At 70.2% G+C, this 56,435-nt stretch carries 50 protein-coding genes (1 of these 50 running past the window's edge); 22 read left to right on the forward strand and 28 right to left on the reverse strand.

Translation table 11 applies throughout. The annotated features are described in order from the left end of the window. Positions 1-2,366, reverse strand: a 2,366-nt coding sequence (locus ACFPZ3_RS08085) for a caspase, EACC1-associated type (protein WP_379513333.1), incomplete at its 3' end; no start/stop codon positions are given. Between the two features lie 238 nt (positions 2,367-2,604). On the opposite strand from ACFPZ3_RS08085, the gene ACFPZ3_RS08090 reads away from it, so the two are divergent. Next, positions 2,605-3,585 carry an NAD-dependent epimerase/dehydratase family protein gene (locus ACFPZ3_RS08090; protein ID WP_379513334.1) on the forward strand — a complete coding sequence of 327 codons (981 nt, stop codon included), beginning with the start codon at positions 2,605-2,607 and terminating at the stop codon, positions 3,583-3,585. A 4-nt stretch (positions 3,586-3,589) separates the two neighbouring features. Here the strand turns inward: ACFPZ3_RS08090 and ACFPZ3_RS08095 are convergent, their stop codons facing one another. Then, positions 3,590-4,834 carry a C39 family peptidase gene (locus tag ACFPZ3_RS08095; RefSeq protein WP_379513335.1) on the reverse strand — a complete coding sequence of 415 codons (1,245 nt, stop codon included), beginning with the start codon at positions 4,832-4,834 and terminating at the stop codon, positions 3,590-3,592. A gap of 79 nt (positions 4,835-4,913) precedes the next feature. Next, complete coding sequence (locus tag ACFPZ3_RS08100) at positions 4,914-5,933, reverse strand: S66 family peptidase (protein ID WP_379513336.1); 1,020 nt, start codon at positions 5,931-5,933, stop codon at positions 4,914-4,916. Between the two features lie 173 nt (positions 5,934-6,106). On the opposite strand from ACFPZ3_RS08100, the gene ACFPZ3_RS08105 reads away from it, so the two are divergent. Both ACFPZ3_RS08105 and ACFPZ3_RS08110 read left to right on the forward strand, forming a co-directional pair. Continuing rightward, positions 6,107-6,754, forward strand: coding sequence for an adenylate kinase family protein (locus tag ACFPZ3_RS08105; RefSeq protein WP_379513337.1), 648 nt, complete (start codon positions 6,107-6,109; stop codon positions 6,752-6,754). Positions 6,755-6,913: 159 nt separating this feature from the next. Continuing rightward, positions 6,914-7,498, forward strand: coding sequence for a hypothetical protein (locus ACFPZ3_RS08110; RefSeq protein ID WP_379513338.1), 585 nt, complete (start codon positions 6,914-6,916; stop codon positions 7,496-7,498). A gap of 10 nt (positions 7,499-7,508) precedes the next feature. Here the strand turns inward: ACFPZ3_RS08110 and ACFPZ3_RS08115 are convergent, their stop codons facing one another. From ACFPZ3_RS08115 to ACFPZ3_RS08125, 3 genes are all read right to left on the reverse strand, one after another. Beyond that, on the reverse strand, positions 7,509-8,687 hold the full coding sequence (locus tag ACFPZ3_RS08115; protein ID WP_379513339.1) for a sensor histidine kinase: 1,179 nt from the start codon (positions 8,685-8,687) through the stop codon (positions 7,509-7,511). Further along, positions 8,684-9,208, reverse strand: coding sequence for a hypothetical protein (locus ACFPZ3_RS08120; protein ID WP_379513340.1), 525 nt, complete (start codon positions 9,206-9,208; stop codon positions 8,684-8,686). The genes ACFPZ3_RS08115 and ACFPZ3_RS08120 overlap by 4 nt, the downstream gene beginning before the upstream one ends. Positions 9,209-9,475: 267 nt before the next feature. Continuing rightward, positions 9,476-10,153, reverse strand: coding sequence for a response regulator (locus ACFPZ3_RS08125; protein ID WP_379513341.1), 678 nt, complete (start codon positions 10,151-10,153; stop codon positions 9,476-9,478). Positions 10,154-10,519: 366 nt separating this feature from the next. Here ACFPZ3_RS08125 and ACFPZ3_RS08130 point away from each other — a divergent pair, with 366 nt between their 5' ends. From ACFPZ3_RS08130 to ACFPZ3_RS08150, 5 genes are all read left to right on the forward strand, one after another. Then, a complete protein-coding gene (locus ACFPZ3_RS08130; RefSeq protein ID WP_379513342.1) occupies positions 10,520-10,942 on the forward strand; it encodes a hypothetical protein in 423 nt (140 codons plus the stop codon). A 64-nt stretch (positions 10,943-11,006) separates the two neighbouring features. Further along, complete coding sequence (locus tag ACFPZ3_RS08135; RefSeq protein ID WP_379513343.1) at positions 11,007-14,210, forward strand: FGLLP motif-containing membrane protein; 3,204 nt, start codon at positions 11,007-11,009, stop codon at positions 14,208-14,210. Positions 14,211-14,630: 420 nt separating this feature from the next. Continuing rightward, positions 14,631-14,870 (forward strand): hypothetical protein, encoded by a 240-nt coding sequence (locus ACFPZ3_RS08140; protein WP_379513344.1) that lies wholly within the window; start codon positions 14,631-14,633, stop codon positions 14,868-14,870. Positions 14,871-15,516: 646 nt separating this feature from the next. Beyond that, complete coding sequence (locus ACFPZ3_RS08145) at positions 15,517-15,711, forward strand: hypothetical protein (RefSeq protein WP_379513345.1); 195 nt, start codon at positions 15,517-15,519, stop codon at positions 15,709-15,711. Further along, complete coding sequence (locus tag ACFPZ3_RS08150) at positions 15,708-16,346, forward strand: hypothetical protein (RefSeq protein ID WP_379513346.1); 639 nt, start codon at positions 15,708-15,710, stop codon at positions 16,344-16,346. Before ACFPZ3_RS08145 ends, ACFPZ3_RS08150 begins: the two co-directional genes overlap by 4 nt. 514 nt (positions 16,347-16,860) lie before the next feature. Here the strand turns inward: ACFPZ3_RS08150 and ACFPZ3_RS08155 are convergent. The 5 genes from ACFPZ3_RS08155 to ACFPZ3_RS08175 form a co-directional block, all read right to left on the reverse strand. Continuing rightward, entirely contained in the window at positions 16,861-17,175 is a 315-nt protein-coding gene (locus ACFPZ3_RS08155) for a helix-turn-helix domain-containing protein (RefSeq protein WP_379513537.1), read from the reverse strand. Further along, positions 17,175-17,363: a hypothetical protein gene (locus ACFPZ3_RS08160; RefSeq protein ID WP_379513347.1), complete on the reverse strand. Its 189-nt coding sequence runs from the start codon at positions 17,361-17,363 to the stop codon at positions 17,175-17,177. The genes ACFPZ3_RS08155 and ACFPZ3_RS08160 overlap by 1 nt, the downstream gene beginning before the upstream one ends. A gap of 28 nt (positions 17,364-17,391) precedes the next feature. Further along, the gene (locus tag ACFPZ3_RS08165) at positions 17,392-18,021 is read right to left on the reverse strand and encodes an ATP-binding protein (RefSeq protein ID WP_379513348.1); all 630 of its coding nucleotides are present in this window, start codon (positions 18,019-18,021) and stop codon (positions 17,392-17,394) included. Positions 18,022-18,492: 471 nt separating this feature from the next. Continuing rightward, positions 18,493-19,632, reverse strand: a complete 1,140-nt coding sequence (locus ACFPZ3_RS08170) for an acyl-CoA dehydrogenase family protein (RefSeq protein WP_379513349.1) — start codon at positions 19,630-19,632, stop codon at positions 18,493-18,495. 10 nt (positions 19,633-19,642) lie between these two features. Next, positions 19,643-22,984: an indolepyruvate ferredoxin oxidoreductase family protein gene (locus ACFPZ3_RS08175; RefSeq protein ID WP_379513350.1), complete on the reverse strand. Its 3,342-nt coding sequence runs from the start codon at positions 22,982-22,984 to the stop codon at positions 19,643-19,645. A 140-nt stretch (positions 22,985-23,124) separates the two neighbouring features. Here ACFPZ3_RS08175 and ACFPZ3_RS08180 point away from each other — a divergent pair, with 140 nt between their 5' ends. Further along, the gene (locus ACFPZ3_RS08180) at positions 23,125-23,610 is read left to right on the forward strand and encodes an Lrp/AsnC family transcriptional regulator (RefSeq protein ID WP_379513351.1); all 486 of its coding nucleotides are present in this window, start codon (positions 23,125-23,127) and stop codon (positions 23,608-23,610) included. A 3-nt stretch (positions 23,611-23,613) separates the two neighbouring features. Here ACFPZ3_RS08180 and ACFPZ3_RS08185 read toward each other — a convergent pair whose 3' ends face one another. Beyond that, positions 23,614-24,732, reverse strand: coding sequence for a COG1361 family protein (locus ACFPZ3_RS08185; RefSeq protein ID WP_379513352.1), 1,119 nt, complete (start codon positions 24,730-24,732; stop codon positions 23,614-23,616). A 184-nt stretch (positions 24,733-24,916) separates the two neighbouring features. Between ACFPZ3_RS08185 and ACFPZ3_RS08190 the strand changes: the two genes are divergently transcribed. Next, positions 24,917-25,639, forward strand: coding sequence for a class I SAM-dependent methyltransferase (locus tag ACFPZ3_RS08190; RefSeq protein ID WP_379513353.1), 723 nt, complete (start codon positions 24,917-24,919; stop codon positions 25,637-25,639). Here the strand turns inward: ACFPZ3_RS08190 and ACFPZ3_RS08195 are convergent. Then, a complete protein-coding gene (locus tag ACFPZ3_RS08195) occupies positions 25,636-26,139 on the reverse strand; it encodes a GNAT family N-acetyltransferase (protein WP_379513354.1) in 504 nt (167 codons plus the stop codon). The genes ACFPZ3_RS08190 and ACFPZ3_RS08195 overlap by 4 nt on opposite strands. A 160-nt stretch (positions 26,140-26,299) precedes the next feature. Here ACFPZ3_RS08195 and ACFPZ3_RS08200 point away from each other — a divergent pair, with 160 nt between their 5' ends. After that, complete coding sequence (locus ACFPZ3_RS08200; protein ID WP_379513355.1) at positions 26,300-26,857, forward strand: carboxymuconolactone decarboxylase family protein; 558 nt, start codon at positions 26,300-26,302, stop codon at positions 26,855-26,857. Between the two features lie 117 nt (positions 26,858-26,974). Here ACFPZ3_RS08200 and ACFPZ3_RS08205 read toward each other — a convergent pair whose 3' ends face one another. From ACFPZ3_RS08205 to ACFPZ3_RS08235, 7 genes are all read right to left on the reverse strand, one after another. Beyond that, a complete protein-coding gene (locus tag ACFPZ3_RS08205; protein WP_379513356.1) occupies positions 26,975-27,865 on the reverse strand; it encodes an alpha/beta hydrolase family protein in 891 nt (296 codons plus the stop codon). Between the two features lie 97 nt (positions 27,866-27,962). After that, positions 27,963-30,815, reverse strand: coding sequence for a helix-turn-helix transcriptional regulator (locus ACFPZ3_RS08210; protein WP_379513357.1), 2,853 nt, complete (start codon positions 30,813-30,815; stop codon positions 27,963-27,965). 63 nt (positions 30,816-30,878) lie between these two features. After that, positions 30,879-31,850: a branched-chain amino acid ABC transporter permease gene (locus tag ACFPZ3_RS08215; protein WP_379513358.1), complete on the reverse strand. Its 972-nt coding sequence runs from the start codon at positions 31,848-31,850 to the stop codon at positions 30,879-30,881. Then, complete coding sequence (locus tag ACFPZ3_RS08220) at positions 31,847-32,707, reverse strand: branched-chain amino acid ABC transporter permease (protein ID WP_379513359.1); 861 nt, start codon at positions 32,705-32,707, stop codon at positions 31,847-31,849. Before ACFPZ3_RS08220 ends, ACFPZ3_RS08215 begins: the two co-directional genes overlap by 4 nt. Positions 32,708-32,729: 22 nt before the next feature. Beyond that, on the reverse strand, positions 32,730-33,389 hold the full coding sequence (locus tag ACFPZ3_RS08225) for an ABC transporter ATP-binding protein (protein ID WP_379513360.1): 660 nt from the start codon (positions 33,387-33,389) through the stop codon (positions 32,730-32,732). Next, entirely contained in the window at positions 33,386-34,141 is a 756-nt protein-coding gene (locus ACFPZ3_RS08230; protein WP_379513361.1) for an ABC transporter ATP-binding protein, read from the reverse strand. The genes ACFPZ3_RS08225 and ACFPZ3_RS08230 overlap by 4 nt, the downstream gene beginning before the upstream one ends. Positions 34,142-34,144: 3 nt before the next feature. Next, entirely contained in the window at positions 34,145-35,329 is a 1,185-nt protein-coding gene (locus ACFPZ3_RS08235) for an ABC transporter substrate-binding protein (protein ID WP_379513362.1), read from the reverse strand. 108 nt (positions 35,330-35,437) lie between these two features. On the opposite strand from ACFPZ3_RS08235, the gene ACFPZ3_RS08240 reads away from it, so the two are divergent. From ACFPZ3_RS08240 to ACFPZ3_RS08250, 3 genes are all read left to right on the forward strand, one after another. Beyond that, on the forward strand, positions 35,438-36,229 hold the full coding sequence (locus tag ACFPZ3_RS08240; RefSeq protein ID WP_379513363.1) for a PaaX family transcriptional regulator: 792 nt from the start codon (positions 35,438-35,440) through the stop codon (positions 36,227-36,229). A gap of 96 nt (positions 36,230-36,325) precedes the next feature. Then, the gene (locus tag ACFPZ3_RS08245; protein WP_379513364.1) at positions 36,326-37,750 is read left to right on the forward strand and encodes an acyl-CoA synthetase; all 1,425 of its coding nucleotides are present in this window, start codon (positions 36,326-36,328) and stop codon (positions 37,748-37,750) included. Between the two features lie 6 nt (positions 37,751-37,756). After that, on the forward strand, positions 37,757-38,869 hold the full coding sequence (locus ACFPZ3_RS08250; RefSeq protein ID WP_379513365.1) for a 5-methyltetrahydropteroyltriglutamate--homocysteine S-methyltransferase: 1,113 nt from the start codon (positions 37,757-37,759) through the stop codon (positions 38,867-38,869). A gap of 269 nt (positions 38,870-39,138) precedes the next feature. Here the strand turns inward: ACFPZ3_RS08250 and ACFPZ3_RS08255 are convergent, their stop codons facing one another. Continuing rightward, the gene (locus ACFPZ3_RS08255) at positions 39,139-40,386 is read right to left on the reverse strand and encodes a Gfo/Idh/MocA family protein (RefSeq protein WP_379513366.1); all 1,248 of its coding nucleotides are present in this window, start codon (positions 40,384-40,386) and stop codon (positions 39,139-39,141) included. Positions 40,387-40,459: 73 nt separating this feature from the next. Between ACFPZ3_RS08255 and ACFPZ3_RS08260 the strand changes: the two genes are divergently transcribed. The 4 genes from ACFPZ3_RS08260 (at position 40,460) to ACFPZ3_RS08275 (ending at position 44,675) form a co-directional block, all read left to right on the forward strand. Then, positions 40,460-41,599, forward strand: a complete 1,140-nt coding sequence (locus tag ACFPZ3_RS08260; protein ID WP_379513367.1) for an ROK family transcriptional regulator — start codon at positions 40,460-40,462, stop codon at positions 41,597-41,599. A gap of 71 nt (positions 41,600-41,670) precedes the next feature. Beyond that, a complete protein-coding gene (locus ACFPZ3_RS08265; RefSeq protein WP_379513368.1) occupies positions 41,671-42,918 on the forward strand; it encodes an ABC transporter substrate-binding protein in 1,248 nt (415 codons plus the stop codon). Position 42,919: 1 nt separating this feature from the next. After that, positions 42,920-43,867, forward strand: a complete 948-nt coding sequence (locus ACFPZ3_RS08270) for a carbohydrate ABC transporter permease (protein WP_379513369.1) — start codon at positions 42,920-42,922, stop codon at positions 43,865-43,867. Beyond that, a complete protein-coding gene (locus ACFPZ3_RS08275) occupies positions 43,860-44,675 on the forward strand; it encodes a carbohydrate ABC transporter permease (RefSeq protein WP_379513370.1) in 816 nt (271 codons plus the stop codon). The genes ACFPZ3_RS08270 and ACFPZ3_RS08275 overlap by 8 nt, the downstream gene beginning before the upstream one ends. 39 nt (positions 44,676-44,714) lie before the next feature. Here the strand turns inward: ACFPZ3_RS08275 and ACFPZ3_RS08280 are convergent, their stop codons facing one another. The 4 genes from ACFPZ3_RS08280 to ACFPZ3_RS08295 all read right to left on the reverse strand — a co-directional run bounded on the left by ACFPZ3_RS08280 (position 44,715) and on the right by ACFPZ3_RS08295 (position 49,245). Further along, on the reverse strand, positions 44,715-46,037 hold the full coding sequence (locus ACFPZ3_RS08280) for a glycoside hydrolase family 30 protein (RefSeq protein ID WP_379513371.1): 1,323 nt from the start codon (positions 46,035-46,037) through the stop codon (positions 44,715-44,717). Positions 46,038-46,115: 78 nt separating this feature from the next. Next, positions 46,116-46,655 (reverse strand): SRPBCC family protein, encoded by a 540-nt coding sequence (locus ACFPZ3_RS08285; protein WP_379513372.1) that lies wholly within the window; start codon positions 46,653-46,655, stop codon positions 46,116-46,118. Positions 46,656-47,015: 360 nt separating this feature from the next. Then, positions 47,016-48,269, reverse strand: a complete 1,254-nt coding sequence (locus ACFPZ3_RS08290) for a lamin tail domain-containing protein (protein ID WP_379513373.1) — start codon at positions 48,267-48,269, stop codon at positions 47,016-47,018. 100 nt (positions 48,270-48,369) lie between these two features. Continuing rightward, on the reverse strand, positions 48,370-49,245 hold the full coding sequence (locus tag ACFPZ3_RS08295; protein WP_379513374.1) for an NmrA/HSCARG family protein: 876 nt from the start codon (positions 49,243-49,245) through the stop codon (positions 48,370-48,372). An 85-nt stretch (positions 49,246-49,330) separates the two neighbouring features. Between ACFPZ3_RS08295 and ACFPZ3_RS08300 the strand changes: the two genes are divergently transcribed. Then, positions 49,331-49,915, forward strand: coding sequence for a TetR/AcrR family transcriptional regulator (locus ACFPZ3_RS08300; RefSeq protein ID WP_379513375.1), 585 nt, complete (start codon positions 49,331-49,333; stop codon positions 49,913-49,915). A 21-nt stretch (positions 49,916-49,936) separates the two neighbouring features. On the opposite strand, the gene ACFPZ3_RS08305 is transcribed toward ACFPZ3_RS08300, so the two are convergent. The 3 genes from ACFPZ3_RS08305 to ACFPZ3_RS08315 all read right to left on the reverse strand — a co-directional run bounded on the left by ACFPZ3_RS08305 (position 49,937) and on the right by ACFPZ3_RS08315 (position 53,639). Beyond that, entirely contained in the window at positions 49,937-51,496 is a 1,560-nt protein-coding gene (locus ACFPZ3_RS08305) for a multicopper oxidase family protein (protein ID WP_379513376.1), read from the reverse strand. 83 nt (positions 51,497-51,579) lie between these two features. Beyond that, positions 51,580-52,605 carry a LacI family DNA-binding transcriptional regulator gene (locus ACFPZ3_RS08310; protein WP_379513377.1) on the reverse strand — a complete coding sequence of 342 codons (1,026 nt, stop codon included), beginning with the start codon at positions 52,603-52,605 and terminating at the stop codon, positions 51,580-51,582. After that, a complete protein-coding gene (locus tag ACFPZ3_RS08315; RefSeq protein WP_379513378.1) occupies positions 52,602-53,639 on the reverse strand; it encodes an ABC transporter substrate-binding protein in 1,038 nt (345 codons plus the stop codon). The genes ACFPZ3_RS08310 and ACFPZ3_RS08315 overlap by 4 nt, the downstream gene beginning before the upstream one ends. 134 nt (positions 53,640-53,773) lie before the next feature. Between ACFPZ3_RS08315 and ACFPZ3_RS08320 the strand changes: the two genes are divergently transcribed. The 3 genes in view from ACFPZ3_RS08320 to ACFPZ3_RS08330 are tightly spaced (at most 3 nt apart) and all read left to right on the forward strand, a layout consistent with a single transcriptional unit that may run on beyond the window. Then, positions 53,774-54,994: an amino acid ABC transporter substrate-binding protein gene (locus ACFPZ3_RS08320; protein WP_379513379.1), complete on the forward strand. Its 1,221-nt coding sequence runs from the start codon at positions 53,774-53,776 to the stop codon at positions 54,992-54,994. A gap of 3 nt (positions 54,995-54,997) precedes the next feature. After that, positions 54,998-55,876 carry a branched-chain amino acid ABC transporter permease gene (locus ACFPZ3_RS08325; RefSeq protein WP_379513380.1) on the forward strand — a complete coding sequence of 293 codons (879 nt, stop codon included), beginning with the start codon at positions 54,998-55,000 and terminating at the stop codon, positions 55,874-55,876. Continuing rightward, positions 55,873-56,435: the 5' end (the start) of a branched-chain amino acid ABC transporter ATP-binding protein/permease gene (locus ACFPZ3_RS08330; RefSeq protein WP_379513381.1), read on the forward strand. The gene runs 1,183 nt beyond the window's last position; only the first 563 of its 1,746 coding nucleotides appear in the window; its start codon is at positions 55,873-55,875; its stop codon lies off the right edge, out of view. The genes ACFPZ3_RS08325 and ACFPZ3_RS08330 overlap by 4 nt, the downstream gene beginning before the upstream one ends.

The raw sequence follows: 56,435 nt of genomic DNA on the forward strand, positions 1-56,435 counted from the left end.
CAGCGGCGCGTGCAGATAGTCCAGGACGCCCGCCGCGTGGTGCCGGCCGCCTCGGCGAGCTGGCGGGAGAGCGCCTGGTCGCGCTGGGTGCCGGCGGTGGTGGCCAGGCTGCTCGCCTGGCTGCTCCTGACCAGGGCCGTGATGCCGCCCGCGGTGGCCACGAGGAACAGCAGGGTGAGGGTGGCGACGGCGCCGCGGGTGATCAGCGAGCGCCGGAGCTGCCGCTGTCGTGACGCGCCCAGGAACTGGCGCTCGATGGGGCCGGGGCTGTCGGCCGGCTCGCCGCCGGAGGCCGCCTCCGCGGTGGCGAGGCGGTCGTCGGTGTACAGGTAGGTGGCGTTCTGCCCGTCTTTCTGCCACATCAGCGCGTCCTCGGCCAGCCGGCGCCGCACCACCAGCCGGGCCCGGCTGGTCTCGGCCCAGTTCCCGAGCCGGGGCCAGGCGCGGATGAGCGCTTCGTGGGCGAGCTCCGCCTGGTCGCCGTCCACGGTGACCAGCCGGGCGCGTACGAACTCCGCCAGCACCTGACCCTCGACGGACGTCGTGCCGGAGCTCAGTGAGGAGACGGGGACACGCTTGCGCATGCCGCCGGCCTGCTCGTCCACATGGACCAGCGGGGCCAGCAGGGCGCGCGCCACCGGCTCGGACTCGGTGCCCAGCCGCCGCAGCGTCTCCTCACCGCTCATCGCCACCGCGCGCGCGACGCCGCCGGCCGAGCGGTAGCCGGCCATGGTGAGCACCCCGCCGGTACGCCGCTGCCAGGTCGCCAGCAGCGCGTGCGAGAGCTTCGGGAGATGGTCGTCCTCGACCGACTGGACGTCCTCCAGGATCAGCTCGGTGAGCCCTGGCTCGATGGAGAGCCCGGAGCGCGTGGCCGGCTGCTCGATGACCCGCCGCAGCTCGGCCTCGGTCATGGGCGCGATGATCTCGGGCCGCCGCATCGTCTCCAGCAGCGCCGGGTAGGCCGCGCAACGTCCGAAGAAGTCACCGCGTACCGCGATCACGACGGCCGCCGTACGGGAGATCTCCGCGAGCGCGTCGACGTAGCGTCGCCGGGCGGCCTCGTCGGTGCAGACGGTGAACAGCTCCTCGAACTGGTCCACCACCAGCAACGTGCGCCCGGGAGTGGCGCGCCGCGCCGCGCTCGGATCGGAGTAGATGACCGCGCGCAGTCGTTCGGGATCGCCGCCGCCGAGCGCCGCCAGCTCGCGTGCCAGCCCGGCCACCGGTTGCGCGCCGGGCGTCAGCACGACGCACCGGCCGATCTCGTCGCCCAGCGCGGGGATCAGCCCGGCCCGCACCAGCGAGGTCTTCCCGCAGCCTGAGGGGCCGGTGACGATGAGGGGGCCGCCAGCCTCGAACGCCTGCGAGCCGATGACCACCGCGGGCCCGGAGGACCTGAACGCCTGGCGCACCCGCGTGGCCAGCGACCGCGTCAGCTCCTCCCGGCCGAAGAACAGCTCCGCCTGCTCGCGTGTGTACGCGGCCAGCCCCCGGTAGGGGCTGTTCAGGTCGCCGGGCTTGCCCATCGGCGGTCCTGAGCGGGGACTGGAGGTGTCCTTGGCGGGGTTGATCGCGAGCGGCGCCACTTCCTTGAGGTCGCCGGCCTGCCGCCGGGGCTTCGGGAACCCGGCCGCGGGCATCGCGCGGGCCAGGTGGTGGTGGATGTGGTCGAGCGTGAACGCCTGCGGCCCCGCGGGGTCGCCCTCGTTCAGCAGTCTGAGCAGCGCCCCGCTGAGCGCCGTGTGCCTGACCCCGGGCAGCGCCCAGGAGTTCTCGTCCTTGCTCGACGCCGCCAGCACGTACGCGCCCTGCCAGGAGGAGTCGAACGTCTGCTCCATCGCCTTGGCGGGCACCGGCCGCGCACCGCCGGTGAAACAGCAGTCGAGGACCACGACGACGAGCTCGGCCCGCGACGCCCCGAGGATCTGGCGGACCATGCTGTAGGGCAGCGCCTGGTAGCCGGGCGGCCCCTGCCCCAGGTCCACGGTGGCGCGCGTCGCCAGGTGCAGCTCGTTGTCCGGACTGAACACCCCGTGCCCGACATAGTGGAACATCAGCACGCTCGTGGCCTCGCCCGCCGCCCGCTCCAGCGCCTCGCCCAGGTTGGCCGGGGTGGCCGGGTCGAGCAGCACGTTGAGGTTGGCCGGGGCCAGGCCCGCCCGCTCGACCAGGGCCTGACCGACGTCGGTGACCGTGGTGGGCACGGCGGGCACCTGCGGCAGGCGCGACGAGGGCCGGTGCGTGCCCGTGCCCGCGACCACCACTCGGGCGCCCTCGGAAGCCAGCAGCAACGGTGGCCCGCTTCGCCGCAGAGGTCGCACGACCCGGGTCTTCTCGAGCGTCGTAGATTCGTCCTCGGTCATCCGGCGCTCCACGGCAGGGGGAGAGTCAAGCTGGTCGAGGGCGCCGTGCACGGCGACAGCCGGACGACCCCCCGATCGGCGCGTACATGGGAGAACGGCGGGACATCCCGCGTTTTCCCGGTTGTTAGGGTACGCAGGTCTTGGCCGGTCGTCGAGTCGGGCGGTCACGTTGGGGAGCGCGCAGAATACAGATGCGCAGAGTACAGATGGGACTGATCACCACACCAAGGGGCAGATCATGACAACCGTGTTCGTCACCGGAGGTTCGGGGTTCGTGGGCGGGCGGCTCGTCTCCCGTCTCGTCAAGGACGGTCACACCGTACGCGCGCTGGCCCGCAGCGACGCGGCCGCCGCCAAGGTGGAGGTCCTGGGCGCGGTCGCCGTACGCGGTGACGTCGGGGACGCGGCCGGGCTCCGGGAGGCGATGGCGGGCGGCGAACTGGCCTTCCACGCCGCCGCCCGCACCTCGCGGGGCGGAGACCGCGCCCGGTTCTGGGCCGACAACGTCGAGGGCACCGCCAACGTCCTGCGCGCCGCCCGTGAGGCGGGGGTGCGCCGGCTGGTGCACGTCGGCACGGAGGCCGCGCTGATGGACGGTCAGCCACTGGTCGGCGTGGACGAGACCGCGCCGCTCCGGCCGGACTCCCGGGCCCACTACTCCGCCTCCAAGGCCGCCGCCGAACGCCTCGTCCTCGACACGAAGGACGCCGGTGGGCTGGAGACGGTGGTGGTGCGGCCGAGGTTCGTCTGGGGCGCCGGCGACGCGACCGTGCTGCCCGAACTGATCGCCATGGTGAAGGGCGGCCGGTTCGCCTGGATCGGCGGCGGGCGGCACCTCACCGACACCACCCACGTGGACAACGCCGTCGAGTGCCTGGTGCTGGCCGCCGAGCGGGGCCGTCCCGGGGAGGCGTACTTCGTCACCGACGGGCACCCGGTGCTCTTCCGCGACTTCATCACCGAACTCCTGGCCACCCGCGGCGTGACCCGGCCGGGCCGGTCGTTGCCCCTGGGCGTGGCGACGGCCGCGGCGTCGGCCGGGGAGAGCCTCTGGCGCGGCCTGCGGCTGCCGGGCGCGCCGCCGCTGGACTACATGAGCGTGTGGCTGTCCGGCCAGGAGTGCACGATCGACATCGGCAAGGCCACGCGGGAGCTCGGCTACCGGCCCGTCAGGACCAGGGAGGAAGGCATGTCCGAGCTCCGCGCGACCGCCGCCTAGCGGGTCACCAGTTGGCGGGCAGGCCCGGGGTCGTGGCGGGCAGGGCGTGGCCGGGCGGGTGGATGACGTACGCCACGCCGCCGCTGCTGGAGCTGCGCAGCCACACGTTCTCGAAGGCCGCGCGCGGATAGACGTGCCGTACGGCCGCGTTGCCGGAGGAGGCGGGGTCGTTGGCGATCACGTCGCCGGTCGGGGTGAAGCCGACGATCGCCATGAGGTGGCCGTCGGTGCCGTACCCGGCGCCGGGCAACTCGCCCTTCTTGAACGACTGCGAGGTGATGACCGGCACGCCCGCCTTGATCAGCCGTTCCAGCTCGGTCAGTGAGCGCAGCCGTGTGACGAACCCGTCCAGACCGTAGCGACCCGCGTAGGCCGTGTTGAACGGCCAGTTGCCCGTGCCCTTGTAGGCGTGGTCGTAGGTGTAGCGGGCGGCGTAGTCGACCTCGGGGTCCGGGTCGGAGGAATCGACCCACGCGGTGTCCTGCGCGCTCGGCCACTTGTCCCAGTAGCCCAGGATCATGGTGGTCGAGGTCGGGCTGCACCACGCCTCGCCGCCGCCGTTCCATTCGGGGTAGTGCCCCAGGTGCACGTTCTGGGAGCGGCGCGGCACGGCCAGCTCCGTCCCCCACGCGCCGCCGCCGGGGCTGACCGGCACGGTCTTGCGCTCGGGCACGTTGGAGCTCATCACGCCGGACGTACGCACGCGCGGCGTCACCGACGAGCCCGGCGTCCGGTAGAGGGTCAGGCGGAGCTGGTAGCCGCTCATGGGCTTGCCCGCCGCCGCGGCCAGCGTGTCCACGGCCACCGAGGCGTCCGCGTCACCCTGACCGGACACCGACGTGCGCAGGACGTCGCCCTCGGCGTAGGACCAGCGGCCCAGCGAATACCACTTCGTCAGGCCCTCCGCGTTCCTGCCGCGGATCTCGGCCTGCAGCCAGCTCCCCTTCGGCACGTCGGCCGTCCATGAGGCGATCAGCTCGGTGGCCGGGAAGCCGACGGCCCGCTCAGGGGCGGTCCATCGGGCGTACTCCCAGGTCTTGGTGCCGAGCGCGTCGGTGTAGGAGACGGTCCCCGCGGCCGAGCCGAACGCCAGCGCGTCGCCGCCCGTCGTGCCCTCCTGGGTGCCGGTGGAGAAGTCGGCCCGCTGGAAGACGACGTCAGGGACGACTGCGGCCGCTTTCGCGCCCGCTGGGGCGGTGCAGGCCATGACCAGGAGGAGGGCGGACAGGAACACGGTCAGCGCACGCATGGACCCACCTTCTCGGAAGGCACTCGATGGGGCCGACATTAGGCACAGCGGGCATGCAAAGCATCGGGAGATCTACGTATCAGTCCAAGGTTTGGGTGAGTTCGTTCCGGGTCGCGGTGCACACGATCCGGCCGCGGGCGCCGTTCACGATCGGCAGGTACGGCGGCACGTGCCCGCACTCGACGTCGGCCACGATCGGCACGCCGAGCCCGCCCAGCGCGTCGAGCACGGCCTCGTGCTGGGTGAGCGAGGGCGAGCCCGGCGCGCCGGTACGGCCGACGATCACGGCGTTCGCGCCGGTGAAGAAGCCGGCCATGCGCATGCCGTGCAGGTGGCGGCAGATGTCGCCCGCGTCGTGCTCGCAGGCCTCGACGTACACCAGCAGCCCCTCCGGCGCCGTCGCGGCGAAGGCGGGCACGTCGGAGTACGGGGTGCCGCCGAGGTCGCACAGCGTCTCGACGCACCCGCCGATCAGCCGCCCTTCGGCGATCACGTCACCGTCGCCGTCGAGCCGTTTCCACCGGCCGGGGGTGTCGAGCGTGAACTCGCTCACCTCGGGCGTGCCCTGGTAGTCGTCCCGGCCCCGCGCCCGGTGGCGGCCGGGCGGAACCTGGGTGAACGTCGCGCCCTTGGCCATCGTCACGATGTCCAGCCAGGTCAGCAGCCCTTCAGGAGCACGGTAGGGGGTGTCCATCAGGTTGTTGCCGTGCACGGTGGCGACCCCGGTCAGCAGGGTCAGGGGCGTGATGATCGTCGACATGTCCGAGTAGCCCACCACCCAGGTCGGCTCGGCCGCGCGCAGGGCGTCCCAGTCGAGCAGCGGCAGCAGGTCGATCGCGCTCTGCCCGCCCCACGGGGGCACGACGGCCTTGACGGCGGGGTCGGTGAGCAGACCCATCAGCTCGCGCGCCCGTTCGGCGGCCGGGGCGCTGACGACCCCGGTCCCGTCCATGCAGGAGCCGACGACCACCTCGTACCCGCGGGCCTCCACGGTGCGGATCGCGACGTCGAGGCGGGCCCGCAGGGCGTCGCCTACTCCGGAGGAGGGGGAGGTGACGCCGATCCGGTCACCCGGGCGCAAAGGGGAGGGGTACCTCATACCGGTTGATCTTCTCACTGCCGTCAACCGATTTCGCAGTGCTCCGAAGTCCTCTCCCGTCACACCCCGCACCTTTCCCCCGCATGAACCTCGATGGGAGGGTGACGATGCTCAAGACTGCTCAAGACTGCTCAAGAGTTCTCAAGGCATGAAATATCGCTCGGAAGTGGGACATGCGGAAATACGTGATCATGGGCGTGCAGGGAAGCGGCAAGGGCACCCAGGGCGGCCTGCTGGCCGCCGGCCTCGATCTGGTGCACATCAGCGTCGGTGACATCTTCCGCTGGCACGTCAAGAACCACACCAAGCTCGGCGCCCAGGTCCGCCGCCTGGTGGCGGCCGGGGAACTGGTGGGGGACGACCTGGTGGCGGACGTGGTCAGGGACCGCCTCCAACTCCATGACTGGAACTACGGCTTCGTCATCGACGGCTTCCCGCGCAACCGGCGCCAGGCGGAGTTCTTCCTGGAGAGCTACGACCTCGACGGGGTGATCCACCTCGACCTGCCCGACGAGGAGGTGTGGCGGCGCGTCCTGGCCAGGCGGCTGTGCTCGCGGTGCGGCATGGACTACAACCTCATCGCGCACCGGCCCGAGGTGGAGGGCCGGTGCGACGTGTGCGACGGGGACCTGGTGAGCAGGGAGGACGACACTCCGGACGCGCTGGCCCGGCGGCTGGGGGACTACCACAGCAAGATCGACCCGGTGCTGGAGTTGTTCCGCGGGAAGGAGTATGTGATGACGATCGACGCCAGGGCCGACAAGGCCACCGTCCAGCGCGCCATCCGCACCCGCTTCAACCTGCCGCCGTACGAGGGCTGACAAACAAAAGAGCATGCGCCTCGAGAAAGCGGCGCGAAAGGCCGCGGCGCCGCCATCCGGGCGACGGCCGGGACCATCCTGGCGGCCATTCTGGGCCTGGTCGGCAGTTTCGGCGTCCCCGGTCTCGGCCTGGACGAGTACGAGCCCGCCCTGACCTGGGTGATCATCGCCTGGTGCCTGACCGGGATGGCGCTCGCCGGCCTGTGGCCGCTCCTGCGCGGCGTCCGGCGCTCGCGCCCGCGCGCCGGCCTGGCGCTGGCCTCCTTCGCCACCCTGGTCGTCGTGTCCTTCTGGGTCCTGTCGCTCGGCGGGCCGGACGACGGGGCCGATCCCGTCGCGCGGGGGTGCCGATTCGTCAACGGGCGCTTCACAACGTCCGCGAGCGCTGACATCTCCCGGAACGGCGGCATTATCGGAAATATCGCGCTAGTTCACAATATCAACCCCAAATGCGGGCTGGTATGGGCCCAGTTCCTGACCCCGAGAAATGAGACGACCCGGGACCGCCCGCCATTCCGCGACAAAAGAATAGCCTCGATCTCCCTCGACATTTCTCGCCGGTCCTCGTCTGCCCGGCAGGAGCGGACGTGGAGCTACGACACCGCACCCCCGGGCGAAGAGGAGAACCGCGACATCTGGACACCGGCGCTCCGCCTGGGGGACGGCGTCTACGAGGCGAACATCGGCATCCGCTTCACCGACGGCGCGTCGGTGAAGGAACGCCTCACCTGGGACAGGGGATGACGACTCCGGGTCAGCCGGCGGGCACCGCGGAGCGGCGGATCACGGGCAGTGTCGCCGAGAGACGGTAGCCGCCGTCGGGGGTGGGCCCGTTTTCCAGGCTGCCCCCGATCATCTCCATCCGCTCGCGCACACCGCTCAGCCCGCGCCCGGACGACGGCACTCTGGCCACGCGGCGGGGACTGCCCGAAGCGTCGTTCACCACGCTCACCCGCAGGTCGTCGCCCAGCCACTCCAGGTCGACGCGTACATGCGCGCCCGGCCCCGCGTGCTTGGTCACGTTGGTCAAGGCCTCCTGCACGGTGCGGTAGACGGTGAGCCCGACGCTGGAATCGAGCGGCCTGGCGTTCCCCGTCGTGCGGAGGTCCACCGATATGCCCGCGCCACGCACGCCGTTGACCAGCGCCTCCAGGTCCTGAAGGCTGGGCTGGGCGTCGCCGGCAGGCTCGACGGTCCCGCCGTCCTCGGGGCGCAGGACGATCAGCATGCGGCGCAGCTCGTCCATGGTCTGCAGGCCGAGGCCGTCCACCTCCGCCAAGGCCTCCTCGGCGCGGTCCGGGGCAGTCCTGACGGCCCGCGCGGCCGTGGCGGACTGCAGCATCATCACGGTCACCGAGTGGGCCACGATGTCGTGCAGTTCTCGCGCGATCCTGACCCGTTCCCCTGCCACCGCCTGAGCGGCCTCCATCTGACGCCGATAATCCAGCATGGCCGCGTGCCGCCTGCTGAGCCGTACCCATCTGCCCAGGCCCCACGCGCCCCCGGTCTGCAGTCCGTAGAACACGAGGAACGCCAGCAGAGTACGCCACTGGTCACTCTTCATCGCGAACGCCTCGTTGACGGCCGCGACGAAGTAGGCGCCGAAGGTCAGCAGCAGGGCGGCGACGGAGAGCCTGATGGCGCTGTGCGCGGCGACCGTGTAAAGGGCGATCAGCAGGATCAGGACGGGGGAGTACCCCTCCACCCAGAACGCGGCGAGATTGTGCGCCAGCAGGACGGCGAAGACGATGACCGGCCATCTACGCCGCCATGTCAAGGCGAGGACCCCCGCTGCGGCGTAGACGTTGACGACCCAGTTGGTGAAGGCCTGCGCGGAGAACAGTTCAACGTCGATCACGCCCACCGCGAGCGCGAGCAGACCGTCCTGGACCGTCAGCGGCAGGGCACGGAACCGCTCGATCGGCCACCTCATGAGGGCTCACCCTCTTCATTCACGTCCCGCGGGCAGACGCACAGGAGGGGGTACACGCATATGGCCTTGGTCAGTTCCTCGATGGACTCGTAGGTCCTGGTGCGCAGCTTCGCGGCGCGTTGCACGGCCTCGGCCCGATCCGCCTCGCGCAGTTGCCGTTGCGTGATGACGCCCGTGTGCTCCGGCACCGCGCGCGTGTGCTCCAGAGCCTCCGTGAAGTCGCCGCCGTTCTCCCTCATCCGATCGGCGACGGCCTCGGGGTCGTAGCGGCGGATCTGGGCGGCGTATCTCGAGTTCTGGGCCAGTCGGAGGACCGCCAGTATTGGCTTTCTGTCATCCGTCAGGCCGTAAAGGGTCGTCGTCCTGATTTCCAAGCGCTCGATGAGCGCGTGCTCGCTCACGGGAAGCGGAATCGTCAGGATCTCCAATTCGGGCGTACGCTGGCTCAGCTCCATCGGCGGTCTGGCCACGAGGATCGTGTCGGAGTCGCCCAGGATGCCGACGGCCACTTGGCCGACCACTCTGTCGCCGGCTCCTCTGAGCTGAACCGAAACCCGTAAGTCGGTGCGAATGGAATGGGATTCGCACATGTATCCCCCTTTTCCGGCCAGTCGAAATCCAACATGCGTGCACAGAATTTCGCCCTTGCCCGACCGGCATGGCCGCATGACCAGCGGCGGCGCCGAGCACATTGAACACCCGGTACCAGCGCGTGTGAAGACACGAGACACGTCCGGCGGAATTGCGGCGCCATTTAAGCGGCATCATGTCAATGTCGGATGCCGCGGTCAGTGCTCGCCGACCTTCACCAGCCCGCTCTGATAGGCCACCGCGACGGCCTGGGCGCGATCGCGCACGCCGAGCTTCATCAGCACGCGCGCGACGTGGGTCTTCACTGTGACCTCGGCGATGGAGAGCTTGATGGCGACCTCCGTGTTGGACAGTCCCTGCGCCACCCACCACAGCACCTCGCGCTCCCTCGCGGTGAGCTGTTCCAGGTCGGTGCGACTCCATGGGCCCGGGTGCGGCCGGGCCGCGAACTCGTCGATCAACGGTCGGGTCACGGTCGGGTCGAGCCATGCCTCACCTGTCGCGATCGCCTTGACGGCCTCTATCAGCGAGCCGCTCATGGAGTGCTTCAGCATGAAGCCCGAGGCGCCGTTGCGCAGCGCCTCGAACACGGTCTCGTCAATATGGAACATGGTGAGAATCAGCACCCGAATGGTTTTGCCGGGGTCCTTCGACATCTCGTCCCGGGTGATCAGCCGGGTGGCCTCGACACCGTCCATTCCGGGCATGCGCACGTCCATGACCACCACATCGGGCTGGAGCAGCCGGGTCTGCTCGACCGCCTGCAACCCGTCACCCACCTCGGCCACGACGGTGATGTCGGCCTCGCCCGCCAGCAGCAGCGCAATATGGCCACGTATTCTTGACTGATCGTCGGCAAGAATCACATTAATCATTGTCGGCCCCCGAGAACCCGTCCTGCTCTGGACGATAACGAACCACAGTGATCCGATCAATCGAATTGCGGCGCGCTCGTACATCGTGGGGAGTACCAGGTACGTCTCCGGGGGTATCCGCGTTCCGCGGAACACCTCGAACGTCCGCGCCGTCTCCGGTGTGTTCGCGACCAATCGCGTTACGAAAGTGACGCGATGCCATTGTTGAGCCTTCCAGGTGAATGGCCGAGGCGCCTTCTACTGCACCGAGCGGACCCGGAAAATCCGCTCGGTGAATGACGAGTCGACGGCCGGGTGCACCGCATCATCGGTTCTCGGGACGACGACCGCGAAAAGCGGCCGCCCACCTACCCGAGAAGGAGAGTCATGACAGCCGGATCCTTTCAGCCGTACATCGTTCCTCCGACGCTGCTCACCGGCCGGTTCGAGGCCACCGTCGTAGATCCAGGCGGCGCCCCCATGGACATCGTCAGAGCGGGTGACGCGTGGCGAGTGGACCTCGAATGGGAGATCACCGGGCTCCTCGTGCCCGCGCTCGGCGGCACCTGGCACGTCCACCTCGACGTGGACCCCGTCGGGAGCGGCAGCGAGTCGCAGTACCCGAACCCGCCCATCAGCCGGCCGCTCAACCCGGCCAACGGCAAGTACGCCGAAGTGCTCACCATGCAGAACGTCCTGGCGCCCGGCAACTACGACATCGTCGCCAACCTCACCTACCGCGACGGCACCGGCGCGGCGGCTCCGATGAGCGGCTTCGTCAAGCTCGGGCGCATCCAAGTCCAGCCCTGACCAGCGCACTGCGGGGAGCTCTCCACCGTTGGAGGGCTCCCCGTCCCGTATGAGGGGGTATCAGATGAGACTGCGAATTCTGCGCTACGCCATGGCCGTCCTGCTGCTCGGCGCGCCGATCGCCGTCGCCGCACCGGCGGACGCGGCGGCGGTCACCCTGGATCCGCTGTGGGGTCAGAACGGCGTTCTGGTGAAGGCCGCGTTCCCCGGCATGGCATGCCCAGAGGGGTACGCCGTCAGGTGGGACCAGCGGGATGTGAACACTCTGGAGCCTCGCGATTCCAACGCGGCGCGTTTCCAGGTCCCCCTGGACGACCGGGCCTACGGGTCGCACCTTGTCACTCTCGAATGTCCGAAGCGCAAGATCTCCGGTGAGCGGACGTTCATGCTGGTGGATGCGGCATCCGACCTGTCCATGACGGAGGCGGGGGCCAAGCTGGAGCTGCACGGCAGCGGCTACTTCTGCCTCAACGACCGTTTCCTGCCCGTACACCTGTCGCTGGACTGGGCCTCCTCGTCGTCGAAGCTCGCCGAGGTGACCGCCGACGAGAAAGGGAACTTCACGCAGACGGTCGTCGTGCCGCCGGTCTCGCCGGGCCACGACGCGATCACCGTCTCCGCGACCTGCGGAACCGAGACCACCTCCACTGTCGCGAAGACGCCGGTGCATGTCATCGGTCTCACGGCAACCCCTGAAAAGGCGCACGCGGGTGAGCGCGTAAGGATCGAGGGGGCCGGGTTCGACTGCGACCCCGGCGAGGGCTACGCCGGCGCCATGCACGTGACGTGGGACGGCATGCCGTGGCAGGAGGCACGCGCGGACGCCGATGGGCACTTGTCCGCGACCTTGACCACACCCGCCGACGCTTCTGCCCAGAAGCACACCGTGGGCGCGTACTGCGACATCCTGCCGCGCCAGTCCACGACCGCGCAGATCCTGGTGCAAATGCGGGAGAAGCCGTCGATGACGGCATCGCCGACACAGGGACAGGTCTCCACCTGGGTTCGCGTCACGGGGAGCGGCTTCCCCTGCGCCTCCGCCACTCTGCGCTGGGAGGGCGATCCGGCCCGCTGGCCGGTCGAGGTCAGGAAGGGCACGTTCTCCCGAGCCATCACCGTGCCCATCGACAGCCGCTATGGCGATCGCCGCATCACGGGCGAGTGCGAGGGGACGACGGTGAGCAGGCTGTTCCTCGTACGCGCCAGGACGCCGAGCCTCGATGTGGTCCCTACCAACCCCCTGGCGGGCACTGAGGTGACGGTGTCGGGCTCCCGGTTCGACTGCGGCGAGGGCTCAGGGTTGCCGGGACCGGTGACGATCACGCTCGGCTCCAGGACGGCGGACGCGGAAGCGGACGGGTCAGGTGCGTTCCATCAGCGGATGCCAGCCACAGCCACAGCCACAGCCGCCTCCGGCCCGGTGGCGGTGGCGGCGCGGTGCCGGAACGCGCCCGATCGTGCCGCCCAGACCTCACTCACCGTGCGGCCGCCCGCTCCCCGCGACTCGGCATCGCCGCCCGCCCCCGGCGACTCGGCATCGCCGCCTGCTTCCCGAGACCCGAAACCCACGACCGTCCCTTCGACGCCGACCAGGACATCCCCTCAGAATTCGACGCCCGAGCGCACCGCCACTCCGCCCCAGGAGTCCGGACCGCCGGCGATCGAGCTGATGTGGGACCGCGGCCAGCCTGGCGCCCCGCTTCCTGTCAGCGGCACCGGATTCGGCTGCCGTGATGTCCAGGTGCTCTGGGACGGCGGCGTCGTGACCAGTGCGCCGGTCCATGACGAGCGGTTCCTGCGGGACCTCCGCGTGCCTGCCACGGCGAGCTCGGGCTCGCACGTCATCACCGCACGTTGCACAAGCGCGCCCTCGATCGCCGCGGGCGCCGTCTTCACGGCGTACACTCCTCCGCGCGCGCCACAGCTCACGCTGAGCCCCCGCGTCGGTCCGGGGAGAACGACGGCGACGGCCGTCGGTCGCGGCTATCCCATCGGCTGCACCACTTCCGTGCTCCGCTTCGACGGCAACCCGGTACCGCTCCGCGGCGACGACCGCTCAATGCTCGGGGGCGACTTCGAGGTGCCACTCGGGGCAGCGGTGGGCGAGCACGAGGTGGAGCTCGCCTGCCAGGCCACGGCGACGGCGAAGTTCCAGATCCCCGCGGTCTGGCCCCGCTCGCTGCTCGCCGCCTCCATCAGAGCACCGGACGAGATCTCGTTCCGGTTGGTGGTGATCCTCGGCTCGCTGCTGATCTGCGGCCTGATCCTGCTGCTGCTCGGCTTCCCCGCCGAGATCGTCAACAAGAGCTATGAGCAAGGTACGAACCTGCTCCGGCACGTCACCGCGCTCGCGCGGATCAGGGAGACGATGGCCGGGTTGCCGGCCTGGGTCCAGTTCGCCGCCTTCAGCGTGATCTCCGCCGGCCTTCTCACCTTCGTCGGCCCGGCCGGGGAACGCGACCTGCAGACCGCGTTCGGCCTGCTCGTCGCGGTGGTGCTGACCACGCTCACCTACACCCTGGTCAACGAGGCGCTCATGCGCTGGAGCACCAAGCGCGCCGGCCGCTTCCGCGTCCTGCCGGGGGCGCTCGTCCTGGCCACGGCGTGCGCGCTGATCTCGCGCTGGCTGGGCTTGTACCCCGGCTACGTCTACGGACTGATCACGGTCTTCGTCTGCCTGCGGCGCAACGGCGAGCCGGCCGAACGCGGCGATGACAAGGACCGGGGCCGCGCGGTCCTGGTGGCGGCGGTGGCCACGCTGGCGCTGAGCTTCATGGCCTGGTTCGCCTGGATGCCCTTCGACGAGGCGGCCGACCGCGGTAGCACGCACACGCCCACCCTGCTGACCGACTCCGCGCTCGCGGCGGTCTTCACCATGGGTGTACAAAGTGTGCTGTTCGGTCTGGTCCCGATGTGCTTCCTCGACGGGTACCAGCTCACCCAGTGGAGCCGGCGGGTGTGGGCGGTGGTCATCGCCGTGGCCGTGTTCGCGTTCGTCCATGTGGTCTACGCGGACCAGGCGGAGAAGGCCATGCTCCTCGACTGGCCGGCCGTGGGCACGATGTTCGCGCTCTTCCTGACCGCCGCCGTGCTCTCGCTGCTGTTCTGGGCCTACGTACGGGGCCGCGAAAAGGTTGGGGAGAAGGCCAGGGCACGCCCATCCGCCCGGCGCCGTCGCCCACCAGCCTCGCCGAGTCGCCTTGCCCTGGCCCGCCAAAGCGGCCCCCGCAGACGTCGATCGGGGGACGCCGGTGAGTATCGACAGTGAGGACCACTGTGGCGACTCCATACCGCGACCTGGGCATCGGTCGCGGTGGCAAGAGCCGGCTCATGCTCTGAAGCCGGCTGCCTTCGGCTCCCGGGAAGTGTGTGCCCTCGAGAATCTGCATGGTTTCGGAGATACCAGATCGTGAGCTGGGCACGGAACGCGCATTAGGTGCGTGAGCTGCATAGAGGTCTGTGGTTACTTGCGGTTGTCGTCCGCTGCTTTTCTGGCTCTGACGAAGCAGGCACGGAACAGCTCGGCAAGGTCGAAACAGGAACGATGGTGGCCCTGCGGCTGGGACCACCTCGGCCGAGTACCTGTTCTTTGGTTGGCTCGCCGTCAACTCACCGTGCGGAGTGGGCTTGCCGCCTTCACCGCACCAGCATCTGGCCTCTGCCCTGCTGCACCTCTACGATCATCTCCATGACGGGGCGAAATGTGTGTTTAACCATTGGTGCAGTGATCCTGATTTTCGCTGGATGCGGCGCTTTGGTCGTCGGCTCAGCCGTGGATATCGGCAAAGTTATAGCTCTCGCCATCGTGGGCGTGGGCTTCATGGTCGGTGCTGTAGCCCTGGCCATTGGTGTGGACAACAGACGCCGCAGACGTCCGCAGCAACTTAAAGACAGATCGACACACCCAGGCTATGGGGTAAGGCTGTGAGCCGTGATCGCCGCTTTCCACGCGTCTATACGGATCCAGTTTCTCGCTTTGGGGTTTGATCCAGCTTCGAGCGATTAAGGTCCCCGAGACTAAACCTCTCCTTCCCGGCTTGTCCATCCCGTCTGCCGTCAATGAGAGCGTCTGAGCGGAGCGAAGGCCTTCAGGGGTCGGGGCTTGGCCCGACTGGGGAAACGGCTGAGCTACAAAGCGTGAAGCGCCCCCTTGCGATGACTTTGCGCGCCGAAGGCGTGCCCCGGGAAGACAGTCCGAGCGGAGCGAGGGCCGTCTTCTCGCTCCAAGCCGTAACAAACGAGGGCGCACTGGCCAGATTGTCGCGACGGTGGGCCACGCTGAGAGCCGCCAACCAGTTCCAAGCCCCCTCGACGCCCTCCGCTGCAGCTTCACCGTCATGCACCAACGCCTCGACACAGCCGCCGGCGACGCCATCATCGCGACCCTGTCCCTCTCTCCCTGCTGAACCGCCCTTGGGGCCTCGACCCGCTGACGGTACCTGTAGCCGCAACGCCGGGCCGGGGCAACAGCGCTGCGGGCGGGCGCACGCATAAATCTGCAACCTTAGTTGCCTTATTGTGTGCAACCTCGGTAGCCTACACTGGTGATGAGGAAGCGGGATCTTGAGCGGCGGATGCGCAAGCTCGCCAAGGAGTATGGCGTGCCCGTTCGTTCAACCGAAGGCGGCAGCCACACTAAGTGGCATGCCGGCTCGGAGGCGATGCCTGTGCCTCGCCACTCGGAAGTCAACGAGCGCACGGCGAAAGGAATCCTGGAGAACTGGGAGAGCATCCTTGCTGAGGTTGCGAAGGAGCAGGAGGAGCAGTGAGTAAGCGCGACACTTACACCATCACCGCCAGCAGAAGCGATGGCTGGTGGGCTTTGACTGTCTCCGGACCCCGCCTCAAGCGCAGCTACCACACCCAGGTGAAGCGCTTGGAGCAATCCGAGGAGATGGCGCGTGACCTGGTGGCCACCATGCTGGATGTGGGCGTCTCCGAGATTAACGCCGACTTCGAGTTGACCGTGGCCGACGACGAAGTCGCTACAGAACTGGAGGCCACGCTGGTAACTCGTCTCGCGGCGACCCTAGTCAAACAAAAGGCTGCCGAAGCGACGCAAGCGACAGTGGTTGATCTGGCGCGAAGAGGTTACGTTCACCGGGACATCGGTTACCTGCTGGGTATGTCGCACCAGGCAGTCGGAAAGTTGCTGAACGAGGCGGAGAAGGGAGCGGCTGCTTCTGCGGACGATGCCAGTACACGTTCCGCGGCACTTCCCCTTAAGGAAAAGCTCGATCAGCTTTGCATGACGCGCGACACTGAAGCGCTGTTCAAGTCTTACCTGCTCGAAGTGGCCGCAGGCGATCCGACGGACCGAAAGCTGAACAGGCTAAGAGCACTGGGTGAGCAACTGCGGCACGGTAAACGGCGACGGCTGACAGATGGCGCGCGGCGGGTTTGACACCCCGACGATCGTGGCGCTGCTCCTGTCCGCCCTGATGTAGGCCGCGCTCCTATGGCTGATCCTGCGGACCCCCGCGCCGGGACCGCTGGACCGCCGGACGAAGGCGCTGCGCCGACTGCTGTATCTGGCGGTGGCGTACACCCTCGTGCTGTGGTATCCGATCGCGCTGCTCCCCGACGCGGTCGACGCGGCATTCCAGCTCGCGCTGTGGACCGCGATCGACGTCCTCTACCTGCTCGTCATCCGCTGGCGGTCGCGCGTGCCGCGCGTGGCGGCCGGAGCGATGTTCGCGGTCGAGCTGGCCGGGATGACGAACGAACTGCTCGACGTACTCCACCTCCCGGAGTTCGGATCGGACGGCATCGTCGAACCGGGCTTGATGCTGGGCGGAGTGGCGGCGCGGGGCGCACACTCTCAACCCCAGCCGAGGATGCTTTCCAGCGGGGCTCAGCCACGGGAGCCTTCTACTGCGGCCAAGACACCGCACGATTCGATCTCTCTCGCCCGCATATCAAGCGATGGCAGCGATGTCACCATCGTCGAAGTAGATCGACTGGTGGAGCCGGCCACCAAGAGCGGCGGCGTAGCGGGCGAGCACGTCCTGTCCGGAGATCTTGCCTTGCTCGATCTGTGAAATGCGGCCCTTGGTGACCCCCATGCGCTGCGCGATGTCCTGTTGGGTCAGCCCTCGACTACGGCGGACCTCAGCAAGCTGGTGTCCTTGCACCTTGGCGAGCAGTTCCTGCTTGCCCGCCGCAACGGCGTTCTCGCCGCCGACGCGTTCGACATGCTCAGCACGAATATCCTTCCAGCGCGCATATCCCATCACGATCCGCCCTCCTCCGCCTGTCGTTCCTTCACGTAGAGCTCGTAGCGCTGCTCGGCGAGCTGATACCAGGCATTCCACTGTCCGGTCTTGTCACCCGCGACAAGCAGGATGCTGGACCGCCACGGATCGACAGGAAGTGCAGTCAGAGAGGTGAGCCTGGCCGACCGAAGGCGTTCACGCAGCAACCTGGCGACGCCGACCCACCAGCGCCACTCAGCTGCGCCAAGCCAACTCGGCTCGCGAAAGGGTCTCGTCACCAAGAGCGTCCAGTAGTTGACGGCGTCGATCAGTACGCGTCGATGCAGGTGCTTCCCCTGGGGGAGGGCGGTGCCCCCGCTGGGACAACTCGTACTGCGCCCATCGCCTGCTCCCAGTCTGGGTCACTAGTTCACGTGCCACCAGATCCCCCAACTCGGCCGTAGCCACCCGCGAGTCCACACCGGTGGCGCTCCGGTAGGAGCGGTTGTCAAGGATCTCTCGATTTCGGAGCATTGCCAGCGCAATGCACTGGCTGTCAGAGAGACTTCGTTCGCCCAAACCTTCGATCCACCTCACGACGTCCTCGTTCAGCAAAGCGTGGTTGGGGATGGTGACGGTGAAGGATGATACGCGGTCATCGAACTGCGGTGGGCTCATACCGGCCGCTCGGAGGGCGGAAACCATGGCCCGGATTCCCGAGCTCCGGTTCTCGCAGACCGTCCGGGTCTCACCTGGAAGAGGAACCTCTTCAAGCATTTTCAGATGTCCCCGCCGAGGGCGCGGAGGTTCGCAATGATCTCTGCGAGCTCTTCGTCGAGCACCGTATTCTCCCTGCGCAGCGCGGACGAGCATGCTAGTTAGCATGTCTCGGGCAGGCGGGAGGAATCATCAAACCGCACTCCAGCCCTTCTTGCGCGAGGCGCCCCACGGAAAGACCGTCTTGCGGGCCGAAGGCACGCTCAGGGATGAACGCTCCGAGCTGGAGCGAGGATCATTGGGGCAGGATGCTGTACGGGATCATCGGAACGGTGGACGCCGTCTGACGATTTGCCGGCCGAACCCCACTGCCTCAACCGTGCACGGTTCGGCCTCACGTTGGTTGAGCCATCGCAGCATTCACGCCTCTGCCGAACAATCTGGGGCGCGGGCGGAGCCCGCGCCCCATCAATGAGAGCGTCTGAGCGGAGCGAAGGCCTTCAGGGGTCGGGGCTTGGCCCGACTGGGGGAAACGGCTGAGCCACAAAGCGCGAAGCGCCCCCCTGCGATGACCTTTCGGGGCGGGTGTCAGATGGCCGACCACTCAGATGGGCAACGGGTGGGTGGCCCCGAGCCCACCTACTTGGCCAGGTGGCGGCTTATGACGAGGCGTTGGATCTGGTTGGTGCCCTCGAAGATCTGCATGATCTTGGCCTCGCGCATGTACCGCTCCACCCGGAACTCCCGCGTATACCCGTACCCCCCCAGCACCTGCACCGCGTCCGTCGTCACCTTCATGGCCGCGTCCGTGGCGACCAGCTTGGCCACCGACGCCTGGCGGCTGTAAGGGAGGCCCGCGTCCCGTCGCCGGGCGGCGTCCAGGTAGGTGGCCCGCGCGCTGTCCACCCCCGCCGCCATGTCCGCCAGCAGAAAACCGAGCCCCTGGTGGTCGATGATCTTCTTCCCGAACGTCTGCCGCTCCTTGGCATAGGCCACCGCCTCGTCCAGCGCGGCCTGGGCCAGGCCGGTGGCGCAGGCGGCGATGCCGAGCCGGCCGGAGTCGAGGGCGCTGAAGGCGATCTGCAGGCCCTGCCCCTCCTCGCCGATCAGCCGGTCGGCGTCCAGGACGGCCCCGTCCCAGTGCGCGTTGGTCGTCGGCACCGCGTGCAGGCCCATCTTCTCCTCGGGCCGCCCGAACGTGAGCCCCTCGGCCGACCCGGGCGCGAGGAAGCAGGAGACGCCGCGCGAGCCCTCGCCCGTACGCACGAACAGGGCGTAGAAGTCGGCGATGCCGCCGTGCGTGATCCACGCCTTGTTGCCGGTGATCCGGTAGCCGCCCTCGACCCGCTCCGCCCGGCAGGACAGCGCCCCGGCGTCGGACCCGGCCTGCGGCTCCGACAGGCTGTAGCCGCCGATCAGGCGCCCGGCCAGCAGGTCGGGCAGCCAGCGCTCCCGTTGCGCAGGGGTGCCGTAGGTGGCGACGGGGAAGCAGGCGAGCGTGTGCACGCTGGTCGCCACCGCGACGGCCGCCCAGCGCATCGCCAGCTCCTCGATCACCTGCAGGTACACCTCGTACGGCTGCCCGCCGCCCCCGGACTCCTCCGGGTACGGCAGCCCGAGCAGCCCCGCCGCCCCCAGCGTGGCGAACAGCCCCTCCGGGTAGGTTTCGGCGCGCTCATGCTCGTCCACCCGGCGCGCCAGCTCCTTGTCGGCGATCTCCCTGGTCAGCTCGATGAGATCCCTGGCGTCCTGGTCGGGCAGCAGGCGGTCGACTGTCACGGTCACTCCCTCAGAGGTTTTCCAGAGCCTTCCTGGCACGGTCGCGGAACTCGGCCACCCGGGTGAGCTTGATGTCCTCGTACCCCCGGATCAGCTCCGGCAGGCCCGCGATCTCCTCGACGGCGCCGGCGGTGCCGGGGGTGAGGCGGGTCAGGGCCGATCGCACCAGGTCGCGGTACTCGGTGACCAGTTCACGCTCGACCCGGCGCACCTCGGCCCGGCCGAACACGTCGAACGCGGTCCCGCGCAGCACCCGGGCCGCCCGCAGGCCGCGGAACAGCACCCCGGCCGAGCGGCGTACCTTGATCTTGCGCTTCATGCCCATGGCGCGCAGCACGGGCGGGTGCAGCAGCACCGACACGACCGCATCCTTGCCGAACTCGCGCTCGCGCCGCTCGACCTCGGTAGGGTCGAGGTGGAGGCGGGCGACCTCGTACTCGTCCTTGTAGGCCATCAGCTTGTGCAGGCCGCGGGCGTAGGCGAGGGCGATCGCCGTGCCCGCCGTCTCACCCGCGCGTTCGACGGCGAGCGCGGTCACGTGGTTCACGTCGTCGGCGTACGTACGGGCGTAGGTGGCGTTCTGGTAGCCCGTCAGGTCGGCGACCCGCGCGGCCACCAGCTCTTCCAAACCCTGGGGCTCCGGGGTGGTGACCAAGAGGGCTACGGCCTCCGGGTCGGACACGGCGGCGCGGCCCCAGCGGAAGGCCGCCAGGTTCTGCTCCACGGCGGCCCGGTTGAGCGTGATGGCCCGCTCGATGGAGTCCCCGCTGACGGGCAGGCAGCCGCGCTGGTAGGCGGCCCCGAGCAGCAGCAGGTTGGCCGGCATGTGGTCGCCGAACAGCGCCTCCGACAGCGCGTGCGCGTCCACGCAGACCTGCTCCCTGCTGGCCGACGCCACGCGCGCCACCGCGTCGGCGTGCCCGGGCACGGGCACCCGGCCGGTGACCATGGCGGCGGTGGGCACCACGGAGGTGTTCAGCACGGCGACGGTGCGTTCGGGCGAGGCCACGGCCAGGGTGGTGTCGGCCGCCGCGCCCAGCACGTCGAAGCCGATGAGCACGTCGGCGCTGCCCTGCGAGGCACGCACCGACCCGGTCGGCGGCCGCTTCGAGATCCGCACGTCGCTGACCACAGGACCGCCCTTCTGGGCCAGCCCGGTCTGCTCCAGCCCGGTCGCGTGCAGCCCGTCGAGGTGGGCCGCCATCTGCAGGATCTGGGAGACGGTGACCACGCCGGTGCCGCCGATGCCGGGCATTCTGATCAGCACGTCGCCGGCGTCGTTCAGGACCGGGTCCGGCGGTTCGACGGGCAGGGGCGGCGCCTGGCGGGCCTCCGTGGTGCCCGGCTCGACCAGCAGGAACGAGGGGCAGTCGCCCTTGAGGCAGCTCAGGTCCGTGTTGCAGGAGGCCTGGTGGATGCGGGTCTTGCGGCCGTACCCGGTCTCGACCGGCTGCACGGACAGGCACGTCGAGACGTCGCCGCAGTCGCCGCAACCCTCGCAGACCCGCTCGTTGATCAGGACCTTCTGCGGGGGTGTGGGCAGTTTGCCGCGCTTGCGCAGCCGCCGCTCCTCGGCCGCGCACCGGTCGTCGTGGATCAGCACGGTCACGCCGCCGCGCGCCGCCAGCTCCTTCTCGACCTCGGGCAGGTCGTCGCGGTGCCGCACGGAGGCGATCGGCGCCAGCTTCACGCCCCGGTACGTCTCCGGCTCGGGCGTGGTGATCACGATCCCGCGCACACCCTCGATGGCCAGCTCCTGCGTCAGCGCGGGCACGTCCATCCGCCCCTCCGCGCGCTGCCCGCCGGTCATGGCCACGGCGTCGTTGTAGAGCAGTTTGTACGTCATCGACACCCCGGCCGCCACGGCCGCCCTGATCGCCAGGGAGCCGGAGTGGTGATAGGTGCCGTCGCCGAGGTTCTGGACGAAATGCCGGTCCCCGGTGAACGGTTCCAGCCCGATCCACTGGGCCCCTTCGCCGCCCATCTGCGTGATGCCGATCTGCGTGCCGCGCCCGTGCCCGTCCAGCGCGATCATCGCGTGGCAACCGATGCCCACGCCGACCAGCGTGTCGTCGGCGGTGCGGGTGGAGGTGTTGTGCGGGCAGCCGGAGCAGAAGTACGGGGTGCGCGCCGCCACCAGCGGCAGCAGGCCGCGCTTGCGGGGGCGGCGGGGTCGTTCGATGCCCAGGCAGGTGGCGATGGCCTTGGCCACGTCGTCGGCGCCCAGGGTGCCCCTGGCGGTCAGCAGGTCCCGGCCGGCGATCGTGGGGGCGCGCTCGCCTCCGTAAAGAGCCTGCTTGAGCTGCCCCTCCAGGAACGGCACCTTGTCCTCGACCACCAGCACCCGGTCGAGGTCGGCGGTCATGGCGGCCAGGTCCTCGTACGCGAGCGGGAACGGCATGGCCAGCCTGATCAGCCGCAGCCCGTGCTCGTCCATGGCCGCCTCGTCCAGCCCGAGGTCCGCCAGCGCCCGCTCGACCACGGCGTAGGTGGCGCCGGAGGCGAGGATGCCCAGGGTGGTGTTCGACTCGCCGGACACGATGCGGTTCAGGCCGTGCGCGCGGGCGTAGTCGCGGGCCAGGCCGAGCCGCCGCGTGAGCATGTCGTGCTCGGCGTCCAGGGCGGCGGGGCCGAGCAGGATCGGGGCCGGGCCTCTGGAGGCGTGCACGGGGACCGGGATGCCGGCGCGCAGCGGGCCGAGATCCACGGTGGCGGAGGCGTCGGCGATGTCCGCGACGATCTTCAGGCCCACCCACAGGCCGGTCGCCCGTGACATGGCCACCGCGTGCAGCCCGAACTCGATGATCTCCGCCACCGAGCCGGGCGCGAGCAGCGGCATCGACAGGCTCTGGCACATCGGCTCGCACGAGCTGGGCAGCGTGGAGGACTTGCAGCCGGGGTCGTCGCCGATCCAGGCCACCGCGCCGCCGAGCGGGGCCGTGCCGGACACGTTGGCGTGCCTGATGGCGTCGGCGGCCCGGTCGAGGCCGGGGTTCTTGCCGTACCAGAAGCCGGTCACGCCGTCGTGGCGGCGGCCGGGCACCTGCTCCAGGAGTTGTGTCCCGGCCACCGCCGTGGCCGCCAGCTCCTCGTTCAGGCCGGGCTTGAACACCACGCCCGCCTGCTCCATGAACCGCGCCGCCCGCCCCATCTCGAGGTCCACCCCGGCCAGCGGCGAGCCCTGGTAGCCGGTGACGAACGCCCGAGTGTCCAGCCCGCGCTCCTCGTCGAGGCGGCGCTGTTCGAGAGTCAGGCGGACGAGGGCCTGGATGCCGGAGATGAGCACCCGCCCGTCGAGCGCCGTGTACTTGTCGTCGAGCGACACGGGGGCGGGAGTCTCGCTCACGCTCATGCGAACCTCCTGGCTGTCTTACGTGCTCGCGCCGGATGTGCGGAGATTCCCAGCACAGCAACGCGGGCATGATATGCGCAAGTATTAGATGAGAAAGTGGGGTGAAGACGCAAACAATATGGGTTGATGGGCTGGCCGGCGTGCGTTATTTGCGCCTGAAGGAGGTGTTCTCCGTGCCTGAGGTGGACGACATCGATCACCAGGTGCTGCGGCTGCTGCGGGAGGACGGGCGCAGGACCTTCTCGGAGATGGCCGAGCGTATCGGGCTGTCGGTGGCGGCGGTCAAACGGCGGGTCGACCGGCTCAGGGCGCTTGGTGTCATCACTGGATTCAGCGTACAGATCGACTACGCCAAGCTGGGGTGGGGGATCGAGGCGTTCACCGAACTGCGCTATCCGGGCACGACGCCGGTCGCCGAGATCATCCGCACCGCGACGGACGTGCCGGAGGTGCAGGCGGTCTTCACGATCGCCGGCGATCCCGACGCGCTGATCCACGTACGGGTGCGGGACCTGGGGCACCTCCAGCACGTCATCGACCGGTTGCGCCGGGCCGGGGAGGTCACGGGCACGAAGACGTTGCTGGTGCTCGGGTCATGGAGCCGGGACGTGCCGCGCGCCCCTTGAGGGTCAGCCGGTTCGCCCGGAACGCTCGTCCTTGCGGGAGAAGTAACGTACGAGCAGGCCCACCGAGAGCAGCACCGCAACGGCGAGGCACATCATCCACATCGACGCGCCGGTCAGGGGCAGGGCCTGGCCGTCGTGGCGCGCGGGGGGCGGCACCTGGCCGGCGGCCGCGTTCTTGCGCGGCTCGTCCTTCTCGTGCTCCTCCCGGTCACGCTCCTCCCGCTCGTGCCTGCCCTGGCGGGGTCGTTTGCCGTCGGCTCGCGGGGTGTAGGTGGCCGTGTGGATCGGCATCGCGGCGGGACCGGGCTCTTCCTCGACGGTCGTGGCGGCGCAGGAGCGGTTGTCGCTGGTGTCCTCCTCGCGGCTGACCGTGCTGACGGTGGCGCAGTTCTCGATCAGGCCGGTGGTGTCCGGGATGATCTCGAACGTGAACGTTCTGCTCTCGTCCGGGGCCAGGCTGTCTGGCCGGCAGGTGAGGCACTCGGGGGCCTGCACGGTGACGTTCTCCGCCTGCGAAGGGCCGCGGTTGGTGACCGTCAGGGTGTAGGGGATGCTCTCGCCGGCGGTCGCGGAGGGCGGGGCGGTCAGTTCGAGCGCCAGGTCGGTCCTGGTGCGGGTCCTGGTGACGATCTCGGTCTCGTCGCCGTTCGCGCTCGTGGAGGTGACGTGGGCGCGGTTGGTGAGGTCCGTACCGTCCTGGAGGGTCGCCTCCGTCGTGACCGGGAGGTCGTAGGCCACGCTCCGGCCCGCCGGGATCGTCAGTCCCGGGCCGCCGCAGGTGATGGTCCTGGTGGTGAGGGAGCAGCCGGTGGGGAGGGGGCCCGGGGTGAGGTTCCGGTCGAGGACGCCGGTGACGATCACGTCGTCGGCGGGCTGGTCGCCGGTGTTGGTGACGGTCAGGGCGTAGACGGCCCGGGCGCCTGTGGTCACGGGGTCCGGGGAGACGGACGTGGTGACGCGCAGGCTGGTGGTCCGGGGGGTCGGGGGCGCCGGCGAGCCCTCGGTGCCGCCGCCTCCCGCGACCCCGGTTCCAGGGTCGGCTCTGGCCGACGTGAGGCGGCCGCCGATCAGCACGGTGAGCCCTGCCACCACGATGATCGCCGTGATCCCGGGCCTGCCCATGTCGTACCCCCGCGTCTTGCCTGCTCGACCCGGGGAAATCCTCCTCCTGAGTGGCGGGGGCGCGAAGGCGGTCAGACCGCACCCATGCGCTGTCATGACGGAGTCTTTACCCGCGCGGCCGACGGATTCCGCGTTCGATGAACACCCCTCCGTAATCGCCCGCCCGACGCGTACTGTCAAGGGCATGGCAGGCGTTGCGCGCTACGACGAGATCGCCGACTTCTACGCGTCCGGCTGGACCGACACCATCAACGACCCGGCATCCCTGCGCCTGCTCGACTTCCTGGAGCCGGTCGCGGAGCGCCGGGTGCTGGAGATCGCCTGCGGTCACGGCCGCATCAGCCGGGAGCTGGCCCGCCGGGGCGCCGAGGTCGTGGGCGCCGACATCTCGGCCGCCCTGATCGAGAAGGCGAAGACCGCCGAGCGCGAGTCCCCGCTGGGCATCGACTACCTCCACACCGACGTCACGCCGCGGCACTCCCTGCAGGACTTCGGCCCGTTCGACGCGGTGGTCTGCAGCTTCGGCCTCTCCGACATCGACGACCTCGAAGGCGCCGTCGCGACCACGGCGAGCGCCCTTCGCCCCGGCGGCGTCTTCGCCTGCTCGATCCTGCACCCCTGCTTCCCCGGTGGCCAGGGCGTCTCAGGCTCGTGGCCGCCGGACGCGCCCTACCACTCCGAGGGCTGGTGGCGGGCGGACGGCGAGCTGTCGTCGCTACGCCGCCAGGTGGGCGCCAACCACCGCACGCTCTCGACGTACATCAACACCTTCCGCCGCCACGACCTGTGGGTGAGCGAGCTGGCCGAGCCGGAGCCCGCCTCGGAATGGGCCGTGAAGCGGCCGGTCGCGGCCAGACATCCGGTGTTCCTCGTCATGAGATGCGTGAAAGGCGGCGGTCACGCCTAGAGTTCATACTCGACCTGGTCGATGAGGGTGCCGTCGCCGAAGTCGTGGTCGCGTACGGTGCCTGACTCCGTGAAGCCGCTCTTGGCGTAGAAGCGGCGTGACTGGGGAGTGTCGCGCAGCGTCCACAGGTGGATGCGGGTGAAGCCCTGTTCACCGATTTTGGTCAGGGTGGCGGTCATCAGGGCGCTCGCGACGCCGGAGCCCCAGCCGTCGGGATGGCCGTAGAAGCCGAAGATCTCCGCCCAGCCCGGCCGGGCCGGTGAGGGGCCGAAGTAGGAGAAGGCCAGGGGGCGGCCGTCCACGGCGGCGAGCAGGGCGGTGGCGTCGGGTTCCGCGAGCAGCTTGTCGTGCCATCTGCCGCGCCGGTCGCGTACCGCCGCCTCGAAGAAGTCCTGGGCGAAGAAGCCCGCGTAGGCGGCCTTCCAGGACTCCGCGTGGATCTCGCCGACGGCGCCGCCGTCGGCCGGCGAGGCGGGGGACACCGTGAAGACTCCGGTCATCCGCTCAGGCTACGTGGTTCAGGTCCAGCGGTGGCGCTCGGTGTCCGGGTCGGCGGGGTAGAAGCTCTCCACCCGCAGCTCCTGGGCGGTGATGTCCTGTGGGGTGCCGACGGCGGCGGCCGACAGTGGGTCCACGTCAGTCACTCACTGGAGGCAGGCGATGATCGGCTTCAACGTTCATTCCGTCGAGTTGGCGCCCGAGGCGTCCCGGGAGCCGCTGGAGGAACTGCGGCGGAGGGTGGGGTTCGTGCCCAACCTGGCCGGGGCCATGGCCGAGGCGCCGGTCGCGATCGACGGGTTCAACCAGCTGCAGCGGGCGCTGCGGGAGACGACGCTCAGCGCGGCCGAGCGGGAGATCGTCGGCATCGCGGTCAGCGTGCACAACCGGTCCGCGTACTCGGTGGCGGCGCATTCCGCCTTCGGTGAGCGGGCGGGGCTGGAGCCGGAGGTGATCGAGGCGCTGCGGGCCGGCAAGGAGGACCTGCCGGAGGGGAAGGCCGCCGCGCTGGCCGCGTTCACCAGGGCCGTGCTGCGGTCCGGGGGGCTGGTCGGCCAGGAGGAGGTGGGGGCGTTGCTAGGGAGCGGGTACTCCCGGGCGCAGGCGCTGGAGGTCGTCACGCAGGCCGCCTACACCGTCATGGCGAACTGGGTCGCCGGGGTGACCGGCGCGGAGCTCGACGCCGCGCTGTCAGGCAAGGCCTGGGACGGCGTCGTCTGAGTCCGGATATGGGCCGGTGGCGACCGCGCTGTCGGGCGAGGCCTGGGACGGCGCCGTCTGAGCCTGGACATGGGCCGGTGGCGACCGCCGCCTGCGGCCGCCACCGGGTAGAAGGGGTCAGGAGCTGGGGCAGGTGTGGCGGTACTCCTCGATCGCCAGTCCGCTGGGCGCCGGGCACAGGAACTGCTCGTAGCGGGTGTCGTCATCGACGAACCGCTTGAGCCAGGCCACCATCGACTTGGCCATGGTGGCGTTGGTGCTCTGCGGGAAGAAGTGGCTGGCGTTGTTCAGCTCCAGGTACGCCTTCTCCGACGACGACGGGATGCTCGAGTAGAACGGCTCGGAATGGCTGGAGACCGGGGCGACCGTGTCGCTCTCGCCACCGATGATCATCGTCGGGACGCGGACGCCCGACCACGACTTCGTCAGGTTCCAGGGCGCGAGCGGCACCGCGGCCTGCAGCGACGGGCGGTCTCTGGCGGCCTCCAGCGTGCCGCCGCCGCCCATCGAGTGGCCGGCCACGGCGAGCCTGGAGGCGTCGATACGGCTGCGTATGGTCGTCGAGCTGTCCTCGACCAGGTAGTCCAGCGCGGCCAGGAGCTGGCGGCCCCGGCTGGCGGGCTGGTCGTAGACCGAGTTGGTCTCGATGCCGATCACGACGAAGCCGTGCGAGGCGATCCTCGGGCCGAGCCACGACAGGCTGGACCACCTGGCCGTGTACCCGGGCGAGATCGCGATCGCGCCGAACGTGCCCTGGCTGGTGTCGGTGGGGTAGTAGATCGTGCCGCCGCCGAAGCCGGACACGCTCACCGAGGAGACGCTGGTCTGCGAGGTGGCGAACGGGCCACGGCTGGCCTCGAGGATGGAGCTGGTGGGATCGGGGCCGCGGTCGTAGGGGCCGGCTGCCTGGGCGGGGGAGGCGACCGCGAGGGCGCCGCCGATCAGTGAGACGGTGAGGGCGAGCTTGGTCAACGTTCGCGCGCCGGATCGGGGGGTGGAGAGCTGCACGTCGTCATACTCCCTGCTCGTGGGGGGTGACTGCTGTCTGCCGCCATTGTTCGGATGCCGAGTCAGACGTGCATCGGTGAAATCACCGGTCCTCTTATCAGGACATGAGCCTTACCAGTTCGACACGGGAGCGGATGCCGAGCCGGCTGAAGATGTTCCTCAGGTGGTGCTCGACGGTGCGGCGGCTCAGGAAGAGCTGCTCGGCCACCTCCTTGTTCGTGGCGCCCTCGGCCACCATGCGGGCGATCTGCAGTTGCTGGGCCGTGAGCTGGCCCGTGGTGGCGGACAACACCTGGCGGACGGGTTCGCCTGAGGCGCGCAGCTCGGTTCTGGCCTGCTCGGTCCACAGGCCGGCGCCGTAGCGTTCGAACGTCTCCAGCGCCGAGTGCAGGTGGGTCCTGGCCGCGCCGGGGCGGCGGTCGCGGCGCAACGCGCTGCCGTACAGGAGCCTGGTGCGGGCCGCCTCGAACTCGTACATGCCCTGCCCGTGCAGGTCGAGCGCCTCCCTGAACAGCTCCTCCGCCTCGCCGGGCCCGGCCAGCAGCGCGCGGCAGCGGGCCACCAGCGCGCGCAGGTCGGGGCTGCGGGTGCTGCCCACCCAGCCTTCGAGCACGCGCAGCGCCGCTCCGGCCCTCTCATGGTCGCCGGTACGCGCGCACGCCTCGATCAGGTGCGGCGTGGCCATGACCTTGATGACGACGTGGTTGTTGCGGCGCTCGGCGCGCAGCCGGTTGGCGGCGTCGGCCGGGCGGCCCGCGGCCAGGTCGAGGTAGGCCAGCGCCCAGTTGCCGACGGCGCCCGCGATGCCCAGGTCGTGGGCGTCGGCCAGGTCGATGGCGGCGTCCGCGCGCATCCGGCAGGTCTCCTGGTCGCCCTCGACGGCCGCGGTGATCGCCAGCCAGGCGAGGTGCTGGGCCGCCGTGTTGAGCTGGCCGGTCTCCTGGGACAGGCGCAGGCCCTGCGTGGCGGTGGTGGCGACGGAGGCGTAGCGGCCCATCCAGATCTCCGGGTAGATCATGTACTCCAGGAGCTGCGGCATGGCCGAGGCCGCGCCGCGTACCCTGGCCGCCTCCACCGCACGGGCCGACAAGCGGTGGGCCGTGGCGTCCTCGCCGAGCAACATGCTCGCCACGCAGGCCCAGACGAGCACGGCCGGATCGCGTACCGACTCCGCCAGCTCCACCACCCGCCGCAGCGGGGCCGCCGCCTCCCGGTGCGAGCCGCTGAACGTGGAGGCCATGCCCGCCAGATACTCGAACATGAGCTGCGTCGGCACCGCCTCGTCCGGGCGGCGCAGGGCGGCGGCCTGGCGGGCGATCGCGATGAACGCCCGGTTGTCGCCGGCGCGGTAGCTGGCGTCGGCGGCTTTGACGAGCGCGCGCACGCCCAGCATGCGGTGGCTGTCCAGCAGCCAGGCCGACGCCGCGAGCAGCTCCTCGCGGGCGCTGCCGGTCTCGCCGCCGAGCAGTTCGAGGCTCCCGTGCAGGAGTTGTACGTGGGCGCGCAGGTCGTCCGGCGTGGTGAGGTTGCGTAACCTGGCCAGCAGCGACCTGGCCATCTGAGGGCGGCCCGCCACCCAGGCCAGGCGGGCGGCGGCGGCCAGGCGTTCGGCCTTGGCCGGGTTGTGGTGCTCGGTGAGCTCGGCGGCGCGTTCCAGGGCCAGGTACGGCTCGAAGTGGCCGTGCGGAGAAGGGGCGTCGAGCGCCGCCGCGGCCAGTTCGTCGGCCAGCTCCCCGGCGGGGCCGTCGAGAGCCCAGGCCCGGTGCCAGGCCCGCCGTAATCGCCGCGTCCCACCGGTCCCGATCGGCAAATCGTGCTCGCCTTCCGCCGGTCCGGCCCGCTCGCCCTCCGCTTGCCCCGCCCGTTCGCCCTCCGCCGGTCCGGCGCCGGGCCGCTCGCTCTCCAGGAGGGCGGCGAGCAGGCGGTGGGCGCTGCGGCGGCGGAAGAGGGAGGCGTCGTAGTAGGCCACGCCGCGCATCGCGGGGTCTCGGAAGTCGTACCGGTCGCCGGTGGAGCGCAGGATGCCGGCGCGTTCGGCCGGTTCCAGGGCGGTCAGGGCGCAGGCGGGGCGGGCCGCCCGGATGAGCGTGGGGACGTCGAGGTCGGGGTCGGCGGCGATCAGCAGCAGCAGCCGCCGCACCTCCTCGGGCAGCGCGCCCAGGCGGTTCGTGTGCTCCCGCCACAGCCGCCCGTCCCTGGGCAGCGCCTCGGGCGGGGCGGACAGCCCCGCGAGCTGGTCGGGGGTGAGAGAGCCGATCAGCTCGGCCAGGGCGAGGGGGTTGCCGCGGGCGATCTGGTCCAGCGCCGCCAGCAGGTCCTCGGCCAGCTTCCCCGGCGCCAGGTCAGGCGCCAGATCACCGGCCAGCTCCCGTACGGCGGCCGGGTCCAGCCCGATCAGCACCCGCGACGGCACGCCCTCGGCCCACGACTCGCCCTCCCGCGCCGTGAACAGCAGCGCCACCGGCTCGCCCGCCACCCGCCTGGCCGCGAACGACAACACCTCACGGCTGGCCGGGTCCAGCAGGTCCACGTCGTCCACGCAGGCCAGCACCGGTTGCCGCGCGGCCACGGCCGACAGCAGCCCGAGCACGGCCGCGGGCAACGCGAGCCCGGACGCACCCGTACCGGATTCCAGGGCCGCCACCAGGGCACTGACCTGCGCGCCCGGCAGGGACGCGGCGGCGGAGGCGGCGATCGGCCGCAGCAGGCCGTGCAGTCCGGCGTACGGCAGCCGCGACTCGGACTCGACCCCGGAGACCCGCAACACGCGGAACTCGGGCCCGGCGTGCGCGGCTGCCAGGTCGAGCAACGCCGTCTTCCCCATACCGGGCGCCCCCACCAACAGCAGGGCCCCACCGGAGCCGGCACGGGCGCCGTCGAGCAGCAGCCGCAGGGCGCGCTCGTCCTCGCCACGGCCGCGTAACACGGATGAGCGCTTGACAAGGGACACGTCGTCCAGTGTTACGCGCGGATGTCATGTCTGAAAGGGGACGTTCGGGAGAGACCGGTGATTTCACCGATACGGCGCATCTTTCCGCTTTCCCGACAGGTGGCCGGAGATGGCCGGGACCAGGCCGTGGGGGAGGAAGAGCACCACCACGATGAGGACGAGGGCGTAGACCGCGTACGACAGCACGCTCGGCGCGTACGTGGGCATGCCCGGCAGTGCGGCCAGCCTGTCCAGGCCCTGGACCAGCAGGGTGATCGCGGTGGCTCCGACGACGGCGCCCCAGATGGTTCCGAGGCCGCCGACCACGGCCATGACGATGTACTGGATCGAGATGAGCACCGGGAAGGAGCCCGGCGCCACGTAGCCGGTGTAGAAGCAGTAGATGCCTCCGGCCAGGCCGGCGAACGTGGCAGAGAGGGCGAAGACCACCAGTTTGTAGCGGCCCACCGGGATGCCCGAGGACGCGGCGGCCGTCTCGCTGGTGGCCAGGGCGCGCAGGGCGCGGCCGGGGCGGGAGGTGATGACGTTGTGGGTCACCAGCATCACCAGGGCCAGCCCGGCCCAGGTCAGGTACGCGTACGCCGCCGCGCTCCCCAGCTCGAACGAGCCCACGGAGAACTGGGGGATGGCCTGGAGGCCGATGTCGCCGCCGGTGAACTCCAGCTGGCCGGCCAGCGAGAGCAGGATGAGCTGCATGGCGAGGGTGGCGAAGGCGAGGTGGTGGCCGCGCAGGCGCAGGAGCGGGGTGCCGATGACGAGCGCGGAGACGGCGGCCGCCACGGGGGCGGCGATCAGGCCCAGCAGCGGAGGGGCGCCGTTCAGGGCGAGCAGGGCGGCGGTGTAGGCGCCGATGGCGTAGAAGGCGCCCTGGCCCAGGGACACCTGGCCCGCGTAGCCCATCAGCAGCGAGACCCCGACCGTGACCATCGCGGCCAGGCCCAGCAGGATGTAGACGGCCAGGATGCTGTCGTCGAGCAGCGCGGGGAGGGCGAGGGTCACGCCCGCCACCAGGAGACCCGCCACGAGCCTGATCATGTGGACTCCTGGGAGAGGGTCGTGCGGCGGCTCGCCTGGACGATCATGACGACGATCATGAGCCCCAGGGCGACTTCCAGCTGGTGGGAGCCGTAGCCGTAGCCGGCGGCCATCGTCTCGGCCACCCCCAGCAGGAGCGCGCCGGCGAGGGCGATCATCGGCCGGTTGAGGGCGCCGAAGACGGCGGCGGCGAAGCCGTTGACGATGAGCGTGACGTCGGTGTCGAACGAGATCGGGCGCAGCGGCGTCACCAGCACCCCGGCGATGCCGCCGAGCAGGCCGCCCAGCGCGAACGCCAGCAGCCCCATCCGGCGGGTGTCGATGCCGACGACGCGGGCGGCGCACGGGTTGGAGGCGCACGCCGTCAGCGCCTTGCCCAGGTAGGTGCGGCCGAAGAAGAGCGCCAGCAGCACGAACGCGGCCGCCGTCACGCCGATGACCAGCAGGTGTTGCGTCTGGATGCGCGCCCCGGCCAGGGTCACCGAGCCCGCCAGGCCGGGGGCCGAGCGCGGCTGGTCGCCCCACAACACGATCTCGACGGCGTACGCCAGCACGCCCACGCCCAGGGTGACGATCAACGAGGAGAGCGGGGTGGTGCCCGGCCTGCCGATGGCGGCCAGGCCGGTGAGCAGCCCGGCGAGTGCCGCCGCGAGGACGGCGGCCAGCTCGCTCAGGCCGTGGGGGAAGCCGAGGCCGAGGAGGGAGGAGGCGCACAGGCCCGCCACGACCGCGAAGGTGCCCTGGGCGAAGTTCACGACGCCGGTGACGCGGTGGATGGTGACCAGGCCGCTGGCGATGAGCGCGATCGCGCAGCCGACCGCCAGGCCGTTGAGGAGGTAGGTGAGGAACGCGCTCATGCGGTCGGTCCTCCCGGGAAGCTCATGTGATTGCCCCGCCCAGGTACGCGCTGGCCACCCGGGGGTCGTCCGCCAGCTCGGCGCACGCCCCCTCCGTGACCAGCCGCCCGGACTCCAGCACGTAAGCCCGCGAGCACAACTCGAACGCCAGCCGCGCGTTCTGCTCGATGAGCAGCACCGTCAGCCCCTGGGTCCGGTTCAGCCCGGCCAGGTGCGCGGCCAGGTCGGCGGTGACGTTGGGGGCGAGCCCGAGCGAGAGCTCGTCCACCACCAGGGCCTCGGGGCGCGACATCAGGGCCCGGCCGAAGGCCACCATCTGCTGCTCGCCACCGGACAACACACCCGCGCGCCGTCCGGACAGCTCTGCCAGGCGGGGGAGGAGGTCGTACACGGAGGAGGGGTCGCGCAGGCCGGAGCGCCAGCCGCCGAGGGCGAGGTTGTCGGCGACGGACAGATCGGGGAAGAGCTGGCGGCCCTCCGGGATCAGCGCGAGACGGCCACCGACGCTGACCGTGCCCGAGGCGGGTTCGAGCAGGCCGGCGAGGGTGTTCGCCAGGGTCGACTTGCCGGCGCCGTTCGGGCCGAGCAGGGCGACCATCTCGCCCTTGGCGACCGTGAGGGTGAGGTGGTCGAGCGCGGTCGCGGTGCCGTACGAGACCACCAGGTCCTGGACGTCGATCATGAGGTCTGCCCGAGGTAGGCGGCGAGCACCAGCGGGTCGGCCCGCACCTCGGCGGGGGAGCCGTCGGCGATGACCTGCCCCAGGTCGAGCACCACGACGCGGTCGGCCAGCCGGGTCACGAACGCCACGTCGTGCTCGATGAGCAGGATCGTCAGCCCGCTCGACCGCAGCTCCTCCACCAGGGCCGCCAGCCGTTCGCGCTCCTCGGCGCGCAGACCGGAGGCGGGCTCGTCGAGCAGCAGCAGCCGGGGCCGCGCGCACAGGGCGCGGGCGAGCTGGAGGGCCCGCTGCTGGCCGATCGGCAGCCGGTCGGCGGGCCGGTCCGCCCACTCGGCCAGCCCCACGCGTTCGAGCGCCGTCGACGCCTCCGCGGCGATCTCGCGTTCGTCGCGCCGGTGCCGCGGCAGCCGCAGCGCCGCCGAGACGAAGCCCGCCCTGGTACGCCCGTGCAGCCCCACCATGACGTTCTCCCTGACGGTCATGCCGCGGAACACCCGGGCCGCCTGGAAGACGATCGACATGCCGAGCCGGGCCCGCCGGTGCGGCGTGAGCCGGTCCACGCGCTGCCCGAGGAAGGAGATCTGGCCGTGCTCGGCCGCCAGATGGCCGGTGATCAGGTTGAACAGCGTGGACTTGCCGGCCCCGTTCGGGCCGATGACGCCGCAGACCTCGCCGTCCGCGACGCTCAGCGAGACGTCGCGGACGGCGTAGACGCCCCCGAAGGAGCGGGAGACACCGGTGACCGTCAGCACACCTCACCCCGCCGCGTTGACGGTCTTGGTGAGCTGTTCCGTGGCCCATTCCGTGGGGACGAACTGGCCGTTCTTCACCGTGTTGACCGAGATGAACTCGGGCGACAGACCGGAGTGGTCGGTGGCGGAGTAGCGGAAGCGGCCGTTCGGCGTGATCAGATCCATGGTCTCCAGGGCCTGCTGGATCTTGGTCTTGTCCGTGCTGTTCGCCTTCCTGATCGCCTCGAACAGCAGCAGGGAGGCGCTGTAGCCGTCCTGCGCGAACTGCGGCGGCGGGTAGCCGTGTTTCTGCTGGTACGGCTTGGCCATCTGGTCGATGATCTGCTTCTGCTTGCCGTCCGGCAGGTGGTCACCGACGACGCCGATGGCGCTCTGCACGGTCATGCCCTCGGCCGAGGCGCCCATGGGCTCCAGCCACAACTTGCTGGCCTGCGAGGCGGTCAGGAACAGCGGCGTCTTGAGCCCCGAGGCCACGTACTGCTTGGCCGCCGTCACGCCGGGCGCGCCCGAGCCCCAGAACACCAGGGCCTCGGCCTTGGAGTCGCGTACGTGGGTGAACAGGGGGCTGAAGTCGGAGGTGGTCGTCTCGTACGGCTCGTCCACGGCGATCGTCACGCCGTACTTCGGGGCCAGGGCGACCATGGACTTGTGGCCGGAGACCGAGTAGGCGCTCTTGGAGTCCCAGCCCACGGCGATCGTCTTGATGCTCTCGGCCTGGAGATACTGCAGGTAGCGCTCGGCGTACATGCTGGACAGGGCGGGGGTGACGAAGACGTAGGACTTGATCGGCTCGACCTGCTCCTGCGCCGGGGCCAGCGATAGGTAGGGCATCTTGTCGCGCTGCGCGAGCGGCTCGACCGCCAGCGCCGCGTTGGAGAACACCGGCCCGATCAGCGCGTCGATCTCGCCCTTGATCTGGTTGTAGGCCACGATGCCCTGGTCGGGGGCGGTCTTGTCGTCGCGCGAGACCAGCTCGACCTTGCGGCCCAGCAGCCCGCCCTGCGCGTTGACCTGCTCGACCGCCAGCTCGACGGCCTTCTTGTCCTCGCTGCCCAGCGGCGTGTAGTTGCCGGTGAGCGAGACGATGAGACCCACCTTGATCGTGTCGGGCCCGGTGGAAGTGTCTCCGCCCCCGCACGCGGTCACGGCCAGCAAGAGACAGGCCAGGGACGGTAGAAGCCTGCGCATCAGGACCTCCTGCACCGGGGCGATGTGGCCCCGAATGTAGGCAGGTACATTACGGCTGTCAATAGAGTGCCGAGTTTCCGGAGACAAGCTGTTATGAGGCCTCAGTCGGTGATTCTGACCTTCCTCGGGGATCACGTGTACGGCCGCGGGATCTGCGTGTCCTCGCGGAGCTTCATCGAGGCGTTCGGCAAGGTCGGCATCTCGGAGGAGGCCACCCGCTCGACGCTGACCCGGATGGTGCGGCGCGGGCTGCTGCGCCGGCAACGATCGGGCCGGCGCATGTACTTCGGCCTCACCCCGACCAGCAACGAGGTGCTCAAGGACGGCGAACGGCGCATCTGGCACAGCGGCGTGGTCAACGACGCCGGGGAGGACCAGTGGACGCTGATCGGCTTCTCGCTGCCCGAGTCCTGGCAGCGGCAACGCCACGAACTGCGCTCGCGGCTGGTCTGGGCCGGCTTCGGGCCGCTGCAGAACGGCCTGTGGGTGGCTCCCGGCGAGGTGGACGCGGCCGGGGTGATCGAGGACCTGGGCGCGAACGTCAAGGTGTTCGCCGCCGAGCCGCGGCACCCGACCGACATGCAGGCCCTGGTCGGGGACGCTTACGACCTCGACGGGCTGGGCGCCCGCTACCGGGCGTTCCTGCGGCGCTGGGACCAGGCCGACCCCGCGCCGGACGCCCCCGACGACCTGGCCCGCTCGCTGACGCTGCTCACCGGCTGGCTGCAGATCATCAGGACCGACCCGCGGCTGCCGCTGCGCTACCTGCCGCACGACTGGCCGGCCGAGAAGGCGCAGCGGGTGTGCCACACGCTGCACGAGCGGTTCCGGCCGGAGGCGGCGCTGGTCGTGGAGGGGCTCCTGGACACCGTTCCGGACGAAACCTGGGCAGAACGGTGACAGCCATCGCATAGTGGCCTAACTTGAGGGCTTGAGCGTCAAGGAGTGCCGATGCGGAATCAGGGGCTTGGATCATGGCCGGCACGCAGGGCGCGCATGACACCCGACCGGGTGGCGCTGTCGTACCGGGGAGATCATCGCACCTACGCCGACCTGCGCGAACGCGTGAACAGGCTGGCCTCGGGGCTCGGCGTGCGGCGCGGCGACCGGGTCGCCTACCTCGGGGCCAACCAGCCCGCGATGGTGGAGACGTTCTTCGCGGCGGGGCTGCTGGGGGCCGTGTTCGTCCCGCTGAACACCCGGCTGGCCGCGCCGGAGCTGCGGTTCATCCTGGACGACGCCGAGGCGTCGGTCCTGGTGCTGGGCGAGGAGCGCGCCGGCGACGGGCTGCCGGGCCGTCACGTGGAGGCCGCCGAGTACGAGGACCTGATCGCCTCGGGCTCGCCCGAGCCCGTCGACGAGCCCGTGAGCCAGGACGACGTGTGCCTGATCATGTACACCTCGGGCACCACCGGACGGCCCAAGGGCGCCATGCTCACCCACGCCAACCTCACCTGGAACACGGTCAACCTGCTCGTGGACGTGCCGCTGGCGCATGACGAGGTGGTGCTGATCAGCGCGCCCATGTTCCACATCGCGGCGCTGGCCCAGACGCTGATCCCGAGCGTGCTCAAGGGCGGGCGGGCGATCCTGGAGCCGTCGTTCGACGTGGAGCGCACGTTCGACCTGATCGAGGCCGAGCGGGTGACGGTGATGTTCGGCGTGCCGTCGATGTTCGGCTTCCTCACTCGCTCGCCGCGCTGGGCCACGGCCGACCTGTCGAGCCTGCGGCACCTGCTGTGCGGGGGCGCCCCGGTGCCCGAGCCGCTGATCAGGACCTATCAGGATCGGGGACTGACGTTCCTGCAGGGATACGGCATGACGGAGGTCGCCCCCGGCGCGCTCTTCCTCGGGGCCGAGCACTCCGTCGCCAAGGCGGGGACGGCCGGCGTGCCGTGCTTCTTCTCCGACGTCCGGCTGGTCGCCCCCGACGGCTCGCCCGCCGCCCAAGGCGAGCCCGGCGAGTTGTACGTCGAGGGCCCCAACGTGATGCCCGGCTACTGGCGGAGTCCCGAGGAGAGCGCGAAGGTGTTGTCCGAGGACGGCTGGTTCCGCTCGGGGGACATCGGCGTCGCCGACGAGGACGGCTACATACGCATCTCCGACCGGATCAACGACGTGATCATCTCCGGCGGAGAGAACATCTACCCCGCCGAGGTGGAAAGCGCCCTGTACGAGCACACCGCGGTCGCCGAGTGCGCCGTGATCGGCGTGCCCGACGAGAAGTGGGGCGAGGTGGGTAAGGCCCTGGTCGTGCTCCGGTACGGCGTGACGGTCGAGCCGGAGGACCTGCTGCGCCACCTGGACGGGCGCCTGGCTCGCTACAAGATCCCGAAATATCTGGAATTCGTGGCTGAACTGCCCAAGAACGCGGCGGGCAAGCTCCTCAAAGCCCCGCTGAGAAAGCTCTACGGAGGATGATCGTCCATGCGTACCTCACCGCCCTTCCGCGCTGACCACGTCGGCAGCCTGCTCCGCCCGCCCGCGCTGCTGCGCGCCCGCGAGACCCTCACCGGCGACGCGCTGCGGGAGGCCGAGGACGAGGCGATCAAGGACGTCGTACGCAAACAACAGGAGGCGGGCCTGCAGAGCGCCACCGACGGGGAGTTCCGCCGGGCCTCCTGGCACATGGACTTCATCTACCGCCTCAGCGGCATCGGCCAGGCCGCCGACGAGCGCATCACGGTCCAGTTCCACAACGAGCAGGGCGATCTCGAGTACACCCCGGCCGCCCTGCGGGTGAACGACCGCATCCGGCTGACCGAGCCGATCTTCGCCGACGACTTCACGTTCCTGCGCGACACCGTGGGCACGACCGCGCCCGCACTGAGGCCCAAGCTGACCATCCCGTCGCCGAGCATGGTGCACTACCGGGGCGGGCCCGCCTCCATCGACCCGGCCGTCTACCCGGACATCGAGGAGTTCTGGCGCGACCTGAGCGCCGCCTACGCCGAGCAGGTGCGCAGGATCGGCGCGCTGGGGTGCACGTACCTGCAGTTCGACGACACCAGCCTGGCCTACCTCAACGATCCGGCGCAGCGGGCGGAGATGAGCGAGCGCGGCGACGACGCCGAGCACCTGCACCTGCGGTACATCAGGCAGATCAACGCCGCGCTCGCGGCCAAGCCTGCGGGCATGACGATCACCACGCACATGTGCCGCGGCAACTTCCAGTCCTCCTGGGTCGCCTCCGGCGGCTACGACTTCGTGGCCGAGGCGTTGTTCGGCGAGCTCAAGGTGGACGGGTTCTTCCTGGAGTTCGACGACGAGCGCTCCGGCGGGTTCGAGCCGCTGCGGTTCGTGCCGCCGGGGAAGATGGTCGTGCTCGGGCTGGTCACGACCAAGCGGGGGGAGCTGGAGTCCAAGGACGCGCTCAAGCGGCGCATCGACGAGGCCGCCAAGTTCATCGACCTCGACCAGCTCTGCCTGTCGCCGCAGTGCGGGTTCTCCTCGACGGTCGAGGGCAACCGGCTCACCGAGGACGAGCAGTTCGCCAAGATCCGCCTGATCGTCGAGACGGCCCAGGACGTCTGGGGCTGACGCCTCCTTCCGCCCGTCGCCCCGCCCGTCGCCCCGCCCGTCCGCTCCCGGCTGTCCCGCCGTACTTCGGCTGAGGTCCTTTCGAGGGAGGGGGAGGGCGCTCATGAGGGCGGGGAAGAGGTCCTCGTGGGTGAGGGCGTGCGTCGGCGGGGTCCTTTCGGAGATGGGCGGAGGTGGCGGGTCCGGCGAGGCGTCGCCGTGTGCCCGAGGCCGCTTCCGTCTCCGGGCCTCAGCCCGCTGCGGTGCCGCGGCGTGCTGAGGGCCAGGGGTCAGAGGGTGACGACGGAGGCGGTGTGGCGGGCGCGTTCGGCGGCCCAGACGACGCGGTGCGTCATCAGGCTCTCCGCCGCGTCCGAGCGCAGCAGCGAGGCGTCGCCCGAGGAGACGGCGGCGAGGAAGGCGTCCGTCAGCCCCTCGTCGCCACCCCCGTGCCCGTCGGCCGCGGAAGGGCCGGTCCGGTCGTCCACGGTGACGCTCTCCTCGGCGCCCGTGCGGAAGTCGACGACCCGCAGCGTGCGCCCGTCGCCGTCGATGTAGCCGTGGGTGCCGAACAGGCGGGTACGCCGGTGCTCCATCGGCGTGAACGCGCTCATCGTGAACGAGCACGTCGCCCCGTCGTCGAACTCCATCACCACCTCCTGGTGGTCCACCACGTCGTTGTCGCAGGCGTACACGCACCGCCCGTACGGTCCGGTGCGCAGCGCGTCCAGCACCTCCTCCTCCGTGCGGCCGGATGTGACGGCCGACAGCGGCCAGAACTCGCTGTCGGGATCCCCGAGGCACCCCAGGTAGAGCCGCTTCGCCGAGTACGGGCACGTCGGCTCCAGCGGGCAGTCGAGGCACCGGTCGGCGGCCTCGGCGGGCCGCTCCTCGGCGCGGAAGTGCGACAACGAGCCGAACGACGACACCCGGGCCGGCGGCCGGCCGAACAGGTGCACGAGCCAGTCCACGTCGTGGCACGCCTTGGCCAGCAACATCGGCGCCGAGGTGTCCTCGCGGCGCCAGTGCCCGCGGACGAACGAGTGCGCCTGGTGCCACCACCCCACGGGCTCCAGGTGCTGCACGCTGACCAGCCGCCCGATCCGCCCCTCGTCCAGCAGCCCCTTCACCAGCCGCGTGTACGGCGTGTACCGCAGCACGTGGCAGACCGCCAGCATGATCCCGTTGCGCTCGGCCGCCTCGGCGATCCTGGTCGCCTGCTCCTCGCTCTCGGCCATCGGCTTCTCCAGGAGAATGTGGTAACCGAGGTCCGCCAACGCCACCGCCGGGTCAGTGTGCAGCCGGTCCTGGGTGGCCACGATCGCCGCCTCCGCCACCCGCCCGGCCGCCGCCAGCTCCTTCCAGCCCGCGAAAGAGTTCTCAGGCGCGATCCCGAACTCGGCGGCGAACGCCGCCCGGCGCCGCGGATCGGGCTCCGCCACCGCCACCACCCGCCCCGCGCCCGCGGCATGCGCGTGGCGCGCGTAGGTCAGCCCTCGCAGGCCGCCGCCGACCACGGCTAGAGTCACCTCAGTCATGAAACCTTCCCCGACTAAATATCATGGAGAGCATCATTATTCGGTCTTGGGAAGCTGACAGCAAGGGGTGCCGATGGCCGGGGATCTGAGCGGCGGTGACCTGTCGCGGCTCCGGCAGCTCAACGCGCTGGCCGTGATCAAGGCGTTGCAGGGCCGGCCGTCGCTCACTCTGACCGAGGTCGCCAAGCTCACGGGGCTGTCGCGGGCCTCGACCGAGGACGTGGTGCGCGAGCTGCTGCAGAAGGGCTGGGTGGCCGAGGCGGGCGCCACGGCGGGCGGGGTGGGCCGCCCGGCCAGGCGCTACCGGTTCAGGGCCGACGCGGGGCGGGTGCTCGGCATCGACATCGGCGGGCACAAGATCCGCGCGGTGATCGCCGACCTGGACGGCGACGTGCAGCACAGTGTCGGCGTCCGGGTCAGGCCCGAGATGGGCCGGAGCGAACGCCTGGCGGCGGTGGACCGGGCGGCCGCCGAGTGCCTGGAGGGGGCCGGGCTGACCGGCGGCGAGGTGTGGGCCTCGGGCGTCGGCACGACCGGCCTGGTGGACGGCGCGGGCCGGGTGATGCTCTCGGAGGCGCTGCCCGAGTGGACCGGCGTGGATCTGGCCGCCCACGTCCGCCGGATCGCCCCTGCCCCGGTGCTGGTGGAGAACGACAGCAAGCTCGCCGCCCTGGCCGAGTGCTGGCGCGGCGTGGCTCGCTACGCCAAGGACATGGTGTTCCTGCTGGCCGGGCTCCGTACCGGGGCGGGTCTGGTCATCGACGGCAAGCTGCACCGGGGCTTCGCCAACGCCTCGGGGGAGATCGGCGCGTTGCCGGTGCTCGGCTGGATCCGCGCCCAGGAGCACCTCGGCGTCGCCGATGGTAAGACGGGCGGCGAGGCGGGCGACGTGTTCGCCGCCGCCAGGAACGGCGACAAGGCGGCGCTCGCGGCCGTGCGCCGCTACGTCAAGGACCTCGCGCTGGGCGCCTCCGCGCTGGTCCTGACGCTGGACCCGCAGATGGTCGTGGTCGGCGGCGGCTTCTCGCGCTCGGCCGACGTGCTCATCGAGCCGCTCAGACGGGAGCTGGACCGCTGGTGCATCCGCACCCCCGAGGTGCGGATGTCCGCGCTCGGCGACGAGGCCGTGGTGCTCGGCGCCGTACGCCTGGCGCTCGACGACGTCGAGGACCGCGTGCTCGACGGCCGCAGCCCGCTCGTGAGCCATCTGTAACACGCCTACTCTTGCAATCAATTTTACTGGACTCCATCATTACTCCCACGTTCTAGGAGAGGACATGGGAGATGTGGAAGTCGGCACGGAGCGGTGCGGCCCTCCTCTGCGCGGCACTGCTCGCCACCGCGTGCGGCGGCGGTGAGCAGGCCGGCACTGGCGCTCAGGAGAAGGTGACGCTCTCGTACGGCGTCTGGGACGTCACCCAGCAGGCCGTCATGCAGGAACTGGCCGCGGAGTTCACCAAGGCGCACCCGAACATCGCCGTGAACGTCCAGCTCACCCCATGGGTCGACTACTGGACGAAGATGAAGGCCGCGGTCACCGGCGGCGCGGCGCCCGACGTCTTCTGGATGAACGGCCCCAACTTCCAGCTCTACGCCTCCAACGGCGTGATCAAGCCGATCGAGGAGCAGGTCGACACGTCGGTCTACCCCAAGGCGCTGGTGGACCTCTACACCTACGAGGGCAAGCTGTACGGCCTGCCGAAGGACATGGACACGGTCGGCGTCTGGTACAACAAGACGCTCTTCGACCAGGCCAAGGTGAAGTATCCGGCCGCCGACTGGACCTGGGACGACTTCAAGGAGACCGCCGCCAAGATCACCGACGCCAAGAAGGGCGTCTACGCCGTCGGGGCGGAGCTGACGAGTTTCCAGGAATACCAGTACAACACCATCTACCAGGCCGGCGGCTACGTGATCTCCCCCGACGGCAAGAAGTCCGGCTACGACGACCCCAAGACGATCGAGGGCCTGAAGTTCTGGACCGACCTCATCGCCGCCAAGCAGTCGCCCGACCTCAAGACCATGACCGACACCGCCCCGCTGCAGCTCTTCGAGGCCGGCAAGCTGGCGATGTACTGGGGCGGGTCCTGGAACGTGGCCGAGTTCGGCAAGAACGACTACACCAAGGACAAGGTCGACGTCGCCGCGCTGCCGAAGGGCGAGAAGCAGGCCACGATCATCCACGGCGTGGCCAACGTGATGTCGGCCAAGACCGAGCACCCGGCCGAGGCGCTGGAGTTCGTGAAGTTCCTGGGCGCCAAGCCGGCCGCCGACATCCTGGGCAAGAAGGGCCCGATCCCGGCCTACAACGGCACCCAGAGCGACTGGGTCTCGGCGCATCCCGAGTGGAAGTTGCAGACGTTCCTGGACGCGGTGTCGTACGCGGTGCCGTACCCCGTCTCCAAGAACACCGCCGCCTGGCAGGAGGCCGAGCTCACCCACCTCACCAAGGCGTGGACCGGCGAGGTGCCGGTCCAGCAGGCCGCCGCGAACCTCGCGACCGGCATGAACGACCTGCTGGCCAAGGAGTGACGTGAGCACCACCGCCGAAACGCGGCCCGCCAGGGCCGCACACGCGGCGAAGCGGCGCGGGATTCGCACCGAGGCCCTGTGGGGGTACGCCTTCATCGCCCCCACCGGGCTCGGCCTGGCGATCTTCTACCTGTGGCCCGTCATCCAGACCGCCTACTTCTCCTTCACCGAATGGGGCGCCTTCGGCGGGCACACCTGGACGGGCCTGGAGAACTACGCCCGGCTCATCACCGACCCCGAGGTGGGTCAGGCGATGCTCAACACGCTGCTGTACACCGCGCTCGGCCTGATCGGGATCCCGCTCGCCATCGTGTTCGCCGCGCTGCTCAACCGGCAGGGGCTGGGCGGGGTGAGCCTCTACCGGACGGCGTTCTTCCTGCCCGTGGTGACCATGCCGGTCGCGGTCGCGATGCTCTGGCGCTGGCTCTACAACGGCGACTACGGCCTGGTCAACCAGGTGCTCTCGGTCGTCGGCATCGACGGGCCCAACTGGATCGCCGACCCGGCCACCGCCATGTACGCGCTGGTCGTGGTGGGCATCTGGAGCAGCGTCGGCTACAACCTGATCATCTTCCTGGCCGGCATGCAGGCCATCCCCAAGGAGTTGTACGAGGCCGCCTCGATCGACGGCGCAAGCCGCGTCCGCCAGTTCTTCAAGATCACGTTGCCGATGTTGTCGCCGACCGCGTTCTTCATCTCGATCGTCTCGGTGATCGGCTCGCTCCAGCTCTTCGACCTGGTCTTCGTGATGACCGGGTCCGGGCAGTCGGCGCGGGCCAACCCGGCGTACTCGCGGTTGCAGACCGTCGTCCAGCTCTTCTACGAGCGTGCCTTCGTCACCGACGACCGCGGCTACGCGGCCGCCATCGTGATGGCGCTGCTCGTGCTCATCGCGCTGCTGACGATGGCGCAGTTCCGGCTCCAGCGGAAGTGGGTGCACTATGTCTGAGCGTCGGCCGCTGGGCGTGCACGCGGTGCTCATCGCCTCCTCGCTGGCGATGGTGGCCCCGTTCGTCTGGCAGATCATCACCTCGCTCAAGACGCTCAGCAGCGCGACCGCGGTGCCGCCGTCGTTGCTGCCCGAGGGGCGCTGGGACAACTACGCGAAGGTCTTCGACCTGCTGCCGTTCGGCGAGCAGTTCCTCAACACCGTCGTCATGGCCACCGGGCGGGTGGCCGGGCAGGTGCTGTTCTGCTCGATGGCCGCCTACGCCTTCGCCCGGCTGCGCTTCCCCGGCAGGAACGTGCTGTTCGGCGTGTTCCTGTCGGTGCTCATGGTGCCGCCGCAGCTCTTCGTGATCCCGCAGTACCAGATCATGTCCTCCCTCGGCTGGCTCAACAGCCTGCAGGCGATCATCGTGCCGGGGTTGTTCAGCGCGTTCGGGGTGTTCCTGCTGCGGCAGTTCTTCCTCGCCCTGCCGCGCGAGATCGAGGAGGCGGCCAGGCTCGACGGCGCCGGTCCCGTGCGGATCTACTGGTCGGTCATGTTGCCCCTGGCCAGGCCCGGGCTGATCGCGCTGGGCATCCTCACCCTGCTGTGGGCGTGGAACGACCTGTTCTGGCCGCTGGTGGTCAACACCGACCCGGAGAAGATGACGTTGTCGGCCGGGCTGGCGGCGCTGCAGGGCCAGTACCAGACCGACTACCCGATCCTGATGGCCGGCTCGCTGATCGCCTCGCTTCCCGTGATCGCCGTGTTCGTGTTCCTGCAACGCCAGTTCATCCAGGGCATCGCCCACACCGGCAGCAAGGGCTGAGGCACCGGCGTGGGCCCGGGCCGGGCCCACGCCGGACGGTCACCGGACGACGATGGTCGTGAGCGCCCTGGGCTGGAGCGTCACCGTACGTCCCGTCACGGCGGACGGGGTGAGCGAGTCGTCGTCGTCGGTGAGGTAGGCCGTCGCCCGGCCGCGCACGCCCTGCCACGTGACGGCGGCGGTGCCGGTGTTGAGCACCTCGATCACGCGCGAGCCGTCGGCGTTGCGGAACGCTGAAACTTTCAGCGCCGGATCGGCCGCGCTCGCCTCCAGCCGCACCGCGCCCGGCCGGATGAACCTGCTGTACGCCGCCAGTGCCCACAGCCGTTTCGACACGTGGTATTCCTTGGCCGCGTCGTCGAGTTGCAGCAGCGCCCTGGTCGCTCCGCGCGATCCGCCCAGCCAGTAGACATAGGCGCTGACGTCGCCCAGCGTGAGCGCGTCGTGCACGGCCTGCGCGATCGTGAAGCCGTCGTAGCCGCTGCCGTCGTCCCAGTTCTCGTTCCAGGTGGTGCCGTTGGGGTTCCACTCCGACATCCAGGTGCGCTTGTTCGTCGGCAGCGGGGCGTCCACGGGGCTGGCGTAGGTGTGGCCGGTGTGCGTCTTCACCCAGCGGCGGGCCTCGGGGTCGGCCTCGATCGCCGCCGTGAACGCCTTGGCCTCGTTCCAGCCGAAGGAGTCGCAGCAGGCCAGCTTGACGTTCCTGGCGACCGGGCCCAGGACCTTGACGAACTGGGCGGCCTGCTCGGGGGTGAAACGCATGGAGGCGTACGTGGCCGTCCAGTCGGGCTCGTTCGTGAACCCCAGGTCGGTGATCTTGATGCCCTCCTTGGCGTAGAACTTCGTGTAGGCCACCAGGTAGTTCGCGTAGGCGCGCTGCCACTCGGGCAAGAGGGTGCCGCCGTTCTTGTCGTCGCCGTTGTCCTTCATGTAGCCGGGGGCGCTCCAGGCGTCGGCGAAGAAGCGCTTGACGCCGTACCGCTGGGCCTCCTTGGCCACCCAGACCTGGCTGTTGTCGTCGCCGTCCCAGATGTACTTGGGCGGGGCGTCAGGGCCGCCCGGATTGTCCGGCTGGATCGACACCATGTGGTCGTACGGGCTGCCGGTCGGCGAGGAGCCGACGCCGAGCCGCAGGATGCTGAGCCCGGCCCCCTTGTTCCGGTCGAACCACAGGTCGAGGACCTCCCGCTGCTGCGTCGCCGACAGGGCCTTGAGCAGCTCGTTCCGCCGGAAGGCCTGGGAGATGCCGAAGCCGTCGATCTCCTGGTGCCTGACGCGCTCGTTCACGGTGATGACGGATGGGTCGGCGGGATGTGTCGCGGGCAGGCCCAGCAGGGTGATCGCGACAAGTCCTCGTAACATGGCGCCTCCGAAAGTTTCGGGTTCATAGCGATACATTTCGCGGATCGCCGGAACCGTAAACGTCCGGAGGCGCCTGCGTCAACTGGCGGACTCGGCGCGCTCCTTGATGGTCAGCATCTGGCGGCGCACGGTCATGAAGTCGCCGACGTCCATCATCGCCAGGTAGCCGGTGCCGCGCAGGGAGGAGGAGCCGCGGATGCGCACGCGGAAGATCATCCGGGTCCTGCCGTCCTCCAGGTCGCGCAGGGAGACGGAGCAGCTGGTGGTGGCGTCCGCGCCGTGCAGGGCCAGCACGAGCGTGTGCGGGGGGTCGACCTGCTCGACGGTGAAATCGCCGCCCTGCAGCACCTCGCCGACCTTCACGTCCTGCGGCTCGCCGGGCGTGCCGCCCTGGCGGTAGCCGCCCAGCTGGATCAGCCAGGCCCAGACGTTGGCCGGCGGCGCGTCGACGGTGATGGCGCGGGTGGCCTGGTACTGCGGTTGACGGACGATGCCGTCGCCCGGCATCTCCGCGTGGACCTCGCGGTCGTCGGCGCCCCAGCGGAGGTGCCACGGGCGGACGGCCAGCAGGTAGCCTGCCGCCGCGCCGGTCGCCAGCCTGAACAGAGAGCGCGGCATGAACACGAACATACGAACTCCTTCGTACTGGTCGGAAGGCTCAGTCTCTGACGCGCGGCACGGCCGATCAACCCGACATTTCCCGTAATTTCCGAATAAACGGAAATGGCCACGTGAAGGACGCCGCGCCCTGCTGAGCCCGGCAGCGGGGACACTGGGGAAGGGTGCCGACGTGCGATCCGCACCGCTGGCAGAAGCGGCTCGATCCTAATGCGTACGCCAAAGCACCCTCCCGGAATATCACAAATAAAGAGGGCAAAATGCTGTTTGCCCGATTTGTGGACAGTGCCGCGCTTTTCCTGATCAGACTATTTGATGTCACCCCTGCCCGTCGCTCTTATGCTCTGCCGGCGAACGAGCTCAGCGCCCGAAGCAGATCGTCCGGCCGGCCTTGACCCGGTCCGCCTTGTACGTCACCTGGTCGATCGAGGCCCCCTCGGGGTCCACCAGGATGATCGTGTCGCCCTGGTTGCCGAGCTGCACGGCGCCGTCGAGGGTCACCCGCAGCGCGGCCCCGCCCTCGATCGCGCCCGTCAGCGCCTTGTGTCCACCGGCCGCGTCCGCCAGGCCCCAGCCCGCCAGGTCGAGCGTTCGCGAGGTCAGGTTCAGGAGCGTGACGCTCTCGTGGCCGCTGTCGGCCCCTGCCGGGTCCGGCAGGGCGGCCACGATCAGCAGATCGCCGACGGCGATGAGCGGGGGCTTGACCGGGGTGCCCGGTGGCGCCGGGTCGGGACTGATGATGAAGTCCTCGGGCCACATCGTGAGCTGGATCTGCTGCCCCGAGCCCTTGACCACGTCGTGCAGGTTGCCGCGTTCGAGCTTCGGGATCAGGAACAACTCGTCGTCCCGGTGGACCGCGTCGGCGCGCAACCAGGCGTCGAAGCCGTCGAAGTCGGTGAAGCCCGCTGCCAGGTACGGCACGATGCGCCGGAACAACTTCGGCCAGATCACCAGCCGCTCCAGCCCCTCCAGATCCGGTACGGTCGCCGCGCCGTTCGGGTCGGCGGTCGAGCGGGGCCAGATGCCGGTGGCCTTGCGCCTGGCCGCCTGCGACACCTCCGCCAGATGCGTACGCAGCTCACCAGGCAAGGTCGCGTAGAACGCCGGGTAGACCAGCCCGCCGGCCAGCAGTTGCCCGTTCGCGGAACGGTCCACGAGCGGCCCGTCGAGGAACACGGTGGCGCCGTCCGTCCCCGGGTGGTCGCCCGCGTAGACGAAGGCGATCAGCCGGCCGTTGGCGTCGATGCCGTTGGTGAGCACGTGGCCGCGGAGGGAGTCCTGGTCGGCGGACTGGACCTTGTTCGGCAGGTCCTCCCAGAAGCGCACGTTGGTGAAGCCGAGCACGCGCAGCAGCTCGTCGCGGGCCGCGTACGCGCCGGCGTCCTCCTGGTGGCTCTCCTCGAAGTGGGTCTCCAGCGCGTCGATGGCCTCCAGCCGTACGGAGACGCCGCGGCGGTTGATGTTCGCCGGCCGGCCGGAGGGCCGCGGCAGGGCCTCGACCAGGGCCGGGGAGTCGGGCAGGAACTTGACGGTGTCGCCGTCGGGCTCGGGTCCCTGGCGCGGCAGGTCCGGATACCGGATCACGAAGCTGCCGCGTAACAGCGTGTAACTCATGAGTGCCCCTATCGAAGTGCGTGACTGTCCCCGACTGGTAGCCAGCGGAGCGTAACTCTCCTATAGGGGACCGTCTACGGCGCTCAGATACCGTGAGGCGCTAATGAGCACCGGCGAACAGGGCTCGGATCTGTTCGGCCCCGCCGTGCCTGAGCCAGGCCGGGAAGTCCAGCAGGCCGGGGTGGCGTTCGCGCAGCGCCGCGATGTCGGCTCGCCACAGACCGCGCTCGTCCGCGAAGGCGCGTTCCGCCTCCTGGCGCAGACCGCTGCCGGAGACCTGCCGGTAGGTGACCTCGCGCCCGAGGCTGCGGCTGATGAGTTCCACCGTCCGGCTGGGGGTCAGCTCGTCTCCGGCGATCTCGATCGCCTGCCCGATGTACTCCCGCGGGCGGGTGAAGGCGAGGCGGGCCAGGGCGCCGATGTCGGTGACGGCGATGAGCTGCACCGGTGTCTCCGGGGCGAACAGGTGGATGAGCTCGCCGTCGACGATGCCGCCGAGGGGCAGTCCTGGAATGGTGTGGTTCTCCATGAACCGGACCGGCCGCAGGATCGTCGCGGGCAGGCCGAGCGCGCGTATGTGCTGCTCGATCTGCCATTTGTTCTCCCAGTAAGGGATGCCGGCGCCGCGGTCCGCGCCGCCGACCGAGGCGAACACGAAGTGGGCGGCGCCGGCTGCCGCCGCGGCGTCGGCGAGGTCACGGCCACGGCGGATCTCGCGTTCGGCGTCATCGTCGTCGGGCGTGACGCCGAAGACGCCATGGGCGCCGGCGGCGGCCGCCGCGAGCGAGCCGGGATCGTCGAGGTCTCCGACGTGCAGTTCGGCGCCTTGAGCTCTCAACGACCGGGCGGCCGGAGAGTCGGGGTCGCGGACGAGGGCGCGCACCGGACGGCCGGCGGCCAGGAGATGGGCGGCGGTGGCGCCGCCTTGGCGTCCGGTCGCACCGGTCACGAGGATGGGCTTGTCGGCAGTGTTCACCAGGGACCTTTCGAGGGGCGATAAGCTGAGACTGTCTCAAGAAACATATTGAGACTGTCTCAACTTGGCAATTTCGGGAGTGCCCATGACGACCGCCGGCCCGGCGCCGCAGCGCAGGATGCGTGCCGACGCGCGCAGAAACTACGAACGTCTGCTCGCCGAAGCGGCCACGGTCTTCGCCGAACACGGCGTCGAAGCCTCGCTGGAGGAGATCGCCCGGCGCGCCGGTGTGGCGAACGGCACGCTCTACAGCCATTTCCCCACCCGGCAGGCGCTTCTGGAGGCGTTGCTGCGCGACCGCATGCGAACGTTGTCCGACACCGCCCGCGATCTCCTCGATCACCCGTCCGCGGACGAGGCGTTGATCATCTGGGCGCGGGCGGCGATGGCGCACACCACGGTCTATCGAGGGCTGGCGACCTCGCTGATGCGCAGCATCGAAGATGAGACCTCGCAACTGCATGCCGCGTGCCAGGAGGTGCTCACCTCCGGCGAGCAGCTCCTCAAGCGCGCGCAGGCCGCCGGAACCGTGCGCGCCGATGCCACAGCCTCCGACCTTTACGCCCTGGTCAACGCGGTCGCCTGGGCCGGGGAACAGACCTCGCCCGCACAGGGCGAGCGCCTGTTGTCCTTCGGCATCGACGGGATGCGCCCCGCGGCCGGCTCGTGATGACGGCGCCTTCCCCGGCGTTCAGTGGCCGGAGCCGTGCGAGGAGGTGCGGGGCCGAGGGGCAGGACGGTCGGGGCGGTCAGGACGGTGTCCGGCATGTCCGGCGTGGGTGGCCTGTCCGGCACGTCCGGTGTGGGCTGCGTGGGTGGCCTGTCCGGTGTGGGCGGCGTGGGTGGTGCCTGGTTTGGGCGGGCCGTAGCCGAGGACGCCCATCATGCCCTGCTCCTGGTGGTAGAGGTTGTGGCAGTGGAACATCCACTCGCCGGGGTTGTCGGCGTGCACGTCGATGTTGAGGCGCTCGCGGGGCAGGATGTTGACCGTGTCCTTGCGCGGGCCGCGCTGCCCTGACACGCGGAGCTGGAAGGTGTGGCCGTGCAGGTGCATCGGATGCCACATGGGCGACTGGTTGTCCAGGACGATCCTGACCGTTTCGCCCCGGTCCACGCGCACCCGCAGCGGGTCTGCGGCGAGGCGGTCGTTGAGAGTCCACTCATTGCCGGACGGGCGCATGCCGAGCTTGACGGTGACGGTCCGTGAGGGTGGGCGGAGGTAGTCGGCGCGGCGGGCGTCGAGGTCCTGATATTTCAGCCGACGTCCGTTGAGCTGCGGGACCTCGACGTTCGTCGGCGGCGTGACGGCCGAGCGCGCGGTGCGTACCACCGCGAAGGCGCGCCCGCTCTTGCCCTCCGCCATCGCCACCAGCGGGAACGCCCCCGAGTCCAGCGTGACGAGGAAGTCGTAGCGCTCGCCCATGCCGATCAGGGCCGTGTCCACGGTGACGGGCGCGCAGGGGAAGCCGTCGGTGTGGGTGACGGTCAGGCGGTGGCCGCCGAGCGCGACGCGGAACGCCGTGTCGGCGGCGGCGTTGATCACCCGGAACCTGACCCGCCGCCCAGGACGGCTCAGGAACGTCGCGGGCGCGGCCGACATCCGGCCGTTGACCAGGTAGTACGAGTGGCGCAACTCGCCCGTCACCCCGCCGAGCACCGCGCTGCGCATGGTGTCGTCGTGCGCGGTGGAGGCGTTCAGCCGCTTGAGCGCGTCGTCGGGGGTGCCGGCGACGCCGTCCAGCCAGTCGTCGAGCACGACCGTGACCTCCTGGTCGTACCCGAGGGGCTCGTGCGGGTCCGCCACGATGAGCGGCCCGTACAGGCCGCGGTCGTTCTGCATGCCGACGTGCGAGTGGTAGAAGTACGTGCCGGCGTCGGGGACCCTGAACACGTAGTCGAACGTTCCTCCCGGCTGGGTGGGCGGCTGGGTGTAGCCGGGCGCGCCGTCCATCCGGGGGTCGATCCTGATGCCGTGCCAGTGCACGGTGGTCGGCGCGGGCAGGTCGTTGATCAGCCTGGCGCGTACGACGCCGCCCGCCGTGGCCTCGATGAGCGGGCCGGGCAAGATGTCGTCGTAGGCCCAGGTGGAGACGTCGCGCTTGCCCAGCGAGACCGTGGCAGGACGAGCCCGGAGCAGCACGCCACCGGGCGGTCGTGCCGCGACGGCGCTCGCCGGGGCGGTGCCCAGGGCGGCGAACATGCCGGTGACGAACAGCCTGCGGGACACCGACGACCATGCCGAACCATTCATAACAGATCCCCCCATCCACCTGGCAAGGTAACGGAGAGTGATCGCGAAAGCGGTGCGCCACGCTGATGATCAACCCAAGGCGGTCAGGAGCGTGGTGCGGCCGTGGAGCCGCGGACGACGAGGGTCACCGGCAGCAGGAGCGAGCGGGCCGGGCGGGCCGGCTGGTCGATGCAGTCCAGGAGCATGCGCGCGGCCTCCGCGCCCAGCTCGTGGTGCGGCACCGCGACCGTCGTCAGCGGGGGGCGGAGTTTGTCCAGGAACGGCATGTCGTTGAAGCCGATCACGCTCACGTCGTCCGGGCAGGAGATGCCGCGTTCCGCGAAGACGTCGTAGCAGCCGAGCGCGATGAGGTCGTTGCCCGCCATGATCGCGGTGAACTGAGCCTCGCCGGCCAGCAGCTCCCGCATGGCCGTCGCGCCGTCCTCCTCGCTCCAGCGGGCGCACTCGATCACGAGGTCGTCGGGCAGGCCGTGGTCGCGTACGGCGTGGCGGAAGGCTTGGGCGCGCACCCTGCCGGTGGAGGTGGTGAGGGGGCCCGACAGGTGGGCGATCCTGGTGTGGCCGAGGCGCACCAGATGGTCCACGGCGGCGGCCACGCCCGTGGCGTCGTCGCCCGTGACGGCGGGGATGCTCAGGTCCTCGACCTGGCGGTTGATCAGGACCATGGTGACGCCCTGCTGGTGCAGCCGCCGCAGCAGCGGGTGCTCCAGGCGGGCGGTGGCGACGATGAGGCCCTCGACCTGGCGGGAGCGGAGCGACTCGATCTGGGCGCGCTCGCGTTCGTCGTCGTTGTCGGTGTTGACGATCCAGACGTTGTAGCCGTCGGACTCCAGCACGCTCTCCACGCCGCGCACGATCGGCGGGAACAGCGGGTTGGTGAGGTCGGGGATGACCAGGCCGACCGTGCTGGAGCGGGAGGTCTTGAGGCTGCGGGCCGCCGAGTTGGGCTGGTAGCCGAGCGCCTGGGCGGCCCGCATGACACGGCGGGCCGTCTCCGCGCTGATCTGCTGGCGGGTCTTCGGGTTGAGGGCGCGCGAGGCCGTGGCGGTGTGCACGCCGGCGGCCTCGGCGACATCGCGGAGCGTGGGCGCCGGATTGGGGTTGCTCATCGTCCGCGACCGTCTCCCCGGTCGGAGGGGCCGGGGTTGGTCGGGTCGGGGTTGGTCGGACCAGGGTCGGTCGGACCAGGGTCGGTCGGACCAGGGTCGGTCGGACCAGGGTCGGTCGGACTAAGGCCGATGGGGCTGGGGTCGGTGGGGTCGGGGTCGAGCAGGCCGCGGTTGAGCAGGTCGCCGGTGGGGGCGTCGCCGTAGCGGCGTCTGAGGCCGAGGACCGTGGACAGCGACTCCACGTCCGCCAGGCCGTCGGCGACCAGGCCCTCGTCGGGGTCCTTCAGCCGGTCGAGGTAGCGTGTCGCGGCGGCCTCCGGCAGGCGCAGCGCCTCGGCGGCCTCCTCGGTGGCGACGGTGTCGGCCTCGCCGGCGAGGATCGCCAGGGCCGTCGCGCGCAGGTCGTCCGCCAGGGCCCGGACGGCGGGGTCGCCGCCGAGGGAGCACAGCACCGTGCCCAGGTAGGGGCGCGGCACCCCGGCCAGCCGCACCGCCCCCGCCTCCTGGGCGCGCAGGTCGGCGCCCGCGTTGAGCATGGTCGCCGCGCAGCCGCCACCCAGCAGCGCCTCCAGGCGGCGGGGTGTGGATCCGAGCGCGACCGTACGGTAGTCGCCTGGCCTCAGGCCGAGCGCTTCGAGCGCGGCGTAGAGCGCGAACGCGAACCCCGAGTCCGGCACGTCCACCCCGATCACCTCGCCCTTCAGCCCGGCCGCCGACGACACCCCTGGACGGGCGTAGAGGGCCAGGCCGAGGCCGCGATCCACGGCGGAGACGATCCGCACGTCGGCGGTCCTGCCGAGCGGGTTGCCCGGCACGAAGCGGTAGGCGATGACGTTGTCGGGGCTGGTCAGCGCGGCGTCGATCGTCCCGTCGAGGAGGGCGGCGAACTGGGCGGGGGAGGAGGCGACGGCCGTCTCGGCGACGTCCGGGCCGACCAGGCCGAGGCGGCGGCCGGTGCGCAGCAACACCGACGGGCTGAACGCGCCCACCGTCAGCGGCCGCCGCCCGGCCTTTCCCGCCGCCATCGTCCCCACAGCCACTCCCGTGTGTGCACTCGTTTGCACCAACCCGGATCAACCCCTTGACAGTAACTGCATTGAAACGGATGCTCCAAGCCAACGCAATCGTTTGCGGGGGATGCGATGAAAGCATCGGCCGAGGAGAGCTCATGACCCCCAGAGAACGCGCACCCCTGGCGGCGACGATGGCCGTCGTGCTGGCGTTGACGGCGTGCGGGCAACGACCGTCGGAGACGCGGGCGAGCGGGACGAGCGAGCCCGTCGTGATCGGCGTCTCCCTTCCCCTGACCGGCGACTTCGCCCAGCCGGGCGGCGAGGCCAAACGGGGCTACGAGATCTGGCGGGACATGGTGAACGCCAAGGGCGGCGTGCTGGGCAGGAAAGTGGAGCTGAAGATCGTCGATGACGCCAGCAACCAGGACACCGTGGTCGCCGACTATACGAAGCTGATCACGCAGGACAAGGTGGACCTGCTGCTGGGCACGTTCTCCTCGCTGCTGAACTACCCGGCCTCCGCCGTGGCCGAGAAGAACCGCATGGTGTTCGTGGAGCCGGCGGGCGGCGCGCCGGACATGTTCTCGCGGGGCTTCGACTATCTCTTCTTCGCCCAGCCCGCCACCGCCCCCCACCAGGCCGACGTGTTCGTGAACTGGGTCAAGTCGCTGCCGGAGGACGCCAGGCCCAAGTCGGCCGCCTACCCGAGCCAGGACGACCCGTTCGCGCTGCCGGTCATCAAGTCGATGCAGGCGCAGCTCGAAGCGCTGGGCGTGAAGACGCTCTACAGCGACGTCTACCCGGCCGACACCACGAACTTCCAGAGCGTGGCCGGCACGCTGGCCAGCAGGAAGCCCGACCTGGTGGCGCAGGGCGCGGTGTTCGAGGACGGGGTGGGCATGGTGCGCTCGCTCAAGCAGCTCGGGTTCTCGCCGAAGATGCTCTTCCAGACCTCCGCGCCGAGCAACTCCAGCCAGTACAGCGACGGCGTCGGCCTGGACAACACCGAGGGCGTCTTCTACACGGTGAGCTGGAACGAGAAGGCGACCACGCCGCTGAACGCCGAGTTCGTGGCCGCGTACAGGAAGGCGCACGACGCGGCGCCCGCCGAGGACGCCGCGGACGCTTTCGCCGCCGCGCAGGTGCTCCAGGCCGCTGTGGGGGCGGTCGGCGCGATCGACCAGGACAAGATCAAGGACTGGCTGCACGCGAACACCGTGCCGACCCTGCTCGGCCCGCTGAGCTGGAAGGACAACGGCGAGCCCGAGGGCAGCTTCCTGCTGGCCCAGTGGCAGGGCGGCAAGGTCGAGGTGGTCGGGCCGCCCGATCTGGCGACCGTGAAGACCGTGGTGAACCCCAAGCCCGGCTGGAAGTGAGCGATGGCGCACTTCCTCCAGGCGATCGTGCTGGGCCTGCTGATCGGCGGGGTCTACGCGTTGATGGCGTCGGGGCTGACGCTGATCTTCGGGGTGATGCGGATCATCAACGTCGCGCAGGGCGCGTTCCTGGTGCTGGTGGCGATGGTGACGTGGTGGCTCTGGAACCGGACCGGGATCGATCCGATCGTGGCGTCGGTGGTGACGACGCCGATGATGTTCGGGTTCGGATGGGTGTCCTACCGGCTGCTGATCTCGCGGATCCGGGGGGCGCCGGCGTCGATGTCGGTGCTGCTGACGTTCGGGTTCGCGCTGGTCATCGAGGGGGTGCTGAACCTCACCGCGGGCAACAAGTTCAAGTCGGCGAGCCCGTCGTATTTCGAGGAGTCCTTCCGGGTCGGTGCGGTGGCGCTGCCGAAGGCGCAGGTGTACGGGTTCGCGGCGGCGATGGGCGTGCTGGCGGTCCTGTACTACGTGCTCAACCGCACCTGGACCGGGCGGGCGATCAGGGCGGCCACGCAGAACCCGGCCGGTGCCGCGCTGGTGGGGGTGGGCGCGGCGGGCACGGCGGCGCTGGCGTTCGCGATCGGCAGCGCCACGGCCGGGGTCGGCGGGTCGATCCTGTCGGTCTTGTATCCGTTCTTTCCCGCCTCGCACTACGAGTGGATCTCGCGGCTGCTCGGGATCGTGGTGCTCGGCGGGCTGGGCAGCCTGCCCGGCGCGGTGGCGGGGGCGGTGATCCTGGGGCTGGCCGAGACGCTGACCGCGACGTACGGCTCTCTCGGCTGGTCCACCCTCGTGTTCTACCTGGTGATCATGGCAGTGCTGCTGGTCAGGCCGCAGGGACTGTTCGGGACGCGGGTACGGGAGGACGCGGCATGAGGGGCCATCTCGTGGCGGCGGCGTGCCTGGTCGCGCTGCTGGTCTATCCCGTGGTCAACCCGTGGCAGCCCTACCCGCAGGCGGTGCTGCTGCTCGGGTTCCTGCTGGCGATCCAGGCCACGAGCTGGAACATCATCTCCGGGTACGCCGGGTACATCTCGCTCGGGCACAGCATGTTCCTGGGCGTGGGGTCGTACACCGTGGGCATCCTCGCCCTGCGGTGGGGCGTCAACCCGCTGCTGGTCGCGCCGCTCGGCGGCGTGGTCGCGGCGGTCGTCGCGGTGCTGATCGGCTCGGTCGTGCTCAGGACGCGCGGCCACGCGTTCGTGATCATCACGATCGCGATGCTCCTGGCCGCGCAGATCGTCGCGGTCAACTCCAGGGGCCTGACGCGCGGCTCCGACGGGATCACGCTGGAGCTGCCGTTCTGGCACCGCGACTTCCAGAACATCCCCTTCTACTACGCCTTCCTGCTGCTGCTGGTGCTGACGGTGGCGTTCAGCGCGTGGATCAGGCGCACCAAGTTCGGCACGGGGCTGGTGGCGATCAGGGAGGACGA

It is taken from the genome of Nonomuraea insulae, from assembly GCF_042656245.1.

Bases quoted from the DNA above. Each gene is read 5' to 3' on its own strand.
- ACFPZ3_RS08200 (WP_379513355.1), top strand. From the start codon at position 26,300: ATGATCGGCTTCAACGTTCATTCCGTCGAGTTGGCGCCCGAGGCGTCC.
- ACFPZ3_RS08225 (WP_379513360.1), bottom strand. From the start codon at position 33,389: ATGATCGACGTCCAGGACCTGGTGGTCTCGTACGGCACCGCGACCGCG.
- ACFPZ3_RS08090 (WP_379513334.1), top strand. From the start codon at position 2,605: ATGACAACCGTGTTCGTCACCGGAGGTTCGGGGTTCGTGGGCGGGCGG.
- ACFPZ3_RS08185 (WP_379513352.1), bottom strand. From the start codon at position 24,732: ATGGGCAGGCCCGGGATCACGGCGATCATCGTGGTGGCAGGGCTCACC.
- ACFPZ3_RS08290 (WP_379513373.1), bottom strand. From the start codon at position 48,269: ATGAGTTACACGCTGTTACGCGGCAGCTTCGTGATCCGGTATCCGGAC.
- ACFPZ3_RS08195 (WP_379513354.1), bottom strand. From the start codon at position 26,139: ATGACCGGAGTCTTCACGGTGTCCCCCGCCTCGCCGGCCGACGGCGGC.
- ACFPZ3_RS08140 (WP_379513344.1), top strand. From the start codon at position 14,631: ATGACGGGGCGAAATGTGTGTTTAACCATTGGTGCAGTGATCCTGATT.
- ACFPZ3_RS08145 (WP_379513345.1), top strand. From the start codon at position 15,517: ATGCGCAAGCTCGCCAAGGAGTATGGCGTGCCCGTTCGTTCAACCGAA.
- ACFPZ3_RS08100 (WP_379513336.1), bottom strand. From the start codon at position 5,933: ATGAGGTACCCCTCCCCTTTGCGCCCGGGTGACCGGATCGGCGTCACC.
- ACFPZ3_RS08265 (WP_379513368.1), top strand. From the start codon at position 41,671: ATGTGGAAGTCGGCACGGAGCGGTGCGGCCCTCCTCTGCGCGGCACTG.
- ACFPZ3_RS08135 (WP_379513343.1), top strand. From the start codon at position 11,007: ATGAGACTGCGAATTCTGCGCTACGCCATGGCCGTCCTGCTGCTCGGC.
- ACFPZ3_RS08235 (WP_379513362.1), bottom strand. From the start codon at position 35,329: ATGCGCAGGCTTCTACCGTCCCTGGCCTGTCTCTTGCTGGCCGTGACC.
- ACFPZ3_RS08325 (WP_379513380.1), top strand. From the start codon at position 54,998: ATGGCGCACTTCCTCCAGGCGATCGTGCTGGGCCTGCTGATCGGCGGG.
- ACFPZ3_RS08280 (WP_379513371.1), bottom strand. From the start codon at position 46,037: ATGTTACGAGGACTTGTCGCGATCACCCTGCTGGGCCTGCCCGCGACA.
- ACFPZ3_RS08245 (WP_379513364.1), top strand. From the start codon at position 36,326: ATGACACCCGACCGGGTGGCGCTGTCGTACCGGGGAGATCATCGCACC.
- ACFPZ3_RS08105 (WP_379513337.1), top strand. From the start codon at position 6,107: ATGCGGAAATACGTGATCATGGGCGTGCAGGGAAGCGGCAAGGGCACC.
- ACFPZ3_RS08300 (WP_379513375.1), top strand. From the start codon at position 49,331: ATGACGACCGCCGGCCCGGCGCCGCAGCGCAGGATGCGTGCCGACGCG.
- ACFPZ3_RS08165 (WP_379513348.1), bottom strand. From the start codon at position 18,021: ATGCTAACTAGCATGCTCGTCCGCGCTGCGCAGGGAGAATACGGTGCT.
- ACFPZ3_RS08320 (WP_379513379.1), top strand. From the start codon at position 53,774: ATGACCCCCAGAGAACGCGCACCCCTGGCGGCGACGATGGCCGTCGTG.
- ACFPZ3_RS08130 (WP_379513342.1), top strand. From the start codon at position 10,520: ATGACAGCCGGATCCTTTCAGCCGTACATCGTTCCTCCGACGCTGCTC.
- ACFPZ3_RS08215 (WP_379513358.1), bottom strand. From the start codon at position 31,850: ATGATCAGGCTCGTGGCGGGTCTCCTGGTGGCGGGCGTGACCCTCGCC.
- ACFPZ3_RS08255 (WP_379513366.1), bottom strand. From the start codon at position 40,386: ATGACTGAGGTGACTCTAGCCGTGGTCGGCGGCGGCCTGCGAGGGCTG.
- ACFPZ3_RS08125 (WP_379513341.1), bottom strand. From the start codon at position 10,153: ATGATTAATGTGATTCTTGCCGACGATCAGTCAAGAATACGTGGCCAT.
- ACFPZ3_RS08175 (WP_379513350.1), bottom strand. From the start codon at position 22,984: ATGAGCGTGAGCGAGACTCCCGCCCCCGTGTCGCTCGACGACAAGTAC.
- ACFPZ3_RS08220 (WP_379513359.1), bottom strand. From the start codon at position 32,707: ATGAGCGCGTTCCTCACCTACCTCCTCAACGGCCTGGCGGTCGGCTGC.
- ACFPZ3_RS08285 (WP_379513372.1), bottom strand. From the start codon at position 46,655: ATGCCGCGCTCTCTGTTCAGGCTGGCGACCGGCGCGGCGGCAGGCTAC.
- ACFPZ3_RS08260 (WP_379513367.1), top strand. From the start codon at position 40,460: ATGGCCGGGGATCTGAGCGGCGGTGACCTGTCGCGGCTCCGGCAGCTC.
- ACFPZ3_RS08250 (WP_379513365.1), top strand. From the start codon at position 37,757: ATGCGTACCTCACCGCCCTTCCGCGCTGACCACGTCGGCAGCCTGCTC.
- ACFPZ3_RS08305 (WP_379513376.1), bottom strand. From the start codon at position 51,496: ATGAATGGTTCGGCATGGTCGTCGGTGTCCCGCAGGCTGTTCGTCACC.
- ACFPZ3_RS08275 (WP_379513370.1), top strand. From the start codon at position 43,860: ATGTCTGAGCGTCGGCCGCTGGGCGTGCACGCGGTGCTCATCGCCTCC.
- ACFPZ3_RS08190 (WP_379513353.1), top strand. From the start codon at position 24,917: ATGGCAGGCGTTGCGCGCTACGACGAGATCGCCGACTTCTACGCGTCC.
- ACFPZ3_RS08115 (WP_379513339.1), bottom strand. From the start codon at position 8,687: ATGAGGTGGCCGATCGAGCGGTTCCGTGCCCTGCCGCTGACGGTCCAG.
- ACFPZ3_RS08155 (WP_379513537.1), bottom strand. From the start codon at position 17,175: ATGGGATATGCGCGCTGGAAGGATATTCGTGCTGAGCATGTCGAACGC.
- ACFPZ3_RS08310 (WP_379513377.1), bottom strand. From the start codon at position 52,605: ATGAGCAACCCCAATCCGGCGCCCACGCTCCGCGATGTCGCCGAGGCC.
- ACFPZ3_RS08095 (WP_379513335.1), bottom strand. From the start codon at position 4,834: ATGCGTGCGCTGACCGTGTTCCTGTCCGCCCTCCTCCTGGTCATGGCC.